This window comes from Shigella sp. FC1567 (assembly GCF_001743015.1).
GTDB classification, from domain to species: domain Bacteria; phylum Pseudomonadota; class Gammaproteobacteria; order Enterobacterales; family Enterobacteriaceae; genus Escherichia; species Escherichia coli.
In genome coordinates, this window is the sequence record NZ_MIIV01000333.1 from 1 (window position 1) to 57671 (window position 57671).

A 57671-nucleotide genomic window follows, 5' to 3' on the forward strand; every position below is an offset into this window, starting at 1 on the left:
CGTTACACTCAGCGCATTGAGCGACATAATCTGAATCTGAGACAACATCTGGCAAGGCTGGGACGGAAGTCACTGTCGTTCTCAAAATCGGTGGAGCTGCATGACAAGGTCATCGGGCATTATCTGAACATAAAACACTATCAGTAAGTTGGAGTCATTACCGCGATGGGATTGATATTTATCTGCGGGAATTTATATTATGTTTCTGCAAAAATGTTTAAACTAAAATTTTTATTAAGGAAAGAGAGGATGTATGATTTTCAGAAAATATTTATATTCGTAATATAAATAAATTACCATTTGCTTAATTCGTCAAATGCTCTTGTATGTAAGACTTCACGCAACGTCTCCCCATCAGGAAACGCCAGCTCCGGTGCAATCTCAAACAGCGGCCACAGCATAAATCCACGATTCTTCATATCGTAGTGCGGAACGGTCAGGCGTTCGGTATTTATCACTTCATTACCAAACAGCATGATATCGAGATCCAGCGTGCGTGGTCCCCAGCGTTCAGCTTTACGAACACGATCCTGTTGCAGTTCTATGCGCTGTGTATGGTTGAGTAACTCTTCCGGGGCGAGCGAAGTTTCAAGCGCCACGGCGGCGTTGAGGTAATCGGGTTGATCTTGCGGCCCCAGCGGTGGAGTGCGGTAAAACGAAGAAACGGCAAGAATGTGGCTTTCAGGGATATCGCCTAATGCTTTCAGGGCAGCATTGACCTGCTCCAGCGGAGAGGCCAGATTGCTGCCTATGGCAATATACGCCACTGTCATGCGGTACCCTCACGACGCGGTGCGCGTTTGCGTGGACGACGAGTACGGCGACGCGGTGACGGCTCTTCATCCAACTCGTTAAGCATCCCTTTTTGATCTGGTGGCGCGGAAACCTGGAACTCACCCCACCATTTCACCAGACGCTGCAGTTCAGCGTTACGTTCAACTTCAGCTCGCAAGGCCAACAGGTCATAAGCCGCACGGAACTTAGGATGCTCCAGCAGTTTCCATGCGCGTTTACCCTGACGACGGGACATACGCAACTGCAACTGCCAGATATCGCGGGTTAACGTCGTCAGACGTTTCGGGATTGCCAGTGAACGGCAGGCTTCGTCCAGCACGTCGTTCATCGCCAGCGCGAAAGCGTCGTGATAGGTCAGGCCGCTTTCCTGGGCGATCTTCTGTGCCGTCTCCAGCAGTGGGTACCAGAACATGGCGGCAAACAAGAACGCCGGGTTCACGCGCATATCGTTATGGATACGCGTATCGGTATTCTTCAGCACCTGTTCAATGATCCGCTCCATCGGGCTGTCGCCATTTTCCGTGAAGTAGCGGGTAATGGTCGGGAACAGCGGCTGGAACAGATGATATTCACACAACAGCTTATAGGTTTCGTAACCGTAGCCCGCTTGTAGCAGTTTAAGCGATTCTTCAAACAGGCGTGCCGGTGGGATATCGTTCAGCAGGGTAGCGAGGCGAGGGATCGGTTCTGCGGTTTCCGGGCTGATGCGCATACCCAATTTGGCGGCAAAACGTACCGCGCGCAGCATACGTACCGGATCTTCACGGTAGCGCGTTTCCGGGTTACCAATCAGACGGATAACGCCGTCCTTCAGATCCTTCATGCCGCCAACGTAATCACGGACGGTAAAATCCGCTACGCTGTAATACAGGCTGTTGATAGTGAAATCGCGGCGCTGGGCGTCTTCTTCGATGGAGCCGAAAATGTTGTCGCGCAGCAACATGCCGTTTTGCCCGCGTTGGGAGGTCGTGCGGTCGCTGACGTTACCTTCGTGGTGTCCACGGAAGGTTGCAACTTCGATAATCTCCGGGCCAAACATCACATGAGCCAGACGGAAACGGCGACCCACAAGGCGGCAGTTACGGAACAGTTTGCGCACCTGCTCAGGCGTGGCGTTAGTGGTTACGTCAAAATCTTTCGGCTTTTTGCCAAGTAACAGGTCGCGCACGCCGCCGCCAACCAGCCAGGCTTCGTATCCCGCTTTATTGAGCCTGTACATTACCTTCAGGGCATTTTCACTGATATCTTTGCGGGAAATAGCATGCTGCTCACGCGGGATCACCGTCACCTGTGGACGGGCGACTGCCTGTTCAGCCTCGCTTTCCTCGCGGCTTAGCACCTTGCGGCAAAAATTAGCGACTCGGGTAAAAATAGTACACCTCGGTAGTGTCAAACATCATTCAGGACAAAAAAATAGCGGCTAATCATAGCTCAGCATGACGCATTTGAGAATGTTGAATTTACAATTGCCGACTCGGGCACGGCGGTCAGCGTCCAGTTTTTGACGGCTGACTGAAGGATTTGCTCGACGCTGAAATCCTGCCAGTGTGCTTCTACCTGCTGCCCCAGAAATTGAAGTGCCGTGATTAGTACCGGGCGTGGATCGCCTTTCGGCAACGCAGGCGCATGATTCTGCTTGGAAAGTTTAGCGCCTTGTGGATTAAGCGCCAGCGGCAGATGAATGTAATCTGGCACTTTCCAGCCAAAAAGCTGGTACAGCGAGATTTGCCTTACTGTTGGTTCAATCAGATCAGCCCCACGCACTATTTCTGTAACGCCCTGGAAATGATCATCAACCACAACAGCCAGGTTGTAGGCGAACAACCCATCACGGCGATGAATGATAAAATCTTCCCGTGCCAGTTTTTCGTCGGCGTGAATAATGCCGCGCAGCTGGTCAGTAAATTGCGTGACCGGATGCTGCTGGCGGATACGCACTGCGGCGTTGTCTGGTCCATGATGCAACACCCGGCAATGACCGTCGTAAATACCGACAATGCTTTGAATACGCGCACGCGTACAGGTGCAGTAATAACTTAGTCCTTGTTCATGTAACCAGGCGAGTGCTTCACGATAGGCGTCGTGACGTTGCGATTGCCAGAGAACATCGCCGTCCCAGTGCAGACCGTAATGTTCCAGCTGGCGCAGGATAGTTTCTGCGGCACCGGGAACTTCACGAGGCGGGTCGATATCTTCTATGCGTACCAGCCAGCGACCTTGCCGGGCGCGAGCCTGCAAATAGCTGCCGAGCGCGGCGATCAGAGAGCCAAAATGAAGCTCGCCGGAAGGAGAGGGGGCGAAGCGGCCAATATACTGTGTGTCTGTCATCTCTTTGAACAAAAAATAAGGCGGGAGCATTTCCCGCCTGTGGTAAACGTGATGGAACGGCTGTAATTAGCCAGCCATCTGTTTTTCGCGAATTTCAGCCAGCGTTTTGCAGTCGATGCACAGATCGGCTGTCGGGCGCGCTTCCAGACGGCGAATACCAATTTCAACACCGCAGGATTCGCAGTAGCCGAAATCTTCGTCTTCCACTTTTTTCAGCGTCTTCTCGATCTTTTTGATCAGCTTACGCTCGCGATCGCGGTTACGCAGTTCGAGGCTGAACTCTTCTTCCTGGGCTGCACGGTCTACCGGGTCCGGGAAGTTGGCTGCTTCATCCTGCATATGTGTAACGGTGCGATCGACTTCATCCCTGAGTTGATTACGCCATGCTTCCAGAATACGACGGAAGTGCGCCAGCTGGGCTTCATTCATATACTCTTCGCCCGGCTTCTCCTGATATGGTTCCACCCCAGCGATGGCGAGAATACTCAGGGACGATGTTTTACGGTTTTGCCCTTCTTGCATGTTGCTTCTCCTTAACACGCACTATCGATCCCCATGTTCGGGGGAAAAATGAGGCCGCTATAAATAGCAGATGCTTTTCCGGATAGCAATTATCTAAACGTAACACTTGACAACTGTGTGAGGAAAAGCGTATTTGCGCACGCGACCAGAATGTAAATTAACCAGTTACTTACTTTACTACAATGTAACCGGCAGTGATTTTTTAAGAGCCATGCCTTCAGCAGAAATTTCCGCTTTGTAAGCCAGAATTTCTACCCCCCTCTGTTGAGCTTCTGACAATAGTTGCGCGTATTTCTCATCGATGTGGCGCGCGGGTGAAAACCGTGTAATGGCTGAATGCAGCACGGCGAAAAAGATAACCGCACGCTGGCCTTCAGCCGCTACGTTCATCAACTCCCGAAGGTGTTTCTGACCTCGTTCAGTGACCGCATCGGGAAAATATCCCTGTTCGTTCTCCGCTAACGTAACCGATTTCACTTCAATATAGCAGTCTGGACGCGAATCCGCCTGCAACATAAAGTCAATACGGCTGCGTTCTGCGCCATATTTTACTTCGCTTTTCAGCGAGCTATAGCCTGACAGTTCTGAAATTGATTCATTAAGGATAGCCTCTTTCGTCAACCTGTTAGCCCAAAGCGTATTGACGCAAATAAATGCGCCGCTCTGGCTTTGAGTTAGTTCCCAGGTGTGTGGGTATTTCCGTTTGGTGTTGTCTGAAGTCGAATACCAGACGGTATCGCCACGCGTTGCACAACCGGTCATCGCACCCGTATTCGGGCAGTGTAGCGTTAATTCGCGACCATCGGGTGTGATCACATCGGCTAAAAAACGTTTGTAACGCTGAATTAGCGTCGCGCGCTGTAGAAGGGGAGAGAATTCCATTGCGACAATCCTTGTTATTGCATTAGCGCCCAGCGTTTTAGCGGCGTGTAGCGTGTGCGTCCACGGGCAAACGAGGAGGCGTAAAGGGTGAACTCCGTCACCGCATAAGACCAGTTAAAACCTGGCGGCGGGATTGTCACCGCCTCGCTGGCGTCGCGCAATAAGGTAATATGTGGATGAAACGGACGATTGCTTTGAAAACAACCGCTGCGGGCAGCCTGTGAACGGAGCATATTCGCCAGCTGGATTAAGCCGCGTGGCGGCTGACGCATCCCTAACCACACCACACGCGAACGCAGCCATTGTCCGGCGTCATCAAGCGTGAGTGTGAAACCAGGTTGACGAATCCGTCCGGCTAAAAGAGAAAGCGCCTTCTCTTTCTCGGCGCTCACTTCGCCTAAAAATGCCAGAGTCAGATGCAAATTATCGGCGGCGACCGGACGTCCCGCCTCAGGTGGGAAGTGTGTGGCGCGCCAGTGGATAATCTGTTCGCGGATTTCTGCAGGTAAGTCGATAGCAAAGAACAGACGTTGCGGTTCAGACATGTGAGGCACTCGGTTATGAATTACCGCGATGCTACAATGTGGCGCGAAGAATGTTAACCCTCTGGAGCGTTTTGTGTCGTCGTTGCCCGTTGCTGCCGTTTTACCTGAATTACTTACCGCTCTCGATTGTGCGCCGCAGGTATTATTAAGTGCGCCGACCGGGGCCGGGAAATCAACCTGGCTGCCGCTGCAACTGCTGGCGCATCCCGGCATTAACGGGAAAATTATCCTGCTGGAGCCGCGTCGTCTGGCGGCGCGTAACGTCGCGCAACGGCTGGAGGAGCTGCTTAACGAAAAGCCAGGCGATACCGTTGGCTACCGGATGCGTGCGCAAAACTGCGTCGGGCCGAATACCCGCCTGGAAGTAGTTACCGAAGGCGTGCTGACGCGGATGATCCAGCGTGACCCGGAGTTGAGCGGTGTTGGATTGGTGATCCTTGATGAATTTCATGAGCGTAGCTTGCAGGCGGATTTGGCGTTGGCGCTGTTACTCGATGTGCAACAAGGTCTGCGTGATGACCTTAAACTGCTAATTATGTCGGCTACGCTGGACAACGACCGCTTGCAGCAAATGCTGCCAGAAGCGCCCGTCGTCATCTCAGAAGGGCGCTCGTTTCCGGTTGAACGCCGTTATTTACCGCTGCCCGCGCATCAGCGTTTTGACGATGCCGTTGCGGTAGCCACCGCTGAAATGCTGCGTCAGGAAAGCGGATCATTACTGTTATTTTTACCTGGCGTCGGAGAAATTCAGCGTGTGCAGGAACAACTGGCTTCGCGCATCGGCAGTGATGTATTGCTCTGCCCGCTGTATGGCGCGTTGTCGCTGAACGATCAGCGAAAAGCGATCCTCCCGGCACCGCAAGGGATGCGCAAAGTGGTGCTGGCGACCAATATTGCTGAAACCAGTTTAACCATCGAAGGTATTCGTCTGGTGGTGGATTGTGCCCAGGAGCGTGTGGCGCGTTTTGATCCGCGCACGGGGCTAACGCGACTGATTACTCAACGCGTTAGCCAGGCATCCATGACGCAGCGTGCCGGGCGCGCCGGGCGTCTGGAGCCGGGTATCTGCCTGCATCTAATCGCCAAAGAACAAGCAGAACGCGCTGCCGCGCAAAGTGAACCGGAAATCTTACAAAGCGATCTTTCCGGTTTGCTGATGGAATTACTGCAATGGGGATGCAGCGATCCGGCGCAGATGAGCTGGCTGGATCAACCGCCAACGGTGAATCTACTGGCCGCGAAACGCCTGTTACAAATGCTGGGGGCGCTGGAGGGTGAACGGCTTAGTGCGCAGGGGCAAAAAATGGCAGCGCTGGGTAACGATCCGCGTTTAGCGGCAATGCTGGTTAGCGCGAAGAACGACGACGAAGCTGCTACCGCGGCAAAAATTGCCGCCATTCTCGAAGAGCCGCCACGGATGGGCAATAGTGACCTGGGCGTGGCGTTTTCGCGCAATCAACCAGCTTGGCAGCAACGTAGTCAGCAACTGTTAAAACGCTTAAACGTACGTGGCGGTGAGGCAGACAGTTCGCTTATCGCGCCGCTACTTGCCGGGGCGTTTGCCGATCGCATTGCTCGTCGCCGTGGGCAAGATGGACGCTATCAACTGGCAAACGGCATGGGAGCGATGCTCGATGCCGACGACGCGCTAAGCCGCCACGAATGGTTGATCGCACCGTTATTATTGCAGGGCAGCGCCTCGCCGGATGCGCGGATTTTACTGGCGCTGCGGTCGATATTGATGAGTTAGTACAACGCTGCCCGCAGCTGGTACAGCAGTCTGACACTGTGGAGTGGGATGACGCGCAAGGTACGCTGAAAGCCTGGCGTCGGCTGCAAATCGGTCTGCTGACGGTGAAAGTGCAGCCGCTGGCGAAACCCTCGGAAGACGAGTTGCATCAGGCGATGCTTAATGGCATCCGTGATAAAGGTTTAAGCGTGCTCAACTGGACGGCGGAAGCGGAACAGCTACGCTTGCGTTTGTTATGCGCCGCAAAGTGGTTGCCGGAATATGACTGGCCAGCGGTTGATGATGAAAGTTTATTGGCGACGCTGGAAACGTGGCTGCTGCCACATATGACTGGCGTACATTCACTACGCGGCCTGAAATCACTCGACATTTATCAGGCACTACGCGGATTACTTGATTGGGGAATGCAGCAACGTCTGGATAGTGAATTGCCTGCGCATTACACTGTGCCGACGGGAAGCCGGATCGCCATTCGTTATCATGAAGATAACCCGCCCGCGCTGGCGGTGAGAATGCAAGAGATGTTTGGCGAGGCCACCAATCCGACGATCGCCCAGGGGCGCGTGCCGCTGGTGCTGGAGTTGCTTTCACCTGCCCAAAGTCCATTACAAATCACACGAGATTTGAGCGCCTTCTGGAAAGGAGCGTACCGTGAGGTGCAAAAAGAGATGAAAGGGCGTTATCCCAAACATGTCTGGCCGGACGACCCGGCAAATACTGCACCGACGCGACGGACGAAAAAGTATTCGTAAGGTTGGTTTTCTCCCTCTCCCTGTGGGAGAGGGCCGGGGTGAGGGCATCAGCGCGCACGTTCACCCTCACCCTAACCCTCTCCCTCAAGGGAGAGGGGACCGATCGAACACAAATTTTGAGAGATATCTTCTTCTGTCTTGTAACAGAAGAACAGAAAATCGGGCTTTTGCGCCTGAATATTGCGGAGAAAAAGCATGGCCGGGAATGACCGCGAGCCAATTGGACGCAAAGGGAAACCGACGCGTCCGGTCAAACAAAAGGTAAGCCGTCGTCGTTACGAAGATGACGATGATTACGACGATTATGATGACTATGAGGATGAAGAACCGATGCCGCGCAAAGGTAAGGGCAAAGGCAAAGGGCGTAAGCCTCGTGGCAAACGCGGCTGGCTATGGCTACTGCTAAAACTGGCTATCGTTTTTGCCGTGCTGATCGCCATTTACGGCGTTTATCTCGATCAAAAAATTCGTAGCCGTATTGATGGCAAGGTCTGGCAACTGCCTGCAGCAGTTTATGGCCGAATGGTCAATCTTGAGCCAGATATGACCATCAGCAAGAACGAGATGGTGAAGCTGCTGGAGGCGACTCAGTATCGTCAGGTGTCGAAAATGACCCGTCCTGGCGAATTTACCGTGCAGGCCAACAGCATTGAGATGATCCGCCGTCCGTTTGATTTCCCGGACAGTAAAGAAGGGCAGGTGCGTGCGCATCTGACCTTTGATGGTGATCATCTGGCGACCATCGTCAATATGGAGAACAACCGTCAGTTCGGCTTTTTCCGTCTTGATCCGCGTCTGATCACCATGATCTCCTCGCCAAACGGTGAGCAACGTCTGTTTGTGCCGCGCAGTGGTTTCCCTGATTTGCTGGTGGATACTTTGCTGGCGACAGAAGACCGCCATTTCTACGAGCATGATGGGATCAGCCTCTACTCAATTGGGCGTGCGGTGCTGGCAAACCTGACCGCAGGTCGCACGGTGCAGGGTGCGAGTACGCTGACGCAACAGCTGGTGAAAAACCTGTTCCTCTCCAGCGAGCGCTCTTACTGGCGTAAAGCGAACGAAGCCTACATGGCGCTGATCATGGACGCGCGTTACAGCAAAGACCGTATTCTTGAGCTGTATATGAACGAGGTGTATCTCGGTCAGAGCGGCGACAACGAAATCCGCGGCTTCCCGCTGGCAAGCTTGTATTACTTTGGTCGCCCGGTAGAAGAGCTAAGCCTCGACCAGCAGGCGCTGTTAGTCGGTATGGTGAAAGGGGCGTCCATCTACAACCCGTGGCGTAACCCGAAACTGGCGCTGGAGCGACGTAATCTGGTGCTGCGTCTGCTGCAACAGCAACAGATTATTGATCAAGAACTCTATGACATGTTGAGTGCCCGTCCGCTGGGGGTTCAGCCGCGCGGTGGGGTGATCTCTCCTCAGCCAGCCTTTATGCAACTGGTGCGTCAGGAGCTGCAGGCAAAACTGGGCGATAAGGTAAAAGATCTCTCCGGCGTGAAGATCTTCACTACCTTTGACTCGGTGGCCCAGGACGCGGCAGAAAAAGCCGCCGTGGAAGGCATTCCGGCACTGAAGAAACAGCGTAAGTTGAGCGATCTTGAAACTGCGATTGTGGTCGTCGACCGCTTTAGTGGTGAAGTTCGTGCGATGGTGGGAGGTTCTGAGCCGCAGTTTGCGGGCTACAACCGTGCGATGCAGGCGCGTCGTTCGATTGGTTCCCTTGCAAAACCAGCGACTTATCTGACGGCTTTAAGCCAGCCGAAAATCTATCGCCTGAACACGTGGATTGCCGATGCGCCAATCGCGCTGCGTCAGCCGAATGGCCTGGTCTGGTCACCGCAGAACGATGACCGTCGTTATAGCGAAAGCGGCAGAGTGATGCTGGTGGATGCGTTGACCCGTTCGATGAACGTGCCGACGGTAAATCTGGGGATGGCGCTGGGGCTGCCTGCAGTTACGGATACCTGGATCAAACTGGGCGTACCGAAAGATCAGCTGCATCCGGTTCCGGCGATGCTGCTGGGGGCGTTGAACTTAACGCCAATCGAAGTGGCGCAGGCGTTCCAGACCATCGCCAGCGGTGGTAACCGTGCACCGCTTTCTGCACTGCGTTCGGTAATCGCGGAAGATGGCAAGGTGCTGTATCAGAGCTTCCCGCAGGCAGAACGCGCTGTTCCGGCGCAGGCGGCGTATCTGACACTATGGACCATGCAGCAGGTGGTACAACGTGGTACGGGTCGTCAGCTTGGGGCGAAATACCCGAACCTGCATCTGGCAGGGAAAACAGGGACTACCAACAATAACGTAGATACTTGGTTTGCAGGCATTGACGGCAGCACGGTGACCATCACCTGGGCAGGCCGTGATAACAACCAGCCGACCAAACTGTATGGAGCCAGCGGGGCAATGTCGATTTATCAGCGTTATCTGGCTAACCAGACGCCAACGCCGCTGAATCTTGTTCCGCCAGAAGATATTGCAGATATGGGCGTGGACTACGACGGCAACTTTGTTTGCAGCGGTGGCATGCGTGTCTTGCCGGTCTGGACCAGCGATCCGCAATCGCTGTGCCAGCAGAGCGAGATGCAGCAGCAGCCGTCAGGCAATCCGTTTGATCAGTCTTCTCAGCCGCAACAGCAACCTGCTCAGCAAGAGCAGAAAGACAGCGACGGTGTAGCCGGTTGGATCAAGGATATGTTTGGTAGTAATTAACATCTAAGCGTGAAATACCGGATGGCGAGTTGCCATCCGGTAAAATAACATCCCATCTAAGATATTAACCCTTTCTTTTCATCTGGTTGTTTATTAACCCTTCAGGAACGCTCAGATTGCGTACCGCTTGCGAACCCGCCAGCGTTTCGAATATTATCTTATCTTTATAATAATCATTCTCGTTTACGTTATCATTCACTTTACATCAGAGATATACCAATGGCGCGTTCCAAAACTGCTCAGCCAAAACACTCACTGCGTAAAATCGCAGTTGTAGTAGCCACAGCGGTTAGCGGCATGTCTGTTTATGCACAGGCAGCGGTTGAACCGAAAGAAGACACTATCACCGTTACCGCTGCACCTGCGCCGCAAGAAAGCGCATGGGGGCCTGCTGCAACTATTGCGGCGAAGCACTCTGCTACTGCGACTAAAACGGATACACCAATTGAAAAAACGCCGCAGTCTATTTCGGTTGTGACAAATGAAGAGATGCAGATGCATCAATTTCAGTCTGTAAAAGAAGCATTAGGTTATACACCTGGCGTTACGGTTAGCAGTCGTGGTGCTTCTAATACATATGATTTTGTTATCATTCGTGGTTTCTCATCTGTTGGTCTGAATCAAAATAATTACCTTGATGGACTAAAACTTCAGGGCAACTTTTATAACGATGCTGTGATTGATCCTTACATGCTCGAGAGGGTTGAACTGATGCGTGGGCCGACGTCTGTTCTCTATGGAAAAAGTAATCCTGGTGGGATTATTTCTATGGTGAGTAAGCGTCCGACCACTGAACCCCTGAAAGAAATTCAGTTTAAAATGGGGACGGATAATCTGTTTCAGACCGGATTCGATTTCAGTGATGCACTGGATGATAACGGTGAGTTCTCTTACCGTTTGACGGGCCTCGCTCGCTCAACAAACGAACAGCAGAAAAACTCTGAATCTCAGCGTTATACCATTGCTCCATCATTCTCATGGCGTCCAGACGACAAAACCAATTTTACTTTCCTGTCCTATTTCCAGAATGAACCAGAAACGGGTTATTACGGTTGGTTGCCGAAAGAGGGGACCGTTGAGCCATTGCCTAATGGTAAGCGTCTACCGACTGACTTCAATGAAGGTGCATCGAATAATACATACTCCCGTAACCAGAAAATGGTGGGATATAGTTTTGAACATGGTTTTAATGACACCTTCACCGTGCGTCAGAATCTGCGTTTCAGTGAAATGAAAACCTCACAGAAAAGTGTTTATGGCACAGGGATTGCTGGTGATGGTCATACCCTAAACCGCGGGACAGTGGTGGATAATGAGCGTCTACAAAACTTTAGCGTTGATACCCAACTTGAAAGTAAGTTTGCTACAGGTGACGTCGAGCATACTTTGCTGACAGGGGTAGACTTCATGCGGATGCGTAATGATATCAATGCCAGCTTTGGATCCGCACCATCCATCGATCTTTATAACAAATATCACCCTGAATACTTTGCATTTGGTAGCGCAGAGCCATACCAGATGAATGAAAGCAAACAAACAGGTATTTATGTTCAGGATCAGGCGGAATGGAATAAATGGGTATTCACTCTGGGGGGACGCTACGATTGGTCTAAGCAAGCGACCACTGTTCGTGAAAACTCTTATACGCCGACTGAAGGTTATATTGAGCGCAATGATCATCAGTTCACCTGGCGCGGTGGTGTAAATTACTTATTCGATAATGGTATTTCACCTTACTTTAGCTATAGCCAGTCCTTTGAACCGAGTGCTTTCGATCTGTGGAGCAACCCACGCATTTCCTATAAGCCATCGAAAGGTGAACAGTATGAAGCTGGCGTAAAATATGTTCCGAATGATATGCCGGTCGTTGTTACGGGCGCAGTCTATCAATTGACGAAAACAAATAACCTGACAGCAGACCCAACAAACCCATTAGCGCAAGTCCCAGCAGGTGAGATTCGCGCTCGTGGTGTGGAACTTGAAGCAAAAGCGGCGTTAAATGCCAATATTAACTTGACGGCTTCTTATACCTACACCGATGCGGAATACACCAAAGACACCAATCTCAAAGGTAAAACTCCAGAACAAGTACCGGAGCATATGGCATCTCTCTGGGGGGATTATACCTTCAATGAAGGGCCGCTTTCTGGTTTAACATTGGGAACAGGTGGTCGTTTTATTGGTTCCAGCTATGGTGATCCGGCAAACACTTTTAAAGTGGGTAGCGCAGCTGTAATGGATGCTGTTGTAAAATATGATCTGGCACGCTTTGGTATGGCGGGATCCAGCCTTGCTGTGAACGTCAACAATTTGCTCGATCGTGAGTATGTTGCCAGTTGCTTCCAGACTTATGGCTGCTTCTGGGGCGCAGAACGTCAGGTCGTTGCAACCGCAACCTTCCGTTTCTAATTTCTCTTTTGGGGCACGGATTTCCGTGCCCATTTCACAAGTTGGCTGTTATGCAGGAATACACGAATCATTCCGATACCACTTTTGCACTGCGTAATATCTCCTTTCGTGTGCCCGGGCGCACGCTTTTGCATCCGCTGTCGTTAACCTTTCCTGCCGGGAAAGTGACCGGTCTGATTGGTCACAACGGTTCTAGTAAATCCACTCTGCTCAAAATGCTTGGCCGTCATCAGCCTCCGTCAGAAGGGGAGATTCTTCTTGATGCCCAGCCGCTGGAAAGCTGGAGCAGCAAAGCGTTTGCCCGCAAAGTGGCTTATTTGCCGCAGCAGCTTCCTCCGGCAGAAGGGATGACCGTGCGTGAACTGGTGGCGATTGGTCGTTACCCGTGGCATGGCGCGCTGGGGCGCTTTGGGGCGGCAGATCGCGAAAAAGTCGAGGAAGCTATCTCGCTGGTTGGCTTAAAACCGCTGGCGCATCGGCTGGTTGATAGTCTCTCTGGCGGCGAACGTCAGCGGGCGTGGATCGCCATGCTGGTGGCGCAGGATAGCCGTTGTCTGTTGCTCGACGAACCGACCTCGGCGCTGGATATCGCCCACCAGGTTGATGTGCTGGCGCTGGTGCACCGTTTAAGTCAGGAGCGTGGCCTGACGGTCATTGCCGTGTTGCACGATATCAATATGGCGGCACGCTACTGTGATTATCTGGTCGCCCTGCGCGGTGGTGAAATGATTGCTCAGGGAACGCCTGCGGAAATTATGCGCGGCGATACCCTCGAAATGATTTATGGCATCCCGATGGGTATTTTGCCGCATCCGGCGGGTGCTGCACCTGTGAGTTTTGTTTATTGATGAGCGGCTTACCTCTTATTTCGCGCCGTCGACTGTTAACGGCGATGGCGCTTTCTCCGTTGTTATGGCAGATGAATACCGCCCACGCGGCGGCTATTGATCCCAATCGTATTGTGGCGCTGGAGTGGTTGCCGGTGGAATTACTGCTGGCGCTCGGCATCGTGCCTTACGGCGTAGCGGATACCATCAACTATCGCCTGTGGGTCAGCGAACCACCATTGCCGGACTCAGTGATCGACGTCGGTTTGCGCACAGAACCTAACCTTGAACTGCTGACCGAAATGAAACCGTCGTTTATGGTCTGGTCGGCAGGATATGGCCCTTCAGCAGAAATGCTGGCACGTATTGCGCCGGGGCGTGGATTTAACTTCAGCGACGGCAAACAGCCGCTGGCGATGGCGCGTAAATCACTGACGGAAATGGCAGATTTACTTAACCTGCAAAGCGCAGCAGAAACGCATTTAGCGCAATATGAAGACTTTATCCGCAGCATGAAACCCCGCTTTGTGAAGCGTGGTGCACGCCCGTTATTGCTGACGACGCTTATCGATCCGCGCCATATGTTGGTCTTCGGTCCAAACAGCTTGTTCCAGGAAATTCTTGATGAGTACGGCATCCCAAATGCCTGGCAAGGGGAAACCAACTTCTGGGGCAGTACCGCCGTCAGTATCGATCGTCTGGCAGCGTATAAAGACGTTGATGTGCTCTGTTTTGATCACGACAACAGCAAAGACATGGATGCGCTAATGGCAACCCCGCTGTGGCAGGCCATGCCGTTTGTCCGCGCCGGACGCTTTCAGCGCGTACCCGCAGTCTGGTTTTATGGTGCGACGCTCTCGGCAATGCACTTTGTGCGCGTTCTGGATAACGCCATCGGAGGTAAAGCGTGAGTAAACGAATTGCGCTTTTCCCGGCGTTATTGCTGGCGCTGCTGGTGATTGTCGCTACGGCGCTGACCTGGATGAACTTTTCGCAGGCGCTGCCGCGTAGCCAGTGGGCGCAGGCCGCCTGGTCGCCGGATATTGACGTCATCGAGCAGATGATTTTTCACTACAGCTTGCTGCCGCGTCTGGCGATTTCGCTGCTGGTGGGCGCAGGCCTGGGGCTGGTGGGCGTGCTGTTTCAGCAAGTGCTGCGTAATCCGCTGGCGGAACCGACGACACTTGGCGTTGCTACAGGCGCGCAACTGGGGATTACCGTCACTACGCTCTGGGCGATCCCAGGGGCGATGGCGAGTCAGTTTGCTGCGCTGGCGGGCGCTTGCGTTGTTGGCTTAATCGTCTTTGGCGTCGCGTGGGGGAAACGGCTTTCGCCGGTAACGCTGATCCTCGCGGGGCTGGTAGTGAGCCTTTATTGTGGGGCAATCAATCAGTTACTGGTTATCTTCCACCATGACCAACTGCAAAGCATGTTCCTGTGGAGCACCGGAACGCTGACGCAAACCGACTGGGGCGGTGTTGAGCGTTTATGGCCGCAGTTGCTGGGCGGTGTGATGCTGACGTTGCTGCTACTTCGCCCGTTAACCCTGATGGGGCTTGATGATGGCGTGGCGCGCAATCTCGGGCTGGCCTTGTCGCTCGCGCGTCTGGCGGCGCTGTCGCTGGCGATTGTCATCAGTGCGCTGCTGGTGAACGCGGTGGGGATTATCGGCTTTATCGGGTTGTTTGCGCCGTTGCTGGCAAAAATGCTGGGGGCGCGGCGTCTGCTGCCGCGACTGATGCTGGCGTCGTTGATTGGTGCGCTGATCCTCTGGCTTTCCGATCAAATCATCCTCTGGCTGACTCGCGTGTGGATGGAAGTGTCCACCGGTTCGGTCACTGCGTTGATCGGTGCGCCGCTGCTACTGTGGCTGTTGCCGCGTTTACGCAGCATTAGCGCGCCGGATATGAAGGTCAACGATCGTGTCGCGGCTGAACGCCAACATGTGCTGGCGTTTGCCCTCGCGGGCGGCGTGCTGCTGTTGATGGCTGTGGTGGTGGCGCTGTCGTTTGGTCGTGATGCGCACGGCTGGATGTGGGCGAGCGGGGCGTTGCTCGATGATTTAATGCCCTGGCGCTGGCCGCGAATTATGGCGGCGCTATTTGCGGGCGTCATGCTGGCGGTGGCGGGCTGTATTATTCAGCGACTGACCGGCAACCCGATGGCAAGCCCGGAAGTGCTGGGGATTAGCTCCGGCGCAGCGTTTGGCGTGGTACTGATGCTGTTTCTGGTACCGGGTAATGCTTTTGGCTGGCTGTTACCCGCGGGAAGTATCGGTGCCGCGGTGACGCTGTTGATTATTATGATCGCCGCCGGGCGCGGTGGATTTTCCCCACACCGCATGTTACTGGCGGGGATGGCGTTAAGTACCGCATTCACCATGCTTTTAATGATGTTGCAGGCGAGTGGTGACCCGCGAATGGCGCAAGTGCTCACCTGGATCTCTGGTTCGACCTACAACGCCACCGATGCGCAGGTCTGGCGTACCGGAATTGTGATGGTGATTTTGCTGGCGATTACCCCGCTGTACCGCCGCTGGCTGACCATTTTACCTCTGGGCGGTGATACCGCACGAGCTGTGGGAATGGCGCTGACGCCGACGCGAATTGCGCTGCTGCTGTTAGCGGCTTGCCTGACGGCGACCTCGACGATGACTATTGGACCGTTGAGTTTTGTTGGTTTAATGGCACCGCATATTGCGCGGATGATGGGTTTTCGACGGACGATGCCACACATCGTAATTTCGGCGCTGGTGGGTGGTTTACTGCTGGTATTCGCTGACTGGTGTGGGCGGATGGTGCTGTTTCCATTCCAGATCCCGGCGGGGCTGCTGTCGACCTTTATCGGCGCGCCATATTTTATCTATTTGTTGAGAAAGCAGAGCCGTTAATTGAGTGCCTCGCCCGGTGGGCGAGCAAAATTATCACAACTTCGCAAATACCCGACGTGCAGCATCGATGGTGTTATTGATATCTTCCATGCTGTGCGCCACAGACATAAAGCCCGCTTCAAACGCTGACGGTGCCAGGTAAACACCTTCGTCCAGCATCATATGGAAGAAACGCTTAAAGCGTTCCACGTCACAGGCCATCACATCCTGATAGCACGTCACGGACTCGGCGTCGGTAAAGAAAATACCGAACATGCCGCCAACGTGGTTAACGACCAGCGGAGTTCCGGCTTCTTCTGCCGCTTCCAGCAGACCTTCTGCCAGACGTGTTGTCAGCTCATCCAGCGTTTCGTGAACGCCCGGCTGCGCGACTTCATTCAGACAGGCGAAACCCGCTGCCATCGCAATCGGGTTACCGGAAAGCGTACCCGCCTGATAGACCGGACCCGTCGGGGCCAGCGCATCCATTACATCACGACGACCACCGAATGCGCCTACCGGCATTCCACCGCCGATGATTTTGCCGAGGCAGGTTAAATCTGGCACTACGCCGTAATAATCCTGTGCGCCAGCCAGTGCCACGCGGAAGCCGGTCATCACTTCATCGATGATCAGCAACGCGCCAAATTCGTCGCACAGCGCACGCAGACCTGGCAGGAACTCTGGCTGCGGCGGAACACAGTTCATATTGCCTGCCACCGGCTCGACGATAATACAGGCAATCTCTTGCGGGTATTGCTCAAACGCGGCGCGTACAGAAGCCAGATCGTTATAAGTACAGGTTAAGGTATGTTTGGCGAAATCTGCCGGAACACCCGGCGAGTTTGGCTGGCCTAACGTGAGTGCGCCAGAACCGGCTTTCACCAGCAGGCAGTCAGCGTGACCGTGGTAACAACCTTCAAATTTAATGATTTTGTCGCGACCGGTAAAACCACGGGCCAGGCGGATGGCGCTCATGGTCGCTTCAGTGCCGGAGTTCACCATGCGCACCATATCCATGGTCGGGACCAGTTCGGTCACCAGTTGCGCCATTTTCACTTCCATTTCGGTCGGTGCACCAAAGCTTAAACCACGCTCGGCGGCTTCAATCACGGCATTGCGGATAGCCGGATGGTTATGGCCCAGCACCATCGGCCCCCAGGAACCGACATAATCGATATAGGCTTTGCCATCAACATCGTACAGATAAGCGCCGTCCGCTTTTTCGATAAACAGTGGAGTGCCGCCCACGCCAGTAAAGGCGCGAACAGGGGAGTTCACACCGCCAGGGAGCAGCTCGCGCGCTGCGCTGTAAAGATTTTCAGACTTACTCATGGAGGGTTCCTGATTCGTAGAAAAAGTGAATGGCTGCTATTCTATGTTATTCATAACAAGTTAAATACTCGTCAAACATCAGGCTGCTTGTACTGGTGCAATCCTGATTTCTTAGAGTATAAAAGTTTTGTGCATTTGAAACATTACGCTTTGCAAAGGATTTTCATGGAACGTGCGAGTAAAATGCCGTCATCTTATTTGTATGACCAATAAGTGATCATTGGATGAAAACTGATACTCCCTCTTTAGAAACACCGCAGGCCGCGCGCCTGCGACGCAGACAACTGATTCGCCAACTTCTTGAGCGCGATAAAACCCCGTTAGCCATTTTGTTTATGGCGGCAGTCGTCGGCACGCTTGTCGGGCTGGCAGCGGTTGCTTTTGACAAAGGTGTCGCCTGGTTGCAGAACCAACGTATGGAGGCGCTGGTACATACTGCTGATAATTATCCGCTTCTGTTAACCGTCGCTTTTCTCTGTTCGGCGGTGCTGGCGATGTTCGGCTACTTTTTGGTGCGCAAATACGCGCCGGAAGCAGGTGGTTCGGGGATCCCGGAAATTGAAGGGGCGCTGGAAGATCAACGTCCCGTTCGCTGGTGGCGTGTGTTGCCGGTGAAATTCTTTGGCGGGCTGGGGACACTCGGCGGAGGCATGGTGCTGGGGCGCGAAGGGCCAACCGTGCAGATCGGCGGCAATATCGGTCGCATGGTACTCGATATTTTCCGCCTGAAAGGTGATGAAGCTCGCCATACGCTGCTGGCAACCGGTGCTGCTGCGGGGCTGGCTGCGGCCTTTAACGCGCCGCTGGCGGGTATTTTGTTTATTATCGAAGAGATGCGTCCGCAGTTTCGCTATACGTTAATTTCGATTAAAGCGGTATTTATTGGCGTCATTATGTCGACCATTATGTACCGGATTTTTAATCATGAAGTTGCGTTGATTGACGTCGGTAAACTTTCTGATGCGCCGCTTAATACGCTGTGGCTTTATCTGATCCTCGGTATTATTTTTGGCATTTTCGGCCCTATTTTTAATAAATGGGTGCTGGGGATGCAGGATTTGCTGCACCGTGTGCACGGCGGCAATATTACCAAATGGGTGCTAATGGGCGGTGCGATTGGCGGTCTGTGTGGATTGCTGGGGTTTGTGGCACCAGCAACGTCGGGCGGCGGTTTTAACCTGATTCCTATCGCTACCGCAGGGAATTTCAGCATGGGAATGCTGGTGTTTATCTTCGTCGCGCGGGTCATTACCACCTTACTGTGCTTCTCTTCCGGCGCGCCGGCGGTATTTTTGCCCCGATGCTGGCGCTGGGTACTGTGCTGGGAACCGCTTTCGGAATGGTTGTCGTTGAGCTGTTTCCGCAATATCACCTTGAGGCGGGGACTTTTGCTATTGCCGGAATGGGGGCGTTACTGGCGGCATCTATTCGCGCGCCGTTAACGGGGATCATTTTGGTTCTGGAGATGACCGATAACTACCAGCTCATTTTGCCAATGATTATTACCGGTCTTGGCGCAACACTATTAGCGCAATTTACCGGCGGGAAACCGCTATATTCGGAGATTCTTGCGCGCACGCTGGCAAAACAGGAAGCTGAGCAACTGGCGCGAAGCAAGGCCGCATCAGCCAGCGAGAATACTTGAACGAAATACCAGGGTATTAGATAATGGCGATTATTATTGGGTTAGAATTTGCCCAATTGCCGATGTCGTTTGGAGCAAAATATGAGTGATGACGTAGCACTGCCGCTGGAGTTTACCGACGCAGCAGCCAACAAAGTTAAAAGCCTGATCGCTGACGAAGATAACCCGAATCTGAAATTACGCGTGTATATCACCGGTGGCGGTTGCAGCGGCTTCCAGTATGGTTTCACCTTTGATGATCAGGTGAACGAAGGCGATATGACCATCGAAAAACAGGGCGTTGGCCTGGTGGTTGATCCGATGAGCCTGCAATATCTGGTCGGTGGTTCCGTTGACTATACCGAAGGACTGGAAGGTTCTCGTTTCATCGTGACCAACCCGAACGCGAAAAGCACCTGCGGTTGCGGTTCTTCCTTTAGCATCTAATCTGTTGTTCATGTGCCGGATAAACTATCCGGCACATCTTCTCTCTTCAACGCCCATTCTCATCCAGCGCAAACGTCGGTAGCTTAAGATGCCAACGAATAGCCGCCAGCCGAATCAATAGCGTCACGACCATGCCCATCATACTGGCTGTTTCCAGTGGTACGGAAAATGTGTAATAAGCCGTAGCGTGGACAATACCGCCGATAATACAGGCAGTTGCGTAGATTTCTGTACGTAAAATCATGGGGATTTCGCGGGCCAGTACATCACGAATGATCCCGCCGCCAACGCCAGTAATGACGCCCATACAAACCGCGATTAACGGACCGGCTTCCGCATTAAAGGCTTTATTCACGCCAATGCCGACAAACACCGCCAGACCAACGGCGTCCAGCACCGGCAACATCCATTTTGGTAAGCGTCTTGGCTGGCGCACCAGCACGATGGTCAGCATGCTGGTTACCATTGCAACGACCAGATCGGTGGGATCTTTCACCCAAAATACCGGGCCGTGATCCAGCGCCATGTCGCGAATTGTCCCGCCGCCTACAGCGGTAACCACGCCCAGTACCAGAACACCAAAAGGGTCCATACGCAATTTTCCGGCTAACAAAACGCCGGAGATGGCAAATACCACTGTGCCGACTATATCCAGCCAATAGACGAGCATTGTTCAATCCCCACTGAGCACCTAAAAAGGTCAGGCGCTAATCTACCTGTGAAAGCGCATTACAGAGCTGTTGTGCAGCGAGGATAATACGTGGGCTTGCACGTCAAACCAGTCACTCGTGAGAGGAATAACGGGAATTTTGAGCTGTTCACCCCAGTATTGTTTGATTTTAGGAATTTGGTCCGGTCCGCCTGTAATGACAATCGCCTGTGGCGAGCGTGCTAACACCTGTTCGCGGCTAACTTGCGGCCAAGGAACCCGGCTGTCTTTAAAGATGTTTTCTCCGCCACAAACTTCGAGTACCTGGTTTTGAATCGACTCTTTTCCACTGGTAAATGGCGGATTAATGCCGAATTGCAGAAAAACACGTTTTTTAGGTTTATCAGCATATTGCGCTTTCAATTGCGCGTACTGATCCAGCAGGGATTGCGCGGCTTGTTCGGCCTTATCCGGTTGCGGACTCCAGGGGGCCAGTTGACGTAACGCATTGGCAATTTGTTCAATGCTTGTCGCATCGACCCACATCACTTTTATTCCCGGCGAAGCCAGCTGGTCAACCTGCCGCTCGGCATTACCTCCACGCCAGGCAATCACCAGATCGGGTTTCAGCGCGACAATGCGTTCCAGATTCATCCCCTGCCAGGTGGAAACCTGCTCAATCTTTTGCGCTTGTGGAGGATAGTCGGAATAGCTGCTGACCCCAACCGGCGTGATCCCGGCGGCAAAGGCAAGTTCAGTGTTGGCGGGAGAAAGCGTGATGACGCGCGGTGCCGCGTTGAGCCACAGTGGCGCGAGAAAAGACAGGGCGACCAGCGCCCTGAACAGTGACTTAGCCATGTGCCAGTTTCTGCACCAGTGACTCAACCATCAGGCTGGACTGTTTAGCGGCAACAGCCAGGAACTCATCGAAGCTAAGATGAGACTGTTGATCGGCCACGTCGGAGATGGCGCGTACGACAACAAACGGGACGTTGAAATTGTGGCAGACATGGGCGATTGCCGTCGCTTCCATCTCTACAGCAATGGCCTGTGGGAAGTTGTGGCGGATTTTCGCCAGACCAACAGAACCGTTGATGAAAGCGTCGCCGCTAACAATCAGGCCACGTACAGCGTTAAGATTCAGTTCGGCAATGCAGGCCTCAGCGGCAGCGATCAGTTTATCGTCAGCTTTAAAGCCTGCCGGACAGCCTGGTAACTGACCGTATTCATAACCAAATGCCGTGACATCCGCGTCGTGATAACGTGCTTCGTCCGAGACAACGATATCGCCCACTTTCAACGTTGGTGCCAGGCCACCGGCAGAACCGGTGTTAATAATCACATCTGGCTTGCCGTGTTCCAACAGCAAAGTGGCACCCAGCGCCGCAGCGACTTTACCGATGCCCGATTTCAGAAGCGCAACCTCGGTTCCATTCAGTTGGCCGGTATAGATTTCGCAACCGCCGAGACTGATAGTTTGACGATTTTCGATTTTGTCACGCAGCAGCGTAACTTCTTCTTCCATTGCACCAATGATGCCGATTTTCATAGATTTACTCGCGATAAGCCCGATTTGAAGGCATAGTTTACCATGCGCTTACGGGGAAGCGTATTTCTCACGCGGGAGAGGACATGGCACAGATTGATTTCCGAAAAAAAATAAACTGGCATCGTCGTTACCGTTCACCGCAGGGCGTTAAAACCGAACATGAGATCCTGCGGATCTTCGAGAGCGATCGCGGGCGTATCATCAACTCTCCGGCAATTCGTCGTCTGCAACAAAAGACCCAGGTTTTTCCACTGGAGCGCAATGCCGCCGTGCGCACGCGTCTTACCCACTCGATGGAAGTCCAGCAGGTGGGGCGCTACATCGCCAAAGAAATTCTAAGCCGTATGAAAGAGCTTAAATTACTGGAAGCATACGGCCTGGATGAACTGACCGGCCCCTTTGAAAGCATTGTTGAGATGTCATGCCTGATGCACGATATCGGCAATCCGCCGTTTGGTCATTTTGGCGAAGCGGCGATAAATGATTGGTTTCGCCAGCGTTTGCACCCGGAAGATGCCGAAAGCCAGCCTCTGACTGACGATCGCTGCAGCGTGGCGGCACTACGTTTACGGGACGGGGAAGAACCGCTTAACGAGCTGCGGCGCAAGATTCGTCAGGACTTATGTCATTTTGAGGGGAATGCACAAGGCATTCGTCTGGTGCATACATTGATGAGGATGAATCTCACCTGGGCACAGGTTGGCGGTATTTTAAAATATACCCGTCCGGCGTGGTGGCGTGGCGAAACGCCTGAGACACATCACTATTTAATGAAAAAGCCGGGTTATTATCTTTCTGAAGAAGCCTATATTGCCCGGTTGCGTAAAGAACTTAATTTGGCGCTTTACAGTCGTTTTCCATTAACGTGGATTATGGAAGCAGCCGACGACATCTCCTATTGTGTGGCAGACCTTGAAGATGCGGTAGAGAAAAGAATATTTACCGTTGAGCAGCTTTATCATCATTTGCACGAAGCGTGGGGCCAGCATGAGAAAGGTTCGCTCTTTTCGCTGGTGGTTGAAAATGCCTGGGAAAAATCACGCTCAAATAGTTTAAGCCGCAGTACGGAAGATCAGTTTTTTATGTATTTACGGGTAAACACCCTAAATAAACTGGTACCCTATGCGGCACAACGATTTATTGATAATCTGCCTGCGATTTTCGCCGGAACGTTTAATCATGCATTATTGGAAGATGCCAGCGAATGCAGCGATCTTCTTAAGCTATATAAAAATGTCGCTGTAAAACATGTGTTTAGCCATCCAGATGTCGAGCAGCTTGAATTGCAGGGCTATCGGGTCATTAGCGGATTATTAGAGATTTATCGTCCTTTATTAAGCCTGTCGTTATCCGACTTTACTGAACTGGTAGAAAAAGAACGGGTGAAACGTTTCCCTATTGAATCGCGCTTATTCCACAAACTCTCGACGCGCCATCGGCTGGCCTATGTCGAGGCTGTCAGTAAATTACCGTCAGATTCTCCTGAGTTTCCGCTATGGGAATATTATTACCGTTGCCGCCTGCTGCAGGATTATATCAGCGGTATGACCGACCTCTATGCGTGGGATGAATACCGACGTCTGATGGCCGTAGAACAATAACCAGGCTTTTGTAAAGACGAACAATAAATTTTTACCTTTTGCAGAAACTTTAGTTCGGAACTTCGCGCTATAAAACGAATCTGAAGAACACAGAAATTTTGCGTTATCTGTTAATCGAGACTGAAATACATGAAAAAAACCACATTAGCACTGAGTGCACTGGCTCTGAGTTTAGGTTTGGCGTTATCTCCGCTCTCTGCAACGGCGGCTGAGACTTCTTCAGCAACGACAGCCCAGCAGATGCCAAGCCTTGCACCGATGCTCGAAAAGGTGATGCCTTCAGTGGTCAGCATTAACGTAGAAGGTAGCACAACCGTTAATACGCCGCGTATGCCGCGTAATTTCCAGCAGTTCTTCGGTGATGATTCTCCGTTCTGCCAGGAAGGTTCTCCGTTCCAGAGCTCTCCGTTCTGCCAGGGTGGCCAGGGCGGTAATGGTGGCGGCCAGCAACAGAAATTCATGGCGCTGGGTTCCGGCGTCATCATTGATGCCGATAAAGGCTATGTCGTCACCAACAACCACGTTGTTGATAACGCGACGGTGATTAAAGTCCAGCTGAGCGATGGCCGTAAGTTCGACGCGAAGATGGTCGGCAAAGATCCGCGCTCTGATATCGCGCTGATCCAAATCCAGAACCCGAAAAACCTGACCGCAATTAAGATGGCGGATTCTGATGCACTGCGCGTGGGTGATTACACCGTAGCGATTGGTAACCCGTTTGGTCTGGGCGAGACGGTAACTTCCGGGATTGTCTCTGCGCTGGGGCGTAGCGGCCTGAATGCTGAAAACTACGAAAACTTCATCCAGACCGATGCAGCGATCAACCGTGGTAACTCCGGTGGTGCGCTGGTTAACCTGAACGGCGAACTGATCGGTATCAACACCGCGATCCTCGCACCGGACGGCGGCAACATCGGTATCGGTTTTGCAATCCCGAGCAACATGGTGAAAAACCTGACCTCGCAGATGGTGGAATACGGCCAGGTGAAACGCGGTGAGCTGGGTATTATGGGGACTGAGCTGAACTCCGAACTGGCGAAAGCGATGAAAGTTGACGCCCAGCGCGGTGCTTTCGTAAGCCAGGTTCTGCCTAATTCCTCCGCTGCAAAAGCGGGCATTAAAGCGGGTGATGTGATCACCTCACTGAACGGTAAGCCGATCAGCAGCTTTGCCGCACTGCGTGCTCAGGTGGGTACTATGCCGGTGGGCAGCAAACTGACCCTGGGCTTACTGCGCGACGGTAAGCAGGTTAACGTGAACCTGGAACTGCAGCAGAGCAGCCAGAATCAGGTTGATTCCAGCTCCATCTTCAACGGCATTGAAGGCGCTGAGATGAGCAACAAAGGCAAAGATCAGGGCGTGGTAGTGAACAACGTGAAAACGGGCACTCCGGCTGCGCAGATCGGCCTGAAGAAAGGTGATGTGATTATTGGCGCGAACCAGCAGGCAGTGAAAAACATCGCTGAACTGCGTAAAGTTCTCGACAGCAAACCGTCTGTGCTGGCACTGAACATTCAGCGCGGCGACAGCACCATCTACCTGTTAATGCAGTAATCTCACTCAACCCCTTCCTGAAAACGGGAAGGGGTTCTCCTTACAATCTGTGAACTTCACCACAACTCCATACATCTTCATCATCCTTTAGGCATTTGCACAATGCCGTACGTTACGTACTTCCTTATGCTAAGCCGTGCATAACGGAGGACTTATGGCTGGCTGGCATCTTGATACCAAAATGGCGCAGGATATCGTGGCACGTACCATGCGCATCATCGATACCAATATCAACGTAATGGATGCCCGTGGGCGAATTATCGGCAGCGGCGATCGTGAGCGTATTGGTGAATTGCACGAAGGTGCATTGCTGGTACTTTCACAGGGACGAGTCGTCGATATCGATGACGCGGTGGCACGTCATCTGCACGGTGTGCGGCAAGGGATTAATCTACCGTTACGGCTGGAAGGTGAAATTGTCGGCGTAATTGGCCTGACAGGTGAACCAGAGAATCTGCGTAAATATGGCGAACTGGTCTGCATGACGGCTGAAATGATGCTGGAACAGTCGCGGTTGATGCACTTGTTGGCGCAGGATAGCCGTTTGCGGGAGGAACTGGTGATGAACCTGATTCAGGCAGAGGAGAATACTCCCGCACTTACTGAATGGGCGCAACGGCTGGGGATCGATCTCAATCAACCGCGAGTGGTGGCTATTGTTGAGGTCGACAGCGGTCAGCTTGGTGTGGACAGCGCAATGGCGGAGTTACAACAACTGCAAAACGCGCTGACTACGCCCGAGCGTAATAATCTGGTGGCGATTGTCTCGCTAACCGAAATGGTGGTGTTGAAACCGGCGTTGAACTCTTTTGGGCGCTGGGATGCAGAAGATCATCGTAAGCGAGTTGAACAACTGATTACCCGCATGAAAGAGTACGGCCGGCTGCGTTTTCGCGTTTCACTGGGCAACTATTTTACCGGTCCTGGCAGTATTGCCCGATCCTATCGTACGGCGAAAACGACGATGGTGGTGGGTAAACAGCGGATGCCAGAAAGTCGCTGCTATTTTTATCAGGATCTGATGTTACCTGTGTTACTCGACAGTTTGCGTGGCGACTGGCAGGCCAACGAACTGGCGCGACCGCTGGCGCGGCTGAAAGCGATGGACAATAACGGCTTGCTGCGACGAACGCTGGCGGCGTGGTTTCGTCACAATGTGCAACCGCTGGCAACGTCAAAGGCGTTGTTTATTTATCGTAATACCCTGGAGTATCGGCTTAATCGTATATCGGAACTGACCGGGCTTGATTTGGGCAATTTTGATGACAGGTTGCTGCTGTATGTGGCGTTACAACTGGATGAAGAGCGGTAGGTTATGCGTTAAGGTTGAGGCGGCGCTGTCTCATTTCCCTCAGCCCGAAGGGGAGAGGGGAATGCCCGAATTAACCGTCAATTCGGGATTATTTACGCGTTAGTTTTTCCAGATCGGCTTCAATCTCGCTGATCTTATTGGTTACGACTGACTCCAGGTGACGTAAGTCGTCGAGGATCTTACGCTTAAGATCAACTTCGCTGCGGTCACGCTGGCAGATTTGATCAAGCTCATCAATGATATACCGTAGATTCGGGCTGATTTCCTGGACTTCTTTATAACCCTGACCCACACCATCAGCGACGACCGTTTTACGCTGACGCGGATATTTAAACTTAACGCTCTTGGCGAAAAACTCGCCTTTGTCTTTCTGGAAATAGATTTTCAGAATATCGTTGTTGGCTTCCTGCCGGAGGCTGTAACGATCAATTTCTTCAGGATTGGTAATACCCAGACTTTTCAGATTGTCGTACATAGCGTTACCTCAAAATGAGTCAGTAAATTGTGCTTATTTTAGCATTTGGCCTAGCCCGCCCGGCTCGACTGTGATCGCAGAAAGCCTTTTTCTTCCAGACTTCTATCATGGCGTAAAAATCAAAAAATTACCTGCTTTATTGTGGTGATAAAATTCACGTTCTACACCAGTTCCAGCATCGTTACTTCCGGGCGGCAGTTCAGACGCAAACCATACAAACTGCCCACGCCACGGGTTGTGTAGATGTGTCGTTCGCCAAAGGCATTTAATCCGGCGACGTAACGTTTATCTTCGACAGGGGCAAAAGGTTCACCAACCAACGGTACGCGCAGTTGCCCGCCGTGAGTATGGCCGCACAGCATCAGATCCCAGGGTTCATCACGCATGACTTCTTTGCTGTCGGGATTATGTGCCAGCATCAGTCTTGGCAGATTTGCTTCGCTGGCGGGAGGTGGTTTGCATTGTCCGGCCCATAAGTCACCGGTGCCTACCAGTTCGAATTGCCTGTTCGGCGTGGCGATCACCGTAGCCTGGTTAAACAACACCGTGATGCCCACTGATTTCAACGTCTCGCCAATTAAGTGATTTTTTTCTGTACCAACAGGGCGATCGTGGTTGCCGAAGCAGGCAAACGTCGGCGCACATTCGGCAAGGGGGGAGAGGACATCACTAAACGCCGAAAAATTCAGCGGCATATCAAATAATACGTAATCGCCGCCCAGTAATATCAAATCGGGCTTTTGTTCTATGCCAAGAGCAATCGCGTCAGAAATCAGGCTTAAAGGAACAAAACGAGAGTAATGGAGATCGGCCAGAAAAAGAATTTTGAATGGTGCTGCGTTGTCTTTAAAAAAGGCGAGGCGGTGACGGATTAATTCAAACCAGCCTGGCTCCCAGTAATGCATATAACCGAAACCTGAGCTCGTGGCTATCGTCGCGGCAGTAGCCTGCAACAATCGGCGGCGTGAAATCATCGCTCATCCCTGCAAAAAAAATCGGGCAGCGTCGTGCTGCCCGTGTGCATACTTTTAGTCGATGGTACGCAGCAGTTCGTTAATGCCGACTTTGCCGCGAGTTTTCGCGTCAACTTTCTTAACGATAACCGCACAGTAGAGGCTGTATTTGCCATCTTTTGACGGCAGATTACCTGAAACAACCACAGACCCCGCCGGAACGTGACCGTAGTGGATTTCGCCGGTTTCACGGTCGTAAATACGGGTGCTCTGACCAATGTATACGCCCATGGAAATGACGGAACCTTCTTCGACAATCACCCCTTCAACTACTTCAGAGCGTGCGCCAATGAAGCAGTTATCTTCAATGATGGTTGGGTTAGCCTGCAGCGGTTCCAGCACGCCGCCGATGCCCACGCCACCGGAAAGGTGGACGTTTTTACCAATCTGCGCACAAGAACCGACGGTCGCCCAGGTATCAACCATGGTGCCTTCATCAACATATGCGCCGATGTTGACGTAAGACGGCATCAGCACGGTGTTACGGGCAATAAACGCACCCTGACGTACCGCCGCTGGTGGCACAACGCGGAAGCCTTCTTTCTGGAAACGTGCTTCGTCGTAGTCGGCGAATTTCATTGGCACTTTGTCGAAGTAGCGGCTTTCTGCCCCTTCGATCACCTGATTATCATTAATACGGAAAGAGAGCAGCACCGCTTTTTTCAACCACTGATGCGTCACCCACTGACCGTCAATTTTTTCCGCTACACGCAGTGCACCGGAATCCAGCAGGGCGATCACCTGATTTACCGCTTCGCGGGTAACGGTGTCTGCGTTGGTTGGCGTGATCTCGGCACGGCGTTCAAAAGCGGTTTCAATAATGTTCTGTAACTGCTGCATTGTTAAACTCTTTTCATATCAGTAAACACATCACCCTTTATCGTTTGGATTGAGGGCCTCTGTCAACCGCTGATGCACTTCCTGCTGCAACTCGTTATTAAGCGCACGCCGGTCAGCGGTGGCAATTATGAATAAATCTTCTACTCGCTCGCCAATGGTTGTAATTCGGGCACCATGAAGCGAAATTCCCAGATCGGCAAAAATTTTCCCGACTCTCGCCAGCAGTCCTGGCTGGTCGAGCGCGATAAGCTCAAGGAACGATTTGCGGTCGGTATGGGTCGGCAAAAACGTTACTTCGGTTTCAACAGTAAAATGGCGTAATTTGGCGGGTTGGCGACGGGGCTGCGGTGGCTGCCAGCTACTTTGCGTCAGTACTTGCTCCAGACCAAACCGAATAACCTCATGACGATCTGCGGACAGCGGGCTGCCATCGGGTTCCAGCACGATAAAGGTATCCATCGCCATACCGTCGCGAGTGGTGAAAATTTGTGCGTCGTGAACACTTAAATTGCGGCGGTCTAATTCGGCACAGACGGCGGCAAACAGATAGGGGCGGTCCGGGCTCCAGATAAAAATCTCGGTGCCTCCACGCGTAGCCTGCGGGCTAAGCAATACCAGTGGTTTGCTTAAATCATGCTGTAATAAATGGCGGGCATGCCAGGCCAGTTGATTTGGGCTATGGCGGACAAAATAGTTAGCACGACAGCGTGACCAAATTTGGTGCAGCGCCTCTTCGTCGATGTTATCCATGCGCAGTAGTGCCAGTGCCTGGAGTTGGTGATGGCGAACCCGTTCGCGCATATCCGGCGTGTTTTGCATTCCGCGTCGTAGCTGCTTTTCGGTGGCAAAATAGAGTTCGCGCAACAGACTTTGCTTCCAGCTATTCCACAGCGTTTCGTTGGTGGCGCAAATGTCAGCCACTGTCAGGCATACCAGATAGCGCAGACGATTTTCCGTTTGAACTTCTTCGGCAAACTGCTTGATGACTTCAGGGTCCTGAATATCGCGGCGTTGTGCTGTCACCGACATCAGCAAGTGCTGGCGAACCAGCCAGGCAACCAGCTGTGTTTCGCGTGAGTTCAGCCCGTGGAGTTCTGCAAAATGCACTACATCCTGAGCACCGAGAATGGAGTGGTCGCCGCCGCGTCCTTTGGCGATATCGTGAAACAGCGCGGCGATGAAAATCAGCTCAGTTGACGGCAGGCGCGGCCAGACGTCCACACACAACGGATGGCGCTGGCGCGTTTCTTCACTGGCAAAACTCTCCAGTTTCAGCATCACGCGGATAGTATGTTCATCCACCGTGTAGGCGTGGAACAGATCAAACTGCATCTGCCCGACGATATGCGACCATTGCGGCATATACGCGCCGAGCACGCTATGGCGATGCATTGGCAATAGCCCGCGCCGCACCGCTCCGGGGTGACGCAGAATGCTCAAAAACAGTTTTCGTGCTTCCGGAATATTACACAGCGGTTGTTGCAGATGGCGACGGGCATGGCGTAACTGGCGCAGCGTGGTGGAGTAAATGCCGGTGATCGCACTGTTGCGCACCATGGTGTAGAACATACGCAAGATGGCTTCCGGCTGGCGCATAAATAGTGTTTCATCACGCAGGTCGATTAGCGTACCGCGTAGCTGAAACTCATCGTCGATTGGACGTGGTTTTTCGTCGGCAGGAAGGGCGAGGATGGCTTCATCGAACAGTTGCAGCAGCATCTGGTTGAGTTCACTGACGCGGCGTGTAACGCGGAAGTAATCCTTCATCATCCGCTCGACCGGTTCGTTGCCTTCACCACTGTAATTCAGACGCTGAGCGACGCTAAGTTGGCGATCGAATAACAGGCGATTATCGTAACGGCTGACGACCAGATGCAGGGCAAAGCGAATACGCCACAGTATATGCAGACATTCGTTTAATTCCGCCCGCTCCGCTGAGGTTAAGAAGCCAAACCCAACCATTTCATCCAGCGATGTTGCGCCAAAATGACGGCGGGCCACCCATTGCAGAGTGTGGATATCGCGCAAGCCGCCAGGGCTACTTTTGATGTCTGGTTCAAGATTGTAGCTGGTGCCGTGGTAACGCTGATGGCGCTGGTTCTGTTCTTCAACTTTCGCCGCGTAGAACTTGTCGGAAGGCCAGAATCCTTCGCTAAAAATATGTTTTTGCAGTTCGAGGAAGAGCGCAACATCGCCAATTAATAAGCGGGATTCGATTAAATTGGTGGCGACGGTTAAATCCGATAACCCTTCCAGCATGCACTCTTCAAGCGTGCGCACACTATGACCGACTTCCAGCTTTACATCCCAGAGCAGCGTTAACAGCTCGCCCACTTTTTGCGCCTGATCGTCCGGGAGCTTTTTACGGCTTAAAATCAGTAAATCGATGTCAGAAAGTGGATGCAGCTCGCCACGACCGTAGCCACCGACGGCGACCAATGCCAGGTCGGCAATCTGGCTGAATCCCGCTTCAATCCATAATCGTTGCAGGAGCTGGTCGATAAACTCGGTGCGCGCCTCAATCAACTGTTCTGCAGAGATCCCATTGTCAAAGGCATCACCAGCCAACGCTGGAAAGTATCGATATGGGCTTTTATCCCACCGACGGTTAATTCATCACGGGGCCAGACGCATGGATTTTGCGGTTGACCGGGCAGGGTGGGGAGAGCGGTGTTTGCGTACTGTTCTGGAAGGGTATTCATTGTGCGCCACTCATAAGATTAAATTATCGCATTAAAAAAGCCGGCATTCGCCGGCTTCATCTTATTCGTCGTGCGAGATTATCGCCGGGATGGTGTCATCCTTGCGTAGCGTCAGAATTTCGCAGCCGTTATCAGTCACCACAATAGTATGCTCATATTGTGCAGACAAGCTGCGATCTTTGGTTTTTACCGTCCAGCCATCTTTCATGGTGCGGATCTCTTTTTTACCCGCGTTGACCATTGGCTCGATGGTGAACGTCATCCCAGGTTTCAGTACGACGTTGGTTTCACGGGAGTCATAGTGCAGCACCTGCGGTTCTTCATGGAAGCCGCGACCAATACCGTGTCCGCAATATTCACGAACGACGGAGAAGCCTTCTGCTTCGACAAACTTCTGAATCGCCGCACCGATTTCGCGCAGGTTAATGCCTGGTTTGACCATGCGCAGCGCCAGGTACAGGCTTTCTTGCGTGATGCGGCACAGACGTTCGCCCATGATGGTCGGCTTACCGACGATAAACATTTTCGAGGTATCGCCGTGGAAACCATCTTTGATTACGGTGACATCAATGTTAACGATATCGCCATCTTTCAGCAGCTTCGCATCGTCCGGGATACCGTGGCACACCACTTCATTAATAGAGATGCAAACGGATTTCGGATAGCCGTGATAGCCGAGGCAGGCAGAAACCGCGTGTTGTTCATTAACAATGTAATCATTACAGATGCGATCCAGCTCGCCGGTGCTGACGCCCGGTTTAACATACGGTTCGATCATCTCCAGCACTTCGGCAGCCAGTCGGCCAGCGACGCGCATTTTTTCGATATCTTCTGGGGTCTTGATTGAGATAGCCATTAATTCTGTCCATCAGCGTCGGTGATACCGACAATATATATGTAAGTGCCGTCAATGGTATCACACCCGGGCAAATTGAGAATCATTCTGAATTTCGCCAAACGTGCCACTGAACGTTTTCTATAATAGAAAATTCAACGTCTGATGCTGTACACAGCGCCAACAATTATTGGTGTCCATGACGTATTTGTGGTATAAAGCGCGCCGGACTTCCGATCCATTTCGTATACACAGACTGGACGGAAGCGACAATCTCACTTTGTGTAACAACACACACGTATCGGCACATATTCCGGGGTGCCCTTTGGGGTCGGTAATATGGGATACGTGGAGGCATAACCCCAACTTTTATATAGAGGTTTTAATCATGGCAACTGTTTCCATGCGCGACATGCTCAAGGCTGGTGTTCACTTCGGTCACCAGACCCGTTACTGGAACCCGAAAATGAAGCCGTTCATCTTCGGTGCGCGTAACAAAGTTCACATCATCAACCTTGAGAAAACTGTACCGATGTTCAACGAAGCTCTGGCTGAACTGAACAAGATTGCTTCTCGCAAAGGTAAAATCCTTTTCGTTGGTACTAAACGCGCTGCAAGCGAAGCGGTGAAAGACGCTGCTCTGAGCTGCGACCAGTTCTTCGTGAACCATCGCTGGCTGGGCGGTATGCTGACTAACTGGAAAACCGTTCGTCAGTCCATCAAACGTCTGAAAGACCTGGAAACTCAGTCTCAGGACGGTACTTTCGAAAAGCTGACCAAGAAAGAAGCGCTGATGCGCACTCGTGAGCTGGAGAAACTGGAAAACAGCCTGGGCGGTATCAAAGACATGGGCGGTCTGCCGGACGCTCTGTTTGTAATCGATGCTGACCACGAACACATTGCTATCAAAGAAGCAAACAACCTGGGTATTCCGGTATTTGCTATCGTTGATACCAACTCTGATCCGGACGGTGTTGACTTCGTTATCCCGGGTAACGACGACGCAATCCGTGCTGTGACCCTGTACCTGGGCGCTGTAGCTGCAACCGTACGTGAAGGCCGTTCTCAGGATCTGGCTTCCCAGGCGGAAGAAAGCTTCGTAGAAGCTGAGTAATAAGGCTTGATAACTCCCCCAAAATAGTTCGAGTTGCAGAAAGGCGGCAAGCTCGAGAATTCCCGGGAGCTTACATCAGTAAGTGACCGGGATGAGCGAGCGAAGATAACGCATCTGCGGCGCGAAATATGAAGGGGGAGAGCCCTTATAGACCAGGTAGTACACGTTTGGTTAGGGGGCCTGCATATGGCCCCCTTTTTCACTTTTATATCTGTGCGGTTTAATGCCGGGCAGATCACATCTCCGAGGATTTTAGAATGGCTGAAATTACCGCATCCCTGGTAAAAGAGCTGCGTGAGCGTACTGGCGCAGGCATGATGGATTGCAAAAAAGCACTGACTGAAGCTAACGGCGACATCGAGCTGGCAATCGAAAACATGCGTAAGTCCGGTGCTATTAAAGCAGCGAAAAAAGCAGGCAACGTTGCTGCTGACGGCGTGATCAAAACCAAAATCGACGGCAACTACGGCATCATTCTGGAAGTTAACTGCCAGACTGACTTCGTTGCAAAAGACGCTGGTTTCCAGGCGTTCGCAGACAAAGTTCTGGACGCAGCTGTTGCTGGCAAAATCACTGACGTTGAAGTTCTGAAAGCACAGTTCGAAGAAGAACGTGTTGCGCTGGTAGCGAAAATTGGTGAAAACATCAACATTCGCCGCGTTGCTGCGCTGGAAGGCGACGTTCTGGGTTCTTATCAGCACGGTGCGCGTATCGGCGTTCTGGTTGCTGCTAAAGGCGCTGACGAAGAGCTGGTTAAACACATCGCTATGCACGTTGCTGCAAGCAAGCCAGAATTCATCAAACCAGAAGACGTATCCGCTGAAGTGGTAGAAAAAGAATACCAGGTACAGCTGGATATAGCGATGCAGTCTGGTAAGCCGAAAGAAATCGCAGAGAAAATGGTTGAAGGCCGCATGAAGAAATTCACCGGCGAAGTTTCTCTGACCGGTCAGCCGTTCGTTATGGAACCAAGCAAAACTGTTGGTCAGCTGCTGAAAGAGCATAACGCTGAAGTGACTGGCTTCATCCGCTTCGAAGTGGGTGAAGGCATCGAGAAAGTTGAGACTGACTTTGCAGCAGAAGTTGCTGCGATGTCCAAGCAGTCTTAATTATCAAAAAGGAGCCGCCTGAGGGCGGCTTCTTTTTGTGCCCATCTTGTAAATTCAGCTAACCCTTGTGGGGCTGCGCTGAAAAGCGACGTACAATGTCGCTAGTATTAATTCATTTCAATCGTTGACAGTCTCAGGAAAGAAACATGGCTACCAATGCAAAACCCGTCTATAAACGCATTCTGCTTAAGTTGAGTGGCGAAGCTCTGCAGGGCACTGAAGGCTTCGGTATTGATGCAAGCATACTGGATCGTATGGCTCAGGAAATCAAAGAACTGGTTGAACTGGGTATTCAGGTTGGTGTGGTGATTGGTGGGGGTAACCTGTTCCGTGGCGCTGGTCTGGCGAAAGCGGGTATGAACCGCGTTGTGGGCGACCACATGGGGATGCTGGCGACCGTAATGAACGGCCTGGCAATGCGTGATGCACTGCACCGCGCCTATGTGAACGCTCGTCTGATGTCCGCTATTCCATTGAATGGCGTGTGCGACAGCTACAGCTGGGCAGAAGCTATCAGCCTGTTGCGCAACAACCGTGTGGTGATCCTCTCCGCCGGTACAGGTAACCCGTTCTTTACCACCGACTCAGCAGCTTGCCTGCGTGGTATCGAAATTGAAGCCGATGTGGTGCTGAAAGCAACCAAAGTTGACGGCGTGTTTACCGCTGATCCGGCGAAAGATCCAACCGCAACCATGTACGAGCAACTGACTTACAGCGAAGTGCTGGAAAAAGAGCTGAAAGTCATGGACCTGGCGGCCTTCACGCTGGCTCGTGACCATAAATTACCGATTCGTGTTTTCAATATGAACAAACCGGGTGCGCTGCGCCGTGTGGTAATGGGTGAAAAAGAAGGGACTTTAATCACGGAATAATTCCCGTGATGGATAAATAAGGGTAAGATTCCGCGTAAGTATCGCGGGGGCGTAAGTCTGGTTATAAGGCGTTATTGTTGCAGGCAGTTTGGTCACGGCCAGCGCGCAGCAACCGGAGCGTACAAAAGTACGTGAGGATGGCGAGCACTGCTCGGGGCCAAAATGGCAAATAAAATAGCCTAATAATCCAGACGATTACCCGTAATATGTTTAATCAGGGCTATACTTAGCACACTTCCACTGTGTGTGACTGTCTGGTCTGACTGAGACAAGTTTTCAAGGATTCGTAACGTGATTAGCGATATCAGAAAAGATGCTGAAGTACGCATGGACAAATGCGTAGAAGCGTTCAAAACCCAAATCAGCAAAATACGCACGGGTCGTGCTTCTCCCAGCCTGCTGGATGGCATTGTCGTAGAATATTACGGCACGCCGACGCCGCTGCGTCAGCTGGCAAGCGTAACGGTAGAAGATTCCCGTACTCTGAAAATCAACGTGTTTGATCGTTCAATGTCTCCGGCCGTTGAAAAAGCGATTATGGCGTCCGATCTTGGCCTGAACCCGAACTCTGCGGGTAGCGACATCCGTGTTCCGCTGCCGCCGCTGACGGAAGAACGTCGTAAAGATCTGACCAAAATCGTTCGTGGTGAAGCAGAACAAGCGCGTGTTGCAGTACGTAACGTGCGTCGTGACGCGAACGACAAAGTGAAAGCACTGTTGAAAGATAAAGAGATCAGCGAAGACGACGATCGCCGTTCTCAGGACGATGTACAGAAACTGACTGATGCTGCAATCAAGAAAATTGAAGCGGCGCTGGCAGACAAAGAAGCAGAACTGATGCAGTTCTGATTTCTTGAACGACAAAAACGCCGCTCAGTAGATCCTTGCGGATCGGCTGGCGGCGTTTTGCTTTTTATTCTGTCTCAACTCTGGATGTTTCATGAAGCAACTCACCATTCTGGGCTCGACCGGCTCGATTGGTTGCAGCACGCTGGACGTGGTGCGCCATAATCCCGAACACTTCCGCGTAGTTGCGCTGGTGGCAGGCAAAAATGTCACTCGCATGGTAGAACAGTGCCTGGAATTCTCTCCCCGCTATGCCGTAATGGACGATGAAGCGAGTGCGAAACTTCTTAAAACGATGCTACAGCAACAGGGTAGCCGCACCGAAGTCTTAAGTGGGCAACAAGCCGCTTGCGATATGGCAGCGCTTGAGGATGTTGATCAGGTGATGGCAGCCATTGTTGGCGCTGCTGGGCTGTTACCTACGCTTGCTGCGATCCGCGCGGGTAAAACCATTTTGCTGGCCAATAAAGAATCACTGGTTACCTGCGGACGTCTGTTTATGGACGCCGTAAAGCAGAGCAAAGCGCAATTGTTACCGGTCGATAGCGAACATAACGCCATTTTTCAGAGTTTACCGCAACCTATCCAGCATAATCTGGGATACGCTGACCTTGAGCAAAATGGCGTGGTGTCCATTTTACTTACCGGGTCTGGTGGCCCTTTCCGTGAGACGCCATTGCGCGATTTGGCAACAATGACGCCGGATCAAGCCTGCCGTCATCCGAACTGGTCGATGGGGCGTAAAATTTCTGTCGATTCGGCTACCATGATGAACAAAGGTCTGGAATACATTGAAGCGCGTTGGCTATTTAACGCCAGCGCCAGCCAGATGGAAGTGCTGATTCACCCGCAGTCAGTGATTCACTCAATGGTGCGCTATCAGGACGGCAGTGTTCTGGCGCAGCTGGGGGAACCGGATATGCGTACGCCAATTGCCCACACCATGGCATGGCCGAATCGCGTGAACTCTGGCGTGAAGCCGCTCGATTTTTGCAAACTAAGTGCGTTGACATTTGCCGCACCGGATTATGATCGTTATCCATGCCTGAAACTGGCGATGGAGGCGTTCGAACAAGGTCAGGCAGCGACGACAGCATTGAATGCCGCAAACGAAATCACCGTTGCTGCTTTTCTTGCGCAACAAATCCGCTTTACGGATATCGCTGCGTTGAATTTATCGGTACTGGAAAAAATGGATATGCGCGAACCACAATGTGTGGACGATGTGTTATCTGTTGATGCGAACGCGCGTGAAGTCGCCAGAAAAGAGGTGATGCGTCTCGCAAGCTGAGGATAATCCGGCTACAGAGAGTCTCGCTATTTGTTAGCGTAGGGCTTCAGTGATATAGTCTGCGCCATCTGATCGTAAGTAGTTGGCTTTATAAGGTCAGGTATGCCGTGGTTTTGCATGGCTTTTTTTGTATAGGCTTCAGTATTCCTGAGTACCGTAAACCCTGTCAGGGAATAAAAAACGCGTGATGTTGTCTGCTACTCAACCACTTAGCGAAAAATTGCCAGCGCATGGCTGCCGTCATGTTGCGATCATTATGGACGGCAATGGTCGCTGGGCAAAAAAGCAAGGGAAGATTCGTGCCTTTGGGCATAAAGCCGGGGCAAAATCCGTCCGCCGGGCTGTCTCTTTTGCGGCCAACAACGGTATTGAGGCGTTAACGCTGTATGCCTTTAGTAGTGAAAACTGGAACCGACCAGCGCAGGAAGTCAGTGCGTTAATGGAACTGTTTGTGTGGGCGCTCGATAGCGAAGTAAAAAGTCTGCACCGACATAACGTGCGTCTGCGTATTATTGGCGATACCAGTCGCTTTAACTCGCGTTTGCAAGAATGTATTCGTAAATCTGAAGCGCTAACAGCCGGGAATACCGGTCTGACGCTGAATATTGCGGCGAACTACGGTGGACGTTGGGATATAGTCCAGGGAGTCAGGCAACTGGCTGAAAAGGTGCAGCAAGGAAACCTGCAACCAGATCAGATAGATGAAGAGATGCTAAACCAGCATGTCTGTATGCATGAACTGGCCCCTGTAGATTTAGTAATTAGGACTGGGGGGGAGCATCGCATTAGTAACTTTTTGCTTTGGCAAATTGCCTATGCCGAACTTTACTTTATAGATGTTCTCTGGCCCGATTTCGATGAACAAGACTTTGAAGGGGCGTTAAATGCCTTTGCTAATCGAGAGCGTCGTTTCGGCGGCACCGAGCCCGGTGATGAAACAGCCTGATGGGGGGCGCTTTTGCTGAAGTATCGCCTGATATCTGCTTTTGTGTTAATACCCGTCGTCATCGCGGCGTTGTTTCTGTTGCCGCCGGTGGGGTTCGCCATTGTAACGCTGGTGGTCTGCATGCTGGCAGCGTGGGAATGGGGACAGCTTAGCGGTTTTACCACTCGTTCGCAGCGAGTATGGTTGGCGGTGTTATGCGGGTTATTGTTGGCGCTGATGCTTTTTCTGTTGCCGGAATATCACCGAAATATTCATCAACCGCTGGTTGAAATCTCACTTTGGGCTTCGCTGGGTTGGTGGATTGTCTCGCTATTGCTGGTGCTGTTTTACCCAGGTTCCGCAGCAATCTGGCGTAACTCTAAAACATTGCGCCTTATTTTTGGCGTGCTAACCATTGTTCCCTTCTTCTGGGGCATGCTGGCGTTACGGGCCTGGCACTATGACGAGAATCATTACAGTGGCGCAATATGGCTGCTCTATGTCATGATCCTGGTATGGGGCGCTGACTCCGGCGCATATATGTTTGGCAAATTGTTTGGTAAACATAAGCTGGCACCGAAGGTTTCTCCGGGTAAAACCTGGCAAGGCTTTATAGGTGGACTCGCTACTGCAGCGGTAATCTCATGGGGTTATGGCATGTGGGCGAATCTCGACGTCGCTCCCGTCACCTTACTCATTTGCTCTATTGTCGCAGCGTTAGCCTCAGTGCTCGGCGATCTGACCGAGAGTATGTTTAAGCGTGAAGCAGGAATTAAGGACAGCGGTCATTTAATTCCAGGACACGGTGGTATTTTAGATCGTATTGATAGCCTGACGGCTGCGGTACCGGTCTTTGCTTGCTTGTTGTTACTGGTATTCAGGACGCTTTAACGGAAGGTAATATGCTGAGTTTTCTCTGGGATTTGGCTTCGTTCATCGTTGCACTGGGTGTACTTATCACTGTGCATGAATTTGGTCATTTCTGGGTTGCCCGGCGTTGTGGTGTTCGCGTTGAGCGTTTCTCAATAGGGTTTGGTAAGGCGCTCTGGCGGCGAACTGATAAGCTCGGCACCGAATATGTTATCGCCCTGATCCCGCTGGGCGGTTATGTCAAAATGCTGGATGAGCGCGCAGAACCGGTCGTTCCGGAACTCCGCCACCATGCCTTCAATAATAAATCTGTTGGCCAACGAGCGGCGATTATTGCCGCAGGTCCGGTTGCAAACTTCATTTTTGCTATCTTTGCCTACTGGCTGGTTTTTATTATTGGTGTGCCTGGCGTACGTCCGGTGGTTGGTGAAATAGCAGCCAATTCGATAGCTGCGGAAGCACAAATTGCACCAGGTACGGAACTAAAAGCCGTAGATGGTATCGAAACGCCTGATTGGGATGCCGTGCGTTTGCAGTTGGTCGATAAAATTGGCGATGAAAGCACCACCATTACAGTAGCGCCATTTGGCAGCGACCAACGGCGGGATGTAAAGCTCGATTTACGTCACTGGGCGTTTGAGCCTGATAAAGAAGATCCGGTATCTTCGCTGGGGATTCGTCCTCGTGGGCTGCAAATTGAACCTGTACTGGAAAATGTGCAGCCAAACTCGGCGGCAAGCAAGGCAGGTTTGCAAGCAGGCGACAGGATCGTTAAAGTCGATGGTCAGCCCTTAACGCAGTGGGTGACCTTTGTGATGCTTGTCCGGGATAACCCGGGGAAATCCTTAGCGTTAGAAATCGAAAGGCAGGGAAGTCTCTTGTCTTTGACATTAATCCCGGAGAGTAAACCGGGTAATGGTAAAGCGATTGGTTTTGTCGGTATTGAGCCGAAAGTCATTCCTTTGCCAGATGAGTATAAAGTTGTACGCCAGTATGGGCCGTTCAACGCCATCGTCGAAGCCACGGACAAAACGTGGCAGCTGATGAAGCTGACGGTCAGTATGCTGGGAAAATTGATCACCGGTGATGTGAAACTGAACAACCTCAGTGGGCCGATCTCTATCGCCAAGGGGGCTGGGATGACAGCGGAACTCGGGGTAGTTTATTACCTGCCGTTTCTTGCGCTTATTAGCGTGAACTTAGGGATAATTAACCTGTTTCCGTTGCCCGTACTTGACGGGGCGCATCTGCTGTTCCTTGCGATCGAAAAGATCAAGGGCGGACCGGTATCCGAGCGGGTTCAAGACTTTTGTTATCGCATTGGCTCGATTCTGCTGGTGCTGTTAATGGGGCTTGCACTTTTCAATGATTTCTCTCGGTTATGAGAGTTAGTTAGGAAGAACGCATAATAACGATGGCGATGAAAAAGTTGCTCATAGCGTCGCTGCTGTTTAGCAGCGCCACCGTATACGGTGCTGAAGGGTTCGTAGTGAAAGATATTCATTTCGAAGGCCTTCAGCGTGTCGCCGTTGGTGCGGCCCTCCTCAGTATGCCGGTGCGTACAGGCGACACGGTTAATGATGAAGATATCAGTAATACCATTCGCGCTCTGTTTGCTACCGGCAACTTTGAGGATGTTCGCGTCCTTCGTGATGGTGATACCCTTCTGGTTCAGGTAAAAGAACGTCCGACCATTGCCAGCATTACTTTCTCCGGTAACAAATCGGTGAAAGATGACATGCTGAAGCAAAACCTCGAGGCTTCTGGTGTGCGTGTGGGCGAATCCCTCGATCGCACCACCATTGCCGATATCGAGAAAGGTCTGGAAGACTTCTACTACAGCGTCGGTAAATATAGCGCCAGCGTAAAAGCTGTCGTGACCCCGCTGCCGCGCAACCGTGTTGACCTAAAACTGGTGTTCCAGGAAGGTGTGTCAGCTGAAATCCAGCAAATTAACATTGTTGGTAACCATGCTTTCACCACCGACGAACTGATCTCTCATTTCCAACTGCGTGACGAAGTGCCGTGGTGGAACGTGGTAGGCGATCGTAAATACCAGAAACAGAAACTGGCGGGCGACCTTGAAACCCTGCGCAGCTACTATCTGGATCGCGGTTATGCCCGTTTCAACATCGACTCTACCCAGGTCAGTCTGACGCCAGATAAAAAAGGTATTTACGTCACGGTGAACATTACCGAAGGCGATCAGTACAAGCTTTCTGGCGTTGAAGTGAGCGGCAACCTTGCCGGGCACTCCGCTGAAATTGAGCAGCTGACTAAGATCGAGCCGGGCGAGCTGTATAACGGCACCAAAGTGACCAAGATGGAAGATGACATCAAAAAGCTTCTCGGTCGCTATGGTTATGCCTATCCGCGCGTACAGTCGATGCCTGAAATTAACGATGCCGACAAAACCGTTAAATTACGCGTGAACGTTGATGCGGGTAACCGTTTCTACGTGCGTAAGATCCGTTTTGAAGGTAACGATACCTCGAAAGATGCCGTCCTGCGTCGCGAAATGCGTCAGATGGAAGGTGCATGGCTGGGAAGCGATCTGGTCGATCAGGGTAAGGAGCGTCTGAATCGTCTGGGCTTCTTTGAAACTGTCGATACCGATACCCAACGTGTTCCGGGTAGCCCGGACCAAGTAGATGTAGTCTACAAGGTGAAAGAACGTAACACCGGTAGCTTCAACTTCGGGATTGGTTACGGTACTGAAAGTGGCGTGAGCTTCCAGGCTGGCGTGCAACAGGATAACTGGTTAGGTACAGGTTATGCTGTTGGTATCAACGGGACCAAAAACGATTACCAGACCTATGCTGAATTGTCGGTAACCAACCCGTACTTCACTGTAGATGGTGTAAGCCTCGGTGGTCGTCTCTTCTATAATGACTTCCAGGCAGATGACGCCGACCTGTCCGACTATACCAACAAGAGTTATGGTACAGACGTGACGTTGGGCTTCCCGATCAACGAATATAACTCGCTGCGTGCAGGTCTGGGTTATGTACATAACTCCCTGTCCAACATGCAGCCTCAGGTTGCGATGTGGCGTTATCTGTACTCTATGGGTGAACATCCGAGCACCTCTGATCAGGATAACAGCTTCAAAACGGACGACTTCACGTTCAACTATGGTTGGACCTATAACAAGCTTGACCGTGGTTACTTCCCGACAGATGGTTCACGTGTCAACCTGACCGGTAAAGTGACCATTCCTGGATCGGATAACGAATACTACAAAGTGACGTTAGACACGGCGACTTATGTGCCGATCGATGACGATCACAAATGGGTTGTTCTGGGGCGTACCCGCTGGGGTTATGGTGATGGTTTAGGCGGCAAAGAGATGCCGTTCTACGAGAACTTCTATGCCGGTGGTTCCAGCACGTCCGTGGCTTCCAGTCCAATACCATTGGTCCGAAAGCAGTTTACTTCCCGCATCAGGCCAGTAATTATGATCCGGACTATGATTACGAATGTGCGACTCAGGACGGCGCGAAAGACCTGTGTAAATCGGATGATGCTGTAGGCGGTAACGCCATGGCGGTTGCCAGCCTCGAGTTCATCACCCCGACGCCGTTTATTAGCGATAAGTATGCTAACTCGGTTCGTACTTCCTTCTTCTGGGATATGGGTACCGTTTGGGATACAAACTGGGATTCCAGCCAATATTCTGGATATCCGGACTATAGTGATCCAAGCAATATCCGTATGTCTGCGGGTATCGCATTACAATGGATGTCCCCATTGGGGCCGTTGGTGTTCTCCTACGCCCAGCCGTTCAAAAAGTACGATGGAGACAAGGCAGAACAGTTCCAGTTTAACATCGGTAAAACCTGGTAAGTGTTCTCCACAAAGGAATGTAGTGGTAGTGTAGCGATGACTTTAGGCGATCAATATAAGATCGCCGGGCCACGCAAAGAACTGCACCCTCCGGTGCAAATGGGATGGTAAGGAGTTTATTGTGAAAAAGTGGTTATTAGCGGCAGGTCTCGGTTTAGCACTGGCAACTTCTGCTCAGGCGGCTGACAAAATTGCAATCGTCAATATGGGCAGCCTGTTCCAGCAGGTAGCGCAGAAAACCGGTGTTTCTAACACGCTGGAAAATGAGTTCAAAGGCCGTGCCAGCGAACTGCAGCGTATGGAAACCGATCTGCAGGCTAAAATGAAAAAGCTGCAGTCCATGAAAGCGGGCAGCGATCGCACTAAGCTGGAAAAAGACGTGATGGCTCAGCGCCAGACTTTTGCTCAGAAAGCGCAGGCTTTTGAGCAGGATCGCGCACGTCGTTCCAACGAAGAACGCGGCAAACTGGTTACTCGTATCCAGACTGCTGTGAAATCCGTTGCCAACAGCCAGGATATCGATCTGGTTGTTGATGCAAACGCCGTTGCTTACAACAGCAGCGATGTAAAAGACATCACTGCCGACGTACTGAAACAGGTTAAATAAGTAATGCCTTCAATTCGACTGGCTGATTTAGCGCAGCAGTTGGATGCAGAACTACACGGTGATGGCGATATCGTCATCACCGGCGTTGCGTCCATGCAATCTGCACAAACAGGTCACATTACGTTCATGGTTAACCCAAAATACCGTGAGCATTTAGGCTTGTGCCAGGCGTCCGCGGTTGTCATGACCCAGGACGATCTTCCTTTCGCGAAAAGTGCCGCGCTGGTAGTGAAGAATCCCTACCTGACTTACGCGCGCATGGCGCAAATTTTAGATACCACGCCGCAGCCCGCGCAGAACATTGCACCCAGTGCGGTGATCGACGCGACGGCGAAGCTGGGGAACAATGTATCGATTGGCGCTAACGCGGTGATTGAATCCGGCGTTGAACTGGGCGATAACGTGATTATCGGTGCCGGTTGCTTCGTAGGTAAAAACAGCAAAATCGGTGCAGGTTCGCGTCTCTGGGCGAACGTAACCATTTACCATGAGATCCAGATCGGTCAGAATTGCCTGATCCAGTCCGGAACAGTGGTAGGCGCAGACGGCTTTGGTTATGCCAACGATCGTGGTAACTGGGTTAAGATCCCACAGATTGGTCGCGTAATTATTGGCGATCGCGTGGAGATCGGTGCCTGCACTACCATCGATCGCGGCGCACTGGATGACACTGTTATTGGCAATGGCGTGATCATTGATAACCAGTGCCAGATTGCACATAACGTCGTGATTGGCGACAATACGGCGGTTGCCGGTGGCGTCATTATGGCGGGCAGCCTGAAAATTGGTCGTTACTGCATGATCGGCGGAGCCAGCGTAATCAACGGGCATATGGAAATATGCGACAAAGTGACGGTTACGGGCATGGGTATGGTGATGCGTCCCATCACTGAACCAGGCGTCTATTCCTCAGGCATTCCGCTGCAACCCAACAAAGTCTGGCGCAAAACCGCTGCACTGGTGATGAACATTGATGACATGAGCAAGCGTCTGAAATCGCTTGAGCGCAAGGTTAATCAACAAGACTAACGTTCCATCTTTTGTTCGCCAAACTTTACGGCCTGTCTCATTCTTACGATTGCGGCAGGCCGTGTTATTATTGTCGTTTCTTATATTTTGACAGGAAGAGTATCTTGACTACTAACACTCATACTCTGCAGATTGAAGAGATTTTAGAACTTCTGCCGCACCGTTTCCCGTTCTTACTGGTGGATCGCGTGCTGGATTTTGAAGAAGGTCGTTTTCTGCGCGCAGTAAAAAATGTCTCTGTCAATGAGCCATTCTTCCAGGGCCATTTCCCTGGAAAACCGATTTTCCCGGGTGTGCTGATTCTGGAAGCAATGGCACAGGCAACAGGTATTCTGGCGTTTAAAAGCGTAGGAAAACTGGAACCGGGTGAGCTGTACTACTTCGCTGGTATTGACGAAGCGCGCTTCAAGCGCCCGGTCGTGCCTGGCGATCAAATGATCATGGAAGTCACTTTCGAAAAAACGCGCCGCGGCCTGACCCGTTTTAAAGGGGTTGCTCTGGTCGATGGTAAAGTAGTTTGCGAAGCAACGATGATGTGTGCTCGTAGCCGGGAGGCCTGATACGTGATTGATAAATCCGCCTTTGTGCATCCAACCGCCATTGTGGAAGAGGGCGCGTCAATTGGCGCGAACGCACACATTGGTCCTTTTTGTATCGTTGGACCCCATGTCGGAATTGGTGAGGGTACCGTACTGAAATCTCACGTTGTCGTGAATGGTCATACTAAAATTGGCCGCGATAATGAGATTTATCAGTTCGCCTCCATCGGCGAAGTTAACCAGGATCTGAAATATGCTGGCGAACCGACCCGTGTGGAAATCGGCGATCGTAACCGCATTCGCGAAAGCGTCACCATTCATCGTGGCACAGTCCAGGGCGGTGGATTGACGAAGGTGGGCAGCGACAACTTACTGATGATCAACGCGCACATTGCGCACGATTGTACGGTAGGTAACCGCTGTATTCTCGCCAACAACGCAACGCTGGCGGGTCACGTATCGGTTGACGACTTCGCGATCATCGGCGGCATGACCGCAGTCCATCAGTTCTGCATCATTGGTGCGCACGTGATGGTTGGCGGCTGCTCCGGTGTGGCGCAGGACGTCCCTCCTTATGTCATTGCGCAGGGTAACCACGCAACGCCGTTCGGTGTCAATATCGAAGGGCTGAAGCGCCGCGGATTCAGCCGTGAGGCGATTACCGCTATCCGCAATGCGTATAAGCTGATTTATCGTAGCGGTAAAACGCTCGATGAAGTGAAACCGGAAATTGCTGAACTGGCGGAAACATATCCGGAAGTGAAAGCCTTTACCGATTTCTTTTCACGCTCAACGCGCGGTCTGATTCGTTAATGACTGAACAGCGTCCATTAACGATTGCCCTGGTCGCCGGAGAAACCTCCGGCGATATCCTAGGGGCCGGTTTAATCCGCGCTCTGAAAGAACGTGTGCCCAACGCCCGCTTTGTTGGTGTTGCCGGGCCACGAATGCAGGCTGAAGGCTGCGAAGCCTGGTACGAAATGGAAGAACTGGCGGTGATGGGCATTGTTGAAGTGCTCGGTCGTCTGCGTCGCTTACTGCATATTCGTGCCGATCTGACAAAGCGTTTTGGCGAACTGAAGCCAGATGTTTTTGTTGGTATTGATGCGCCTGACTTCAATATTACTCTTGAAGGTAACCTCAAAAAGCAGGGTATCAAAACCATTCATTACGTCAGTCCGTCAGTCTGGGCGTGGCGACAGAAACGTGTTTTCAAAATAGGCAGAGCCACCGATCTGGTGCTCGCATTTCTGCCTTTCGAAAAAGCGTTTTATGACAAATACAACGTACCGTGCCGCTTTATCGGTCATACCATGGCTGATGCCATGCCATTAGATCCAGATAAAAATGCCGCCCGTGATGTGCTGGGGATCCCTCACGATGCCCACTGCCTGGCGTTGCTACCGGGGAGCCGTGGTGCAGAAGTTGAAATGCTTAGTGCCGATTTCCTGAAAACGGCCCAGCTTTTGCGCCAGACATATCCGGATCTCGAAATCGTGGTGCCACTGGTGAATGCCAAACGCCGCGAGCAGTTTGAACGCATCAAAGCTGAAGTCGCGCCAGACTTTTCAGTTCATTTGCTGGATGGGATGGGCCGTGAGGCGATGGTCGCCAGCGATGCGGCGCTACTGGCGTCGGGTACGGCAGCCCTGGAGTGTATGCTGGCGAAATGCCCGATGGTGGTGGGATATCGCATGAAGCCTTTTACCTTCTGGTTGGCGAAGCGGCTGGTGAAAACTGATTATGTCTCGCTGCCAAATCTGCTGGCGGGCAGAGAGTTAGTCAAAGAGTTATTGCAGGAAGAGTGTGAGCCGCAAAAACTGGCTGCGGCGCTGTTACCGCTGTTGGCGAACGGGAAAATCAGCCACGCGATGCACGATACCTTCCGTGAACTGCATCAGCAGATCCGCTGCAATGCCGATGAGCAGGCGGCACAAGCCGTTCTGGAGTTAGCACAATGATCGAATTTGTTTATCCGCACACGCAGCTGGTTGCGGGTGTGGATGAAGTCGGACGCGGGCCGTTAGTTGGCGCGGTCGTCACCGCTGCGGTGATCCTTGACCCGGCGCGCCCGATTGCCGGGCTGAATGATTCCAAAAAGCTGAGCGAAAAACGCCGTCTGGCGCTCTGTGAAGAGATCAAAGAGAAAGCGTTGAGCTGGAGTCTGGGCCGCGCGGAACCCCACGAAATCGACGAGCTGAACATTCTTCATGCGACCATGCTGGCGATGCAGCGTGCCGTCGCTGGGCTGCATATTGCGCCGGAATATGTGTTGATTGATGGTAACCGCTGCCCGAAATTACCGATGCCTGCGATGGTTGTGGTGAAAGGCGATAGCCGCGTACCGGAAATCAGTGCCGCGTCTATCCTGGCGAAAGTGACGCGTGACGCCGAAATGGCGGCGCTGGATATTGTTTTCCCGCAATATGGTTTTGCCCAACACAAAGGGTACCCAACCGCTTTTCATCTGGAAAAACTGGCTGAACACGGCGCGACCGAACACCATCGGCGCAGCTTTGGGCCTGTCAAACGCGCACTGGGACTTGCGTCCTGATTCTTGTGTCGAGATTAAGTAAACCGGAATCTGAAGATGTCTGAACCACGTTTCGTACACCTGCGGGTGCACAGCGACTACTCGATGATCGATGGCCTGGCCAAAACTGCACCGTTGGTAAAAAAGGCGGCGGCGTTGGGTATGCCAGCACTGGCGATCACCGATTTCACCAACCTTTGTGGTCTGGTGAAGTTCTACGGAGCGGGACATGGCGCAGGGATTAAGCCTATCGTCGGGGCAGATTTTAACGTCCAGTGCGACCTGCTGGGTGATGAGTTAACCCACCTGACGGTACTGGCGGCGAACAATACCGGCTATCAGAATCTGACGTTGCTGATCTCAAAAGCGTATCAGCGCGGGTACGGTGCCGCTGGGCCGATCATCGATCGCGACTGGCTTATCGAATTAAATGAAGGGTTGATCCTTCTTTCCGGCGGGCGCATGGGCGACGTCGGACGCAGTCTTTTGCGTGGTAACAGCGCGCTGGTAGATGAGTGTGTCGCGTTTTATGAAGAACACTTCCCGGATCGCTATTTTCTCGAGCTGATCCGCACCGGCAGGCCGGATGAAGAAAGCTATCTGCACGCGGCGGTGGAACTGGCGGAAGCGCGCGGTTTGCCCGTCGTGGCGACTAACGATGTGCGCTTTATCGACAGCAGCGACTTTGACGCACACGAAATCCGCGTCGCGATCCACGACGGCTTTACCCTCGACGATCCTAAACGCCCGCGTAACTATTCGCCGCAGCAATATATGCGTAGCGAAGAGGAGATGTGTGAGCTGTTTGCCGACATCCCCGAAGCCCTTGCCAACACCGTTGAGATCGCCAAACGCTGTAACGTAACTGTGCGTCTTGGTGAATACTTCCTGCCGCAGTTCCCGACCGGGGACATGAGCACCGAAGATTATCTGGTCAAGCGTGCAAAAGAGGGCCTGGAAGAGCGTCTGGCCTTTTTATTCCCTGACGAGGAAGAACGTGTTAAGCGCCGCCCGGAATATGACGAACGTCTGGAGACTGAACTTCAGGTTATCAACCAGATGGGCTTCCCGGGCTACTTCCTCATCGTTATGGAATTTATCCAGTGGTCGAAAGATAACGGCGTACCGGTAGGGCCAGGCCGTGGCTCCGGTGCGGGTTCACTGGTGGCCTACGCGCTGAAAATCACCGACCTCGATCCGCTGGAATTTGACCTGCTGTTCGAACGTTTCCTTAACCCGGAACGTGTCTCCATGCCTGACTTCGACGTTGACTTCTGTATGGAGAAACGCGATCAGGTTATCGAGCACGTAGCGGACATGTACGGTCGTGATGCGGTATCGCAGATCATCACCTTCGGTACAATGGCGGCGAAAGCGGTGATCCGCGACGTAGGCCGCGTGCTGGGGCATCCGTACGGCTTTGTCGATCGTATCTCGAAACTGATCCCGCCCGATCCGGGGATGACGCTGGCGAAAGCGTTTGAAGCCGAGCCGCAGCTGCCGGAAATCTACGAAGCGGATGAAGAAGTTAAGGCGCTGATCGACATGGCGCGCAAACTGGAAGGGGTCACCCGTAACGCCGGTAAGCACGCCGGTGGGGTGGTTATCGCGCCGACCAAAATTACCGATTTTGCGCCGCTTTACTGCGATGAAGAGGGCAAACATCCGGTCACCCAGTTTGATAAAAGCGACGTTGAATACGCCGGACTGGTGAAGTTCGACTTCCTTGGTTTGCGTACGCTCACCATCATCAACTGGGCGCTGGAGATGATCAACAAGCGGCGGGCGAAGAATGGCGAGCCGCCGCTGGATATCGCCGCGATCCCGCTGGATGACAAGAAAAGCTTCGACATGCTGCAACGCTCGGAAACCACGGCGGTATTCCAGCTTGAATCGCGCGGCATGAAGGATCTGATCAAGCGTCTGCAACCTGACTGCTTCGAAGATATGATCGCACTGGTGGCGCTGTTCCGCCCAGGTCCGTTGCAATCAGGGATGGTGGATAACTTTATCGACCGTAAACATGGTCGCGAAGAAATCTCCTATCCGGACGTACAGTGGCAGCATGAAAGCCTGAAACCGGTACTGGAGCCAACCTACGGCATCATCCTGTATCAGGAACAGGTCATGCAGATTGCGCAGGTGCTTTCTGGTTATACCCTCGGTGGCGCGGATATGCTGCGTCGTGCGATGGGTAAGAAAAAGCCGGAAGAGATGGCTAAGCAGCGTTCTGTATTTGCTGAAGGTGCAGAAAAGAACGGAGTCAACGCCGAACTGGCGATGAAAATCTTCGACCTGGTGGAGAAATTCGCGGGTTACGGATTTAACAAATCGCACTCTGCGGCCTATGCTTTGGTGTCATATCAAACGTTATGGCTGAAAGCGCACTATCCGGCGGAGTTTATGGCGGCGGTAATGACCGCCGATATGGACAACACCGAGAAGGTGGTGGGCCTGGTGGATGAGTGCTGGCGGATGGGGCTGAAAATCCTGCCACCAGATATAAACTCCGGTCTTTACCATTTCCACGTCAACGACGACGGCGAAATCGTGTATGGTATTGGCGCCATCAAAGGGGTAGGTGAAGGTCCGATTGAGGCCATCATCGAAGCCCGTAATAAAGGCGGCTACTTCCGCGAACTGTTTGATCTCTGCGCCCGTACCGACACCAAAAAGTTAAACCGGCGGGTGCTGGAAAAACTGATCATGTCCGGGGCGTTTGACCGTCTTGGGCCACACCGCGCGGCGCTGATGAACTCGCTGGGTGATGCGTTAAAAGCGGCAGATCAACACGCGAAAGCGGAAGCTATCGGTCAGGCCGATATGTTCGGCGTGCTGGCCGAAGAGCCGGAACAAATTGAACAATCCTACGCCAGCTGCCAACCGTGGCCGGAGCAGGTGGTGTTAGATGGGGAACGTGAAACGTTAGGTCTGTACCTTACGGGACACCCTATCAACCAGTATTTAAAAGAGATTGAGCGTTATGTCGGAGGCGTAAGGCTGAAAGACATGCACCCGACAGAACGTGGTAAAGTCATCACGGCTGCGGGGCTCGTTGTTGCCGCGCGGGTTATGGTCACCAAGCGCGGCAATCGTATCGGTATCTGCACGCTGGATGACCGTTCCGGGCGGCTGGAAGTGATGTTGTTTACTGACGCCCTGGATAAATACCAGCAATTGCTGGAAAAAGACCGCATACTTATCGTCAGCGGACAGGTCAGCTTTGATGACTTCAGCGGTGGGCTTAAAATGACCGCTCGCGAAGTGATGGATATTGACGAAGCCCGGGAAAAATATGCTAGCGGGCTTGCTATCTCGCTGACGGACAGGCAAATTGATGACCAGCTTTTAAACCGACTCCGTCAGTCTCTGGAACCCCACCGCTCTGGGACAATTCCAGTACATCTCTACTATCAGAGGGCGGATGCACGCGCGCGGTTGCGTTTTGGCGCGACGTGGCGTGTCTCTCCGAGCGATCGTTTATTAAACGATCTCCGTGGCCTCATTGGTTCGGAGCAGGTGGAACTGGAGTTTGACTAATACAGGAATACTATGAGTCTGAATTTCCTTGATTTTGAACAGCCGATTGCAGAGCTGGAAGCGAAAATCGATTCTCTGACTGCGGTTAGCCGTCAGGATGAGAAACTGGATATTAACATCGATGAAGAAGTGCATCGTCTGCGTGAAAAAAGCGTAGAACTGACACGTAAAATCTTCGCCGATCTCGGTGCATGGCAGATTGCGCAACTGGCACGCCATCCACAGCGTCCTTATACCCTGGATTACGTTCGCCTGGCATTTGATGAATTTGACGAACTGGCTGGCGACCGCGCGTATGCAGACGATAAAGCTATCGTCGGTGGTATCGCCCGTCTTGACGGTCGTCCGGTGATGATCATTGGTCATCAAAAAGGTCGTGAAACCAAAGAAAAAATTCGCCGTAACTTTGGTATGCCAGCGCCAGAAGGTTACCGCAAAGCACTGCGTCTGATGCAAATGGCTGAACGCTTTAAGATGCCTATCATCACCTTTATCGACACCCCGGGGGCTTATCCTGGCGTGGGCGCAGAAGAGCGTGGTCAGTCTGAAGCCATTGCACGCAACCTGCGTGAAATGTCTCGCCTCGGCGTACCGGTAGTTTGTACGGTTATCGGTGAAGGTGGTTCTGGCGGTGCGCTGGCGATTGGCGTGGGCGATAAAGTGAATATGCTGCAATACAGCTCCTATTCCGTTATCTCGCCGGAAGGTTGTGCGTCCATTCTGTGGAAGAGCGCCGACAAAGCGCCGCTGGCGGCTGAAGCGATGGGTATCATCGCTCCGCGTCTGAAAGAGCTGAAACTGATCGACTCCATCATCCCGGAACCGCTGGGCGGCGCTCACCGTAACCCGGAAGCGATGGCGGCATCGTTGAAAGCGCAACTGCTGGCGGATCTGGCCGATCTCGATGTGTTAAGCACTGAAGATTTAAAAAATCGTCGTTATCAGCGCCTGATGAGCTACGGTTACGCGTAATTCGCAAAAGTTCTGAAAAAGGGTCACTTCGGTGGCCCTTTTTTATCGCCACGGTTTGAGCAGGCTATGATTAAGGAAGGATTTTCCAGGAGGAACACATGAACATCATTGCCATTATGGGACCGCATGGCGTCTTTTATAAAGATGAGCCCATCAAAGAACTGGAGTCGGCGCTGGTGGCGCAAGGCTTTCAGATTATCTGGCCACAAAACAGTGTTGATTTGCTGAAATTTATCGAACATAACCCTCGAATTTGCGGCGTGATTTTTGACTGGGATGAGTACAGTCTCGATTTATGCAGCGATATCAATCAACTTAATGAATATCTCCCGCTTTATGCCTTCATCAACACCCACTCGACGATGGATGTCAGCGTGCAGGATATGCGGATGGCGCTCTGGTTTTTTGAATATGCGCTGGGGCAGGCGGAAGATATCGCCATTCGTATGCGTCAGTACACCAACGAATATCTTGATAACATTACGCCGCCGTTCACGAAAGCCTTGTTTACCTACGTTAAAGAGCGGAAGTACACCTTTTGTACGCCGGGGCATATGGGCGGCACCGCATATCAAAAAAGCCCGGTTGGCTGCCTGTTTTATGATTTTTTCGGCGGGAATACCCTCAAGGCTGATGTCTCTATTTCGGTCACCGAGCTTGGTTCGTTGCTCGACCACACCGGGCCACACCTGGAAGCGGAAGAGTACATCGCGCGGACTTTTGGCGCGGAACAGAGTTATATCGTTACCAACGGAACATCGACGTCGAACAAAATTGTGGGTATGTACGCCGCGCCATCCGGCAGTACGCTGTTGATCGACCGCAATTGTCATAAATCGCTGGCGCATCTGTTGATGATGAACGATGTAGTGCCAGTCTGGCTGAAACCGACGCGTAATGCGTTGGGGATTCTTGGTGGGATCCCGCACCGTGAATTTACTCGCGACAGCATCGAAGAGAAAGTCGCTGCCACCACGCAGGCACAATGGCCGGTTCATGCGGTGATTACCAACTCCACCTATGATGGCTTGCTCTACAACACCGACTGGATCAAACAGACGCTGGATGTCCCGTCGATCCACTTCGATTCCGCCTGGGTGCCGTACACCCATTTTCATCCGATCTACCAGGGGAAAAGTGATCTTCGAAACGCAATCGACCCACAAAATGCTGGCGGCGTTATCGCAGGCTTCGCTGATCCACATTAAAGGCGAGTATGACGAAGAGGCGTTTAACGAAGCCTTTATGATGCATACCACCACCTCGCCCAGTTATCCCATTGTTGCTTCGGTTGAGACGGCGGCGGCGATGCTGCGTGGTAATCCGGGCAAACGGCTGATTAACCGTTCGGTGGAGCGGGCGCTGCATTTTCGCAAAGAGGTCCAGCGGTTGCGGGAAGAGTCTGACGGTTGGTTTTTCGATATCTGGCAACCGCCGCAGGTGGATGAAGCCGAATGCTGGCCCGTTGCGCCAGGCGAACAGTGGCACGGCTTTAACGATGCGGATGCCGATCATATGTTTCTCGATCCGGTTAAAGTCACTATTTTGATACCGGGGATGGACGAACAGGGCAATATGAGCGAGGAGGGGATCCCGGCGGCGCTGGTGGCAAAATTCCTCGACGAACGTGGGATCGTAGTAGAGAAAACCGGCCCTTATAACCTGCTGTTTCTCTTTAGTATTGGTATCGATAAAACCAAAGCAATGGGATTATTGCGTGGGTTGACGGAATTTAAACGCTCTTACGATCTCAACCTGCGGATCAAAAATATGCTACCCGATCTCTATGCTGAAGATCCCGATTTCTACCGCAATATGCGTATTCAGGATCTGGCGCAAGGGATCCATAAGCTGATTCGTAAACACGATCTTCCCGGTTTGATGTTGTGGGCATTCGATACTTTGCCGGAAATTATCATGACGCCACATCAGGCATGGCAGAGACAGATTAAAGGTGAAGTAGAAACCATTGCGCTGGAACAACTGGTCGGTAGAGTATCGGCAAATATGATCCTGCCTTATCCACCGGGCGTACCGCTGTTGATGCCAGGAGAAATGCTGACCAAAGAGAGCCGCACGGTACTCGATTTTCTACTGATGCTTTGTTCCGTAGGGCAACATTACCCCGGTTTTGAAACGGATATTCACGGCGCGAAACAGGACGAAGACGGCGTTTACCGCGTACGAGTCCTAAAAATGGCGGGATAACTTGCCAGAGCGGCTTACGGGCGAGTAACGTGCTGTTAACAAATAAAGGAGACGTTATGCTGGGTTTAAAACAGGTTCACCATATTGCGATTATTGCGACGGATTATGCGGTGAGCAAAGCTTTCTACTGCGATATTCTTGGTTTCACGCTGCAAAGCGAAGTCTATCGCGAAGCGCGCGACTCGTGGAAAGGGGATTTGGCGCTTAATGGGCAATATGTGATTGAGCTTTTCTCTTTTCCGTTCCCGCCGGAGCGCCCCAGCCGACCGGAAGCTTGCGGCCTGCGTCATCTGGCTTTTAGCGTTGATGACATCGATGCGGCAGTGGCGCACCTTGAAAGCCATAACGTGAAGTGTGAAGCCATCCGTGTCGATCCATACACGCAAAAACGCTTCACCTTCTTTAACGATCCGGACGGGCTGCCGTTGGAACTGTATGAGCAGTAAGGCTTGTCATCGCCGCATTTGCCCGGTAACGTGCCGGGCATTGCTACTGTAAAATCGCACCATCATGACACTCACGCTCAATAGACAACTTCTCACCTCACGCCAGATTTTGGTCGCCTTTAGCGGCGGGCTTGACTCCACCGTTCTGCTGCATCAGTTGGTGCAGTGGCGGACGGAAAATCCGGGCGTCACTCTGCGCGCTATTCATGTGCATCACGGTTTAAGTGCCAATGCCGATGCCTGGGTTACGCATTGCGAAAACGTCTGCCAACAGTGGCAGGTGCCGCTGGTGGTCGAACGCGTACAACTTGCGCAAGAGGGGCTGGGGATTGAGGCCCAGGCGCGGCAGGCGCGTTATCAGGCATTTGCCCGTACCCTATTGCCCGGCGAAGTGCTGGTCACCGCGCAACATCTCGACGATCAATGTGAAACCTTTCTGCTGGCGCTAAAACGCGGTAGCGGCCCTGCCGGGCTTTCGGCTATGGCGGAAGTTTCGGAGTTTGCCGGAACACGGCTTATCCGCCCGTTGCTTGCCCGCACGCGGGGGGAACTGGCGCAGTGGGCATTGGCGCATGGTTTACGCTGGATTGAAGACGAAAGTAATCAGGACGACTCATACGATCGTAACTTTCTGCGCCTGCGCGTAGTGCCGTTATTGCAGCAGCGTTGGCCGCATTTTGCGGAAGCAACGGCCCGCAGCGCCGCACTTTGTGCTGAACAAGAGAGTCTGTTGGATGAACTGCTGGCGGATGATTTAGCACACTGCCAAACGTCGCAGGGGACGCTGCAGATTGCGCCAATGCTGGCGATGAGTGATGCCCGCCGCGCGGCGATTATCCGTCGCTGGCTGGCAGGGCAGAATGCACCAATGCCTTCCCGCGACGCGCTGGTGCGGATCTGGCAGGAAGTGGCGCTGGCGCGGGAAGATGCCTCCCCCTGTTTACGCTTGGGCGCGTTTGAAATCCGCCGCTATCAGTCGCAACTGTGGTGGATTAAATCCGTCACCGGGCAAAGTGAAACCATTGTGCCGTGGCAGACGTGGCTACAACCGCTGGAATTACCGGCGGGGCTGGGAAGCGTACAGCTTACTGCGGGAGGCGATATTCGCCCTCCGCGTGCAGACGAAGCGGTCAGCGTGCGTTTCAAATCGGCAGGATTGCTGCATATTGTCGGGCGCAACGGCGGACGTAAGCTGAAGAAAATCTGGCAAGAGTTAGGCGTGCCGCCGTGGCTACGTGACACCACGCCACTGCTGTTTTATGGCGAAACGCTGATTGCGGCGGCAGGGGTATTTGTGACGCAAGAAGGTGTGGCTGAAGGTGAGAATGGCGTAAGTTTTGTCTGGCAGAAAACGCTTAGTTAAGTGAAAGCCGGATAAGACGCATCAAACGTCGCATCCGGCGAAAGTCAATCAGGACTCGCTCACCACCACCGTACCGATTTCCGGGTGGCTAAAGCTGGTAATTTTATCCAGACGTAGCTCACGGGTTTCGCCAGCGGCCTCGACGACCAGATACTCCACATTTTTGCGGGAGACTAAATCGCTGGCTTTTGCCTGCAATTTTTCGCCATCTTTCAGCTCAAGTGTCAGCATTAAATGATGCTGGCAGGCGAGCTCAAGATTATCGTAATCATCACAATTGATTGGTTGATACGTATCATTCATTAACATAATCGCTCACCAGTAAGTTTGCCGCAGCGTATGCTGCTTTTTCCCTGACAGCCTCAGAAAGGGCGTCGTCGGCAGCCATTTCATTCAGCACTTTCAAAACGCAGCCCAGCGCGTCCGGAACGTATCCTAAGTCTCCGCTGGCGATTTCCGCGTACCGCTTGCGTATTAACTCACAATATTTTTCCACATGCCCTCCTGTCAGCACACTGACTTAACCGTGGATGCAAGTCTAAGCCTACGAAGATAAACTCTGTTTCGCAAGGTGACTATACCACACTCATTTCTGCAATATCAGCGCCGCAACTGCACGTATTCCGTTACAATGGCCTCCTGATTCGAAAGGAGTTTTCTTATGGCGCTTAAAGCGACAATTTATAAAGCGACGGTTAATGTGGCCGATCTCGACCGCAACCAGTTTCTCGATGCCTCTCTGACGCTGGCGCGCCACCCTTCAGAAACCCAGGAGCGTATGATGCTGCGCCTGCTGGCGTGGCTGAAATATGCTGATGAACGTCTGCAATTTACCCGTGGTTTGTGTGCCGATGATGAGCCGGAAGCGTGGCTGCGTAACGATCACCTGGGCATTGATTTGTGGATTGAGCTGGGGCTGCCGGATGAGCGGCGGATTAAGAAAGCCTGCACCCAGGCCGCAGAAGTGGCGCTGTTTACCTATAATAGTCGGGCGGCGCAAATCTGGTGGCAGCAAAATCAGAGCAAATGTGTGCAGTTTGCCAATCTTTCCGTCTGGTATCTGGACGATGAACAACTGGCGAAAGTAAGCGCCTTTGCCGATCGTACCATGACGCTGCAGGCAACGATTCAGGATGGCGTGATCTGGTTATCGGACGATAAGAATAATCTGGAAGTTAACTTAACCGCCTGGCAACAACCTTCATGATTGTGATTTCCCGACATGTTG

47 protein-coding genes and 6 pseudogenes (1 of these 53 running past the window's edge) are annotated in these 57671 nt (G+C 52.3%); 36 read left to right on the forward strand and 17 right to left on the reverse strand.

From position 1 onward, the window contains the following. Nucleotides 1–147: IS1 family transposase (locus BHE85_RS17020; protein ID WP_001437028.1), on the forward strand; the 147-nt coding region annotated here is incomplete at its 5' end. 146 nt (nucleotides 148–293) lie between these two features. Here BHE85_RS17020 and folK read toward each other — a convergent pair. The 6 genes from folK to thpR form a co-directional block, all read right to left on the reverse strand. Continuing rightward, complete coding sequence (gene folK, locus BHE85_RS17025) at nucleotides 294–773, reverse strand: 2-amino-4-hydroxy-6-hydroxymethyldihydropteridine diphosphokinase (protein WP_000215122.1); 480 nt, start codon at nucleotides 771–773, stop codon at nucleotides 294–296. Beyond that, complete coding sequence (gene pcnB / locus BHE85_RS17030; RefSeq protein WP_010723084.1) at nucleotides 770–2167, reverse strand: polynucleotide adenylyltransferase PcnB; 1398 nt, start codon at nucleotides 2165–2167, stop codon at nucleotides 770–772. Before pcnB ends, folK begins: the two co-directional genes overlap by 4 nt. Nucleotides 2168–2226: 59 nt before the next feature. Further along, a complete protein-coding gene (gluQRS, locus tag BHE85_RS17035; protein WP_039063971.1) occupies nucleotides 2227–3123 on the reverse strand; it encodes a tRNA glutamyl-Q(34) synthetase GluQRS in 897 nt (298 codons plus the stop codon). Between the two features lie 66 nt (nucleotides 3124–3189). Continuing rightward, nucleotides 3190–3645 (reverse strand): RNA polymerase-binding protein DksA, encoded by a 456-nt coding sequence (gene dksA / locus BHE85_RS17040; protein WP_001155227.1) that lies wholly within the window; start codon nucleotides 3643–3645, stop codon nucleotides 3190–3192. Between the two features lie 177 nt (nucleotides 3646–3822). Next, entirely contained in the window at nucleotides 3823–4527 is a 705-nt protein-coding gene (sfsA, locus tag BHE85_RS17045) for a DNA/RNA nuclease SfsA (RefSeq protein ID WP_000396019.1), read from the reverse strand. A gap of 14 nt (nucleotides 4528–4541) precedes the next feature. Beyond that, on the reverse strand, nucleotides 4542–5072 hold the full coding sequence (gene thpR, locus BHE85_RS17050; RefSeq protein WP_001294699.1) for an RNA 2',3'-cyclic phosphodiesterase: 531 nt from the start codon (nucleotides 5070–5072) through the stop codon (nucleotides 4542–4544). Nucleotides 5073–5145: 73 nt separating this feature from the next. Between thpR and hrpB the strand changes: the two are divergent. From hrpB to fhuB, 6 genes and pseudogenes are all read left to right on the forward strand, one after another. Further along, nucleotides 5146–7574 (forward strand): annotated as a pseudogene (gene hrpB / locus BHE85_RS17055) (ATP-dependent helicase HrpB). A gap of 195 nt (nucleotides 7575–7769) precedes the next feature. Beyond that, nucleotides 7770–10292, forward strand: coding sequence for a bifunctional glycosyl transferase/transpeptidase (gene mrcB / locus BHE85_RS17060; RefSeq protein ID WP_000918142.1), 2523 nt, complete (start codon nucleotides 7770–7772; stop codon nucleotides 10290–10292). 219 nt (nucleotides 10293–10511) lie between these two features. Then, nucleotides 10512–12701, forward strand: a complete 2190-nt coding sequence (gene fhuA / locus BHE85_RS17065; protein ID WP_000124381.1) for a ferrichrome porin FhuA — start codon at nucleotides 10512–10514, stop codon at nucleotides 12699–12701. A 50-nt stretch (nucleotides 12702–12751) separates the two neighbouring features. Then, nucleotides 12752–13549 (forward strand): Fe3+-hydroxamate ABC transporter ATP-binding protein FhuC, encoded by a 798-nt coding sequence (gene fhuC / locus BHE85_RS17070; RefSeq protein WP_004980668.1) that lies wholly within the window; start codon nucleotides 12752–12754, stop codon nucleotides 13547–13549. Then, complete coding sequence (fhuD, locus tag BHE85_RS17075) at nucleotides 13549–14439, forward strand: Fe(3+)-hydroxamate ABC transporter substrate-binding protein FhuD (protein ID WP_000015988.1); 891 nt, start codon at nucleotides 13549–13551, stop codon at nucleotides 14437–14439. The genes fhuC and fhuD overlap by 1 nt, the downstream gene beginning before the upstream one ends. Then, nucleotides 14436–16418 (forward strand): Fe(3+)-hydroxamate ABC transporter permease FhuB, encoded by a 1983-nt coding sequence (fhuB, locus tag BHE85_RS17080; RefSeq protein WP_000044048.1) that lies wholly within the window; start codon nucleotides 14436–14438, stop codon nucleotides 16416–16418. Before fhuD ends, fhuB begins: the two co-directional genes overlap by 4 nt. A gap of 33 nt (nucleotides 16419–16451) precedes the next feature. Here fhuB and hemL read toward each other — a convergent pair whose 3' ends face one another. Next, complete coding sequence (hemL, locus tag BHE85_RS17085; protein ID WP_000045325.1) at nucleotides 16452–17732, reverse strand: glutamate-1-semialdehyde 2,1-aminomutase; 1281 nt, start codon at nucleotides 17730–17732, stop codon at nucleotides 16452–16454. Between the two features lie 165 nt (nucleotides 17733–17897). Between hemL and yadX the strand changes: the two genes are divergently transcribed. The 4 genes and pseudogenes from yadX to erpA all read left to right on the forward strand — a co-directional run bounded on the left by yadX (nucleotide 17898) and on the right by erpA (nucleotide 19803). Continuing rightward, the gene (gene yadX / locus BHE85_RS27645) at nucleotides 17898–17945 is read left to right on the forward strand and encodes a protein YadX (RefSeq protein ID WP_211180485.1); all 48 of its coding nucleotides are present in this window, start codon (nucleotides 17898–17900) and stop codon (nucleotides 17943–17945) included. An 11-nt stretch (nucleotides 17946–17956) separates the two neighbouring features. Then, nucleotides 17957–19377, forward strand: a pseudogene (clcA, locus tag BHE85_RS17090) (H(+)/Cl(-) exchange transporter ClcA). Nucleotides 19378–19400: 23 nt separating this feature from the next. Next, the gene (gene yadW / locus BHE85_RS17095; RefSeq protein ID WP_120795373.1) at nucleotides 19401–19466 is read left to right on the forward strand and encodes a small protein YadW; all 66 of its coding nucleotides are present in this window, start codon (nucleotides 19401–19403) and stop codon (nucleotides 19464–19466) included. After that, a complete protein-coding gene (gene erpA / locus BHE85_RS17100) occupies nucleotides 19459–19803 on the forward strand; it encodes an iron-sulfur cluster insertion protein ErpA (RefSeq protein ID WP_001295564.1) in 345 nt (114 codons plus the stop codon). The genes yadW and erpA overlap by 8 nt, the downstream gene beginning before the upstream one ends. Before the next feature lie 46 nt (nucleotides 19804–19849). Here erpA and BHE85_RS17105 read toward each other — a convergent pair whose 3' ends face one another. From BHE85_RS17105 to mtnN, 3 genes and pseudogenes are all read right to left on the reverse strand, one after another. Then, nucleotides 19850–20473 carry a TRIC cation channel family protein gene (locus BHE85_RS17105; protein WP_039063966.1) on the reverse strand — a complete coding sequence of 208 codons (624 nt, stop codon included), beginning with the start codon at nucleotides 20471–20473 and terminating at the stop codon, nucleotides 19850–19852. A 37-nt stretch (nucleotides 20474–20510) separates the two neighbouring features. Further along, nucleotides 20511–21310 (reverse strand): annotated as a pseudogene (gene btuF, locus BHE85_RS17110) (vitamin B12 ABC transporter substrate-binding protein BtuF). Beyond that, on the reverse strand, nucleotides 21303–22001 hold the full coding sequence (gene mtnN / locus BHE85_RS17115) for a 5'-methylthioadenosine/S-adenosylhomocysteine nucleosidase (RefSeq protein WP_000689854.1): 699 nt from the start codon (nucleotides 21999–22001) through the stop codon (nucleotides 21303–21305). The pseudogene btuF and the gene mtnN overlap by 8 nt, the downstream one beginning before the upstream one ends. A gap of 83 nt (nucleotides 22002–22084) precedes the next feature. Here mtnN and dgt point away from each other — a divergent pair, with 83 nt between their 5' ends. The 3 genes from dgt to cdaR all read left to right on the forward strand — a co-directional run bounded on the left by dgt (nucleotide 22085) and on the right by cdaR (nucleotide 26468). After that, on the forward strand, nucleotides 22085–23602 hold the full coding sequence (gene dgt, locus BHE85_RS17120) for a dGTPase (protein ID WP_000057109.1): 1518 nt from the start codon (nucleotides 22085–22087) through the stop codon (nucleotides 23600–23602). A gap of 129 nt (nucleotides 23603–23731) precedes the next feature. Further along, on the forward strand, nucleotides 23732–25156 hold the full coding sequence (gene degP, locus BHE85_RS17125) for a serine endoprotease DegP (RefSeq protein ID WP_000753946.1): 1425 nt from the start codon (nucleotides 23732–23734) through the stop codon (nucleotides 25154–25156). Between the two features lie 154 nt (nucleotides 25157–25310). Continuing rightward, nucleotides 25311–26468, forward strand: a complete 1158-nt coding sequence (gene cdaR / locus BHE85_RS17130; RefSeq protein WP_000929445.1) for a DNA-binding transcriptional regulator CdaR — start codon at nucleotides 25311–25313, stop codon at nucleotides 26466–26468. A gap of 88 nt (nucleotides 26469–26556) precedes the next feature. Here cdaR and BHE85_RS17135 read toward each other — a convergent pair whose 3' ends face one another. The 5 genes and pseudogenes from BHE85_RS17135 to map form a co-directional block, all read right to left on the reverse strand. Further along, the gene (locus BHE85_RS17135; RefSeq protein WP_000272188.1) at nucleotides 26557–26943 is read right to left on the reverse strand and encodes a DUF3461 family protein; all 387 of its coding nucleotides are present in this window, start codon (nucleotides 26941–26943) and stop codon (nucleotides 26557–26559) included. Between the two features lie 161 nt (nucleotides 26944–27104). Next, nucleotides 27105–27917, reverse strand: coding sequence for a phosphodiesterase YaeI (gene yaeI, locus BHE85_RS17140; protein ID WP_000625639.1), 813 nt, complete (start codon nucleotides 27915–27917; stop codon nucleotides 27105–27107). A gap of 54 nt (nucleotides 27918–27971) precedes the next feature. Next, complete coding sequence (gene dapD, locus BHE85_RS17145; RefSeq protein WP_001186665.1) at nucleotides 27972–28796, reverse strand: 2,3,4,5-tetrahydropyridine-2,6-dicarboxylate N-succinyltransferase; 825 nt, start codon at nucleotides 28794–28796, stop codon at nucleotides 27972–27974. 30 nt (nucleotides 28797–28826) lie between these two features. Next, nucleotides 28827–31498: pseudogene (gene glnD, locus BHE85_RS17150) on the reverse strand (bifunctional uridylyltransferase/uridylyl-removing protein GlnD). Nucleotides 31499–31559: 61 nt separating this feature from the next. After that, entirely contained in the window at nucleotides 31560–32354 is a 795-nt protein-coding gene (map, locus tag BHE85_RS17155; protein ID WP_001018194.1) for a type I methionyl aminopeptidase, read from the reverse strand. 367 nt (nucleotides 32355–32721) lie between these two features. On the opposite strand from map, the gene rpsB reads away from it, so the two are divergent. The 20 genes and pseudogenes from rpsB to tilS all read left to right on the forward strand — a co-directional run bounded on the left by rpsB (nucleotide 32722) and on the right by tilS (nucleotide 56443). Further along, on the forward strand, nucleotides 32722–33447 hold the full coding sequence (gene rpsB / locus BHE85_RS17160; protein ID WP_000246884.1) for a 30S ribosomal protein S2: 726 nt from the start codon (nucleotides 32722–32724) through the stop codon (nucleotides 33445–33447). Between the two features lie 257 nt (nucleotides 33448–33704). Then, entirely contained in the window at nucleotides 33705–34556 is an 852-nt protein-coding gene (gene tsf / locus BHE85_RS17165; protein WP_000818114.1) for a translation elongation factor Ts, read from the forward strand. 146 nt (nucleotides 34557–34702) lie between these two features. After that, on the forward strand, nucleotides 34703–35428 hold the full coding sequence (gene pyrH, locus BHE85_RS17170; protein ID WP_000224573.1) for a UMP kinase: 726 nt from the start codon (nucleotides 34703–34705) through the stop codon (nucleotides 35426–35428). Between the two features lie 291 nt (nucleotides 35429–35719). Continuing rightward, on the forward strand, nucleotides 35720–36277 hold the full coding sequence (frr, locus tag BHE85_RS17175; RefSeq protein WP_000622418.1) for a ribosome recycling factor: 558 nt from the start codon (nucleotides 35720–35722) through the stop codon (nucleotides 36275–36277). A 91-nt stretch (nucleotides 36278–36368) separates the two neighbouring features. Next, nucleotides 36369–37565, forward strand: a complete 1197-nt coding sequence (ispC, locus tag BHE85_RS17180; protein WP_000811923.1) for a 1-deoxy-D-xylulose-5-phosphate reductoisomerase — start codon at nucleotides 36369–36371, stop codon at nucleotides 37563–37565. Between the two features lie 187 nt (nucleotides 37566–37752). Next, nucleotides 37753–38511 (forward strand): (2E,6E)-farnesyl-diphosphate-specific ditrans,polycis-undecaprenyl-diphosphate synthase, encoded by a 759-nt coding sequence (ispU, locus tag BHE85_RS17185; protein WP_004980682.1) that lies wholly within the window; start codon nucleotides 37753–37755, stop codon nucleotides 38509–38511. A 12-nt stretch (nucleotides 38512–38523) separates the two neighbouring features. After that, nucleotides 38524–39381, forward strand: coding sequence for a phosphatidate cytidylyltransferase (gene cdsA, locus BHE85_RS17190; protein WP_000922452.1), 858 nt, complete (start codon nucleotides 38524–38526; stop codon nucleotides 39379–39381). Between the two features lie 11 nt (nucleotides 39382–39392). Continuing rightward, nucleotides 39393–40745 carry a sigma E protease regulator RseP gene (gene rseP, locus BHE85_RS17195; RefSeq protein WP_004980721.1) on the forward strand — a complete coding sequence of 451 codons (1353 nt, stop codon included), beginning with the start codon at nucleotides 39393–39395 and terminating at the stop codon, nucleotides 40743–40745. A 29-nt stretch (nucleotides 40746–40774) separates the two neighbouring features. Further along, a pseudogene (gene bamA, locus BHE85_RS17200) lies at nucleotides 40775–43206 on the forward strand (outer membrane protein assembly factor BamA). A 121-nt stretch (nucleotides 43207–43327) separates the two neighbouring features. After that, nucleotides 43328–43813: a molecular chaperone Skp gene (gene skp / locus BHE85_RS17205; protein ID WP_000758956.1), complete on the forward strand. Its 486-nt coding sequence runs from the start codon at nucleotides 43328–43330 to the stop codon at nucleotides 43811–43813. Between the two features lie 3 nt (nucleotides 43814–43816). After that, nucleotides 43817–44842, forward strand: a complete 1026-nt coding sequence (gene lpxD / locus BHE85_RS17210; RefSeq protein WP_001139282.1) for a UDP-3-O-(3-hydroxymyristoyl)glucosamine N-acyltransferase — start codon at nucleotides 43817–43819, stop codon at nucleotides 44840–44842. Nucleotides 44843–44946: 104 nt separating this feature from the next. Then, a complete protein-coding gene (gene fabZ, locus BHE85_RS17215; RefSeq protein WP_000210739.1) occupies nucleotides 44947–45402 on the forward strand; it encodes a 3-hydroxyacyl-ACP dehydratase FabZ in 456 nt (151 codons plus the stop codon). A 3-nt stretch (nucleotides 45403–45405) separates the two neighbouring features. Further along, a complete protein-coding gene (gene lpxA, locus BHE85_RS17220; protein WP_000565978.1) occupies nucleotides 45406–46194 on the forward strand; it encodes an acyl-ACP--UDP-N-acetylglucosamine O-acyltransferase in 789 nt (262 codons plus the stop codon). Continuing rightward, nucleotides 46194–47342: a lipid-A-disaccharide synthase gene (gene lpxB / locus BHE85_RS17225; protein WP_000139665.1), complete on the forward strand. Its 1149-nt coding sequence runs from the start codon at nucleotides 46194–46196 to the stop codon at nucleotides 47340–47342. The genes lpxA and lpxB overlap by 1 nt, the downstream gene beginning before the upstream one ends. After that, complete coding sequence (rnhB, locus tag BHE85_RS17230) at nucleotides 47339–47935, forward strand: ribonuclease HII (protein WP_000569422.1); 597 nt, start codon at nucleotides 47339–47341, stop codon at nucleotides 47933–47935. Before lpxB ends, rnhB begins: the two co-directional genes overlap by 4 nt. A gap of 36 nt (nucleotides 47936–47971) precedes the next feature. Continuing rightward, a complete protein-coding gene (dnaE, locus tag BHE85_RS17235) occupies nucleotides 47972–51454 on the forward strand; it encodes a DNA polymerase III subunit alpha (RefSeq protein ID WP_001294775.1) in 3483 nt (1160 codons plus the stop codon). Nucleotides 51455–51466: 12 nt separating this feature from the next. Continuing rightward, nucleotides 51467–52426, forward strand: a complete 960-nt coding sequence (accA, locus tag BHE85_RS17240) for an acetyl-CoA carboxylase carboxyl transferase subunit alpha (RefSeq protein WP_000055739.1) — start codon at nucleotides 51467–51469, stop codon at nucleotides 52424–52426. A 98-nt stretch (nucleotides 52427–52524) separates the two neighbouring features. Then, nucleotides 52525–54634 (forward strand): annotated as a pseudogene (ldcC, locus tag BHE85_RS17245) (lysine decarboxylase LdcC). A gap of 56 nt (nucleotides 54635–54690) precedes the next feature. Beyond that, nucleotides 54691–55080: a VOC family protein gene (locus BHE85_RS17250; RefSeq protein WP_000901098.1), complete on the forward strand. Its 390-nt coding sequence runs from the start codon at nucleotides 54691–54693 to the stop codon at nucleotides 55078–55080. Nucleotides 55081–55144: 64 nt separating this feature from the next. Continuing rightward, nucleotides 55145–56443, forward strand: a complete 1299-nt coding sequence (gene tilS, locus BHE85_RS17255) for a tRNA lysidine(34) synthetase TilS (protein WP_000176568.1) — start codon at nucleotides 55145–55147, stop codon at nucleotides 56441–56443. Between the two features lie 48 nt (nucleotides 56444–56491). Here the strand turns inward: tilS and rof are convergent, their stop codons facing one another. Continuing rightward, nucleotides 56492–56752 carry a Rho-binding antiterminator gene (gene rof, locus BHE85_RS17260; RefSeq protein WP_000928910.1) on the reverse strand — a complete coding sequence of 87 codons (261 nt, stop codon included), beginning with the start codon at nucleotides 56750–56752 and terminating at the stop codon, nucleotides 56492–56494. Next, nucleotides 56739–56939, reverse strand: a complete 201-nt coding sequence (locus tag BHE85_RS17265) for a YaeP family protein (RefSeq protein ID WP_000417058.1) — start codon at nucleotides 56937–56939, stop codon at nucleotides 56739–56741. The genes rof and BHE85_RS17265 overlap by 14 nt, the downstream gene beginning before the upstream one ends. A gap of 165 nt (nucleotides 56940–57104) precedes the next feature. Here BHE85_RS17265 and BHE85_RS17270 point away from each other — a divergent pair, with 165 nt between their 5' ends. Together BHE85_RS17270 and arfB are read left to right on the forward strand one after the other, a co-directional pair. Beyond that, on the forward strand, nucleotides 57105–57650 hold the full coding sequence (locus BHE85_RS17270; RefSeq protein ID WP_001185290.1) for a YaeQ family protein: 546 nt from the start codon (nucleotides 57105–57107) through the stop codon (nucleotides 57648–57650). Continuing rightward, nucleotides 57647–57671, forward strand: the beginning of a protein-coding gene (arfB, locus tag BHE85_RS17275) for an alternative ribosome rescue aminoacyl-tRNA hydrolase ArfB (protein WP_000635542.1). 398 nt of this gene lie beyond the right edge of the window; the window shows 25 of its 423 coding nt (coding positions 1–25); its start codon is at nucleotides 57647–57649; its stop codon lies off the right edge, out of view. The genes BHE85_RS17270 and arfB overlap by 4 nt, the downstream gene beginning before the upstream one ends.

What these genes read in the sequence shown, in the direction of transcription:
- gluQRS (WP_039063971.1), bottom strand. Translation starts at nt 3,123, where the DNA reads ATGACAGACACACAGTATATTGGCCGCTTCGCCCCCTCTCCTTCCGGC.
- accA (WP_000055739.1), top strand. Translation starts at nt 51,467, where the DNA reads ATGAGTCTGAATTTCCTTGATTTTGAACAGCCGATTGCAGAGCTGGAA.
- map (WP_001018194.1), bottom strand. Translation starts at nt 32,354, where the DNA reads ATGGCTATCTCAATCAAGACCCCAGAAGATATCGAAAAAATGCGCGTC.
- sfsA (WP_000396019.1), bottom strand. Translation starts at nt 4,527, where the DNA reads ATGGAATTCTCTCCCCTTCTACAGCGCGCGACGCTAATTCAGCGTTAC.
- pyrH (WP_000224573.1), top strand. Translation starts at nt 34,703, where the DNA reads ATGGCTACCAATGCAAAACCCGTCTATAAACGCATTCTGCTTAAGTTG.
- tsf (WP_000818114.1), top strand. Translation starts at nt 33,705, where the DNA reads ATGGCTGAAATTACCGCATCCCTGGTAAAAGAGCTGCGTGAGCGTACT.
- BHE85_RS17105 (WP_039063966.1), bottom strand. Translation starts at nt 20,473, where the DNA reads ATGCTCGTCTATTGGCTGGATATAGTCGGCACAGTGGTATTTGCCATC.
- BHE85_RS17250 (WP_000901098.1), top strand. Translation starts at nt 54,691, where the DNA reads ATGCTGGGTTTAAAACAGGTTCACCATATTGCGATTATTGCGACGGAT.
- BHE85_RS17135 (WP_000272188.1), bottom strand. Translation starts at nt 26,943, where the DNA reads ATGTACGACAATCTGAAAAGTCTGGGTATTACCAATCCTGAAGAAATT.
- thpR (WP_001294699.1), bottom strand. Translation starts at nt 5,072, where the DNA reads ATGTCTGAACCGCAACGTCTGTTCTTTGCTATCGACTTACCTGCAGAA.
- dnaE (WP_001294775.1), top strand. Translation starts at nt 47,972, where the DNA reads ATGTCTGAACCACGTTTCGTACACCTGCGGGTGCACAGCGACTACTCG.
- cdaR (WP_000929445.1), top strand. Translation starts at nt 25,311, where the DNA reads ATGGCTGGCTGGCATCTTGATACCAAAATGGCGCAGGATATCGTGGCA.
- rnhB (WP_000569422.1), top strand. Translation starts at nt 47,339, where the DNA reads ATGATCGAATTTGTTTATCCGCACACGCAGCTGGTTGCGGGTGTGGAT.
- rpsB (WP_000246884.1), top strand. Translation starts at nt 32,722, where the DNA reads ATGGCAACTGTTTCCATGCGCGACATGCTCAAGGCTGGTGTTCACTTC.
- folK (WP_000215122.1), bottom strand. Translation starts at nt 773, where the DNA reads ATGACAGTGGCGTATATTGCCATAGGCAGCAATCTGGCCTCTCCGCTG.
- tilS (WP_000176568.1), top strand. Translation starts at nt 55,145, where the DNA reads ATGACACTCACGCTCAATAGACAACTTCTCACCTCACGCCAGATTTTG.
- dgt (WP_000057109.1), top strand. Translation starts at nt 22,085, where the DNA reads ATGGCACAGATTGATTTCCGAAAAAAAATAAACTGGCATCGTCGTTAC.
- fhuA (WP_000124381.1), top strand. Translation starts at nt 10,512, where the DNA reads ATGGCGCGTTCCAAAACTGCTCAGCCAAAACACTCACTGCGTAAAATC.
- rseP (WP_004980721.1), top strand. Translation starts at nt 39,393, where the DNA reads ATGCTGAGTTTTCTCTGGGATTTGGCTTCGTTCATCGTTGCACTGGGT.
- mrcB (WP_000918142.1), top strand. Translation starts at nt 7,770, where the DNA reads ATGGCCGGGAATGACCGCGAGCCAATTGGACGCAAAGGGAAACCGACG.
- yaeI (WP_000625639.1), bottom strand. Translation starts at nt 27,917, where the DNA reads ATGATTTCACGCCGCCGATTGTTGCAGGCTACTGCCGCGACGATAGCC.
- hemL (WP_000045325.1), bottom strand. Translation starts at nt 17,732, where the DNA reads ATGAGTAAGTCTGAAAATCTTTACAGCGCAGCGCGCGAGCTGCTCCCT.
- fhuD (WP_000015988.1), top strand. Translation starts at nt 13,549, where the DNA reads ATGAGCGGCTTACCTCTTATTTCGCGCCGTCGACTGTTAACGGCGATG.
- erpA (WP_001295564.1), top strand. Translation starts at nt 19,459, where the DNA reads ATGAGTGATGACGTAGCACTGCCGCTGGAGTTTACCGACGCAGCAGCC.
- dapD (WP_001186665.1), bottom strand. Translation starts at nt 28,796, where the DNA reads ATGCAGCAGTTACAGAACATTATTGAAACCGCTTTTGAACGCCGTGCC.
- ispU (WP_004980682.1), top strand. Translation starts at nt 37,753, where the DNA reads ATGTTGTCTGCTACTCAACCACTTAGCGAAAAATTGCCAGCGCATGGC.
- lpxD (WP_001139282.1), top strand. Translation starts at nt 43,817, where the DNA reads ATGCCTTCAATTCGACTGGCTGATTTAGCGCAGCAGTTGGATGCAGAA.
- lpxB (WP_000139665.1), top strand. Translation starts at nt 46,194, where the DNA reads ATGACTGAACAGCGTCCATTAACGATTGCCCTGGTCGCCGGAGAAACC.
- dksA (WP_001155227.1), bottom strand. Translation starts at nt 3,645, where the DNA reads ATGCAAGAAGGGCAAAACCGTAAAACATCGTCCCTGAGTATTCTCGCC.
- mtnN (WP_000689854.1), bottom strand. Translation starts at nt 22,001, where the DNA reads ATGAAAATCGGCATCATTGGTGCAATGGAAGAAGAAGTTACGCTGCTG.
- ispC (WP_000811923.1), top strand. Translation starts at nt 36,369, where the DNA reads ATGAAGCAACTCACCATTCTGGGCTCGACCGGCTCGATTGGTTGCAGC.
- fhuC (WP_004980668.1), top strand. Translation starts at nt 12,752, where the DNA reads ATGCAGGAATACACGAATCATTCCGATACCACTTTTGCACTGCGTAAT.
- BHE85_RS17270 (WP_001185290.1), top strand. Translation starts at nt 57,105, where the DNA reads ATGGCGCTTAAAGCGACAATTTATAAAGCGACGGTTAATGTGGCCGAT.
- rof (WP_000928910.1), bottom strand. Translation starts at nt 56,752, where the DNA reads ATGTTAATGAATGATACGTATCAACCAATCAATTGTGATGATTACGAT.
- degP (WP_000753946.1), top strand. Translation starts at nt 23,732, where the DNA reads ATGAAAAAAACCACATTAGCACTGAGTGCACTGGCTCTGAGTTTAGGT.